This is a genomic window from Haloferax mucosum ATCC BAA-1512 (genome assembly GCF_000337815.1).
GTDB lineage: Archaea > Halobacteriota > Halobacteria > Halobacteriales > Haloferacaceae > Haloferax > Haloferax mucosum.
This window is the reverse complement of sequence record NZ_AOLN01000017.1, coordinates 1-56,145: the sequence shown is the minus strand read 5'-3', so window position 1 is coordinate 56,145 and position 56,145 is coordinate 1. Positions and strand designations below refer to the sequence as shown.

The 56,145-nt window shown below is 60.2% G+C and carries 58 protein-coding genes and 2 tRNA genes (1 of these 60 only partly in view); 25 read left to right on the top strand and 35 right to left on the bottom strand.

Features of this window, described 5'->3' with window-relative positions; translation table 11 throughout:
- The 3 genes from C440_RS12175 to C440_RS12165 all read left to right on the top strand — a co-directional run.
- Positions 1-452, top strand: partial view of a hypothetical protein gene (locus C440_RS12175; protein ID WP_008320794.1) — the 3' portion only. The gene continues 46 nt to the left of window position 1, outside the view; the window shows 452 of its 498 coding nt (coding positions 47-498); the start codon falls outside the window, past its left edge; the stop codon is at positions 450-452.
- Positions 453-539: 87 nt separating this feature from the next.
- Positions 540-2,333 carry a site-2 protease family protein gene (locus C440_RS12170; RefSeq protein ID WP_008320793.1) on the top strand — a complete coding sequence of 598 codons (1,794 nt, stop codon included), beginning with the start codon at positions 540-542 and terminating at the stop codon, positions 2,331-2,333.
- A gap of 257 nt (positions 2,334-2,590) precedes the next feature.
- On the top strand, positions 2,591-4,129 hold the full coding sequence (locus C440_RS12165; RefSeq protein WP_008320792.1) for a heme-binding protein: 1,539 nt from the start codon (positions 2,591-2,593) through the stop codon (positions 4,127-4,129).
- Between the two features lie 38 nt (positions 4,130-4,167).
- Here C440_RS12165 and C440_RS12160 read toward each other — a convergent pair whose 3' ends face one another.
- From C440_RS12160 to C440_RS12135, 7 genes are all read right to left on the bottom strand, one after another.
- Complete coding sequence (locus C440_RS12160) at positions 4,168-4,422, bottom strand: hypothetical protein (protein WP_008320791.1); 255 nt, start codon at positions 4,420-4,422, stop codon at positions 4,168-4,170.
- 42 nt (positions 4,423-4,464) lie between these two features.
- Positions 4,465-4,881: an SHOCT domain-containing protein gene (locus C440_RS12155; RefSeq protein ID WP_008320790.1), complete on the bottom strand. Its 417-nt coding sequence runs from the start codon at positions 4,879-4,881 to the stop codon at positions 4,465-4,467.
- Entirely contained in the window at positions 4,881-5,096 is a 216-nt protein-coding gene (locus C440_RS12150; RefSeq protein ID WP_008320789.1) for a hypothetical protein, read from the bottom strand. The genes C440_RS12155 and C440_RS12150 overlap by 1 nt, the downstream gene beginning before the upstream one ends.
- 85 nt (positions 5,097-5,181) lie before the next feature.
- Complete coding sequence (locus tag C440_RS12145; RefSeq protein WP_008320788.1) at positions 5,182-7,227, bottom strand: alkaline phosphatase PhoX; 2,046 nt, start codon at positions 7,225-7,227, stop codon at positions 5,182-5,184.
- A gap of 141 nt (positions 7,228-7,368) precedes the next feature.
- Positions 7,369-7,830: a hypothetical protein gene (locus tag C440_RS12140; RefSeq protein ID WP_008320787.1), complete on the bottom strand. Its 462-nt coding sequence runs from the start codon at positions 7,828-7,830 to the stop codon at positions 7,369-7,371.
- Between the two features lie 295 nt (positions 7,831-8,125).
- Positions 8,126-8,296, bottom strand: a complete 171-nt coding sequence (locus C440_RS17815; protein WP_008320786.1) for a hypothetical protein — start codon at positions 8,294-8,296, stop codon at positions 8,126-8,128.
- On the bottom strand, positions 8,296-9,369 hold the full coding sequence (locus tag C440_RS12135) for an aldo/keto reductase (RefSeq protein ID WP_008320785.1): 1,074 nt from the start codon (positions 9,367-9,369) through the stop codon (positions 8,296-8,298). Before C440_RS12135 ends, C440_RS17815 begins: the two co-directional genes overlap by 1 nt.
- 209 nt (positions 9,370-9,578) lie before the next feature.
- Between C440_RS12135 and C440_RS12130 the strand changes: the two genes are divergently transcribed.
- The 3 genes from C440_RS12130 to C440_RS12120 all read left to right on the top strand — a co-directional run bounded on the left by C440_RS12130 (position 9,579) and on the right by C440_RS12120 (position 11,205).
- The gene (locus tag C440_RS12130; RefSeq protein WP_008320784.1) at positions 9,579-10,496 is read left to right on the top strand and encodes an acyltransferase; all 918 of its coding nucleotides are present in this window, start codon (positions 9,579-9,581) and stop codon (positions 10,494-10,496) included.
- Between the two features lie 182 nt (positions 10,497-10,678).
- Positions 10,679-10,975 (top strand): DUF7577 domain-containing protein, encoded by a 297-nt coding sequence (locus tag C440_RS12125; RefSeq protein ID WP_008320783.1) that lies wholly within the window; start codon positions 10,679-10,681, stop codon positions 10,973-10,975.
- 50 nt (positions 10,976-11,025) lie between these two features.
- A complete protein-coding gene (locus C440_RS12120) occupies positions 11,026-11,205 on the top strand; it encodes a hypothetical protein (protein ID WP_008320782.1) in 180 nt (59 codons plus the stop codon).
- A 99-nt stretch (positions 11,206-11,304) separates the two neighbouring features.
- On the opposite strand, the gene C440_RS12115 is transcribed toward C440_RS12120, so the two are convergent.
- A tRNA-Gly gene (locus C440_RS12115) sits at positions 11,305-11,375 on the bottom strand.
- A gap of 221 nt (positions 11,376-11,596) precedes the next feature.
- On the opposite strand from C440_RS12115, the gene C440_RS12110 reads away from it, so the two are divergent.
- Positions 11,597-12,427, top strand: a complete 831-nt coding sequence (locus tag C440_RS12110; RefSeq protein ID WP_008320781.1) for an NAD+ synthase — start codon at positions 11,597-11,599, stop codon at positions 12,425-12,427.
- 25 nt (positions 12,428-12,452) lie between these two features.
- Here C440_RS12110 and C440_RS12105 read toward each other — a convergent pair whose 3' ends face one another.
- A complete protein-coding gene (locus C440_RS12105; RefSeq protein ID WP_008320780.1) occupies positions 12,453-13,166 on the bottom strand; it encodes an enoyl-CoA hydratase/isomerase family protein in 714 nt (237 codons plus the stop codon).
- Positions 13,167-13,226: 60 nt separating this feature from the next.
- On the opposite strand from C440_RS12105, the gene C440_RS12100 reads away from it, so the two are divergent.
- The 6 genes from C440_RS12100 to C440_RS12075 all read left to right on the top strand — a co-directional run bounded on the left by C440_RS12100 (position 13,227) and on the right by C440_RS12075 (position 18,691).
- Entirely contained in the window at positions 13,227-13,904 is a 678-nt protein-coding gene (locus tag C440_RS12100) for a DUF7114 family protein (RefSeq protein ID WP_008320779.1), read from the top strand.
- Between the two features lie 78 nt (positions 13,905-13,982).
- Positions 13,983-14,054, top strand: a tRNA-Thr gene (locus C440_RS12095).
- Positions 14,055-14,232: 178 nt separating this feature from the next.
- On the top strand, positions 14,233-15,438 hold the full coding sequence (locus tag C440_RS12090) for a tyrosine-type recombinase/integrase (RefSeq protein ID WP_008320778.1): 1,206 nt from the start codon (positions 14,233-14,235) through the stop codon (positions 15,436-15,438).
- 852 nt (positions 15,439-16,290) lie between these two features.
- Entirely contained in the window at positions 16,291-17,202 is a 912-nt protein-coding gene (locus C440_RS12085) for a nucleotidyltransferase family protein (RefSeq protein WP_049915793.1), read from the top strand.
- A 55-nt stretch (positions 17,203-17,257) separates the two neighbouring features.
- Entirely contained in the window at positions 17,258-17,836 is a 579-nt protein-coding gene (locus C440_RS12080) for a Cap15 family cyclic dinucleotide receptor domain-containing protein (RefSeq protein ID WP_008320776.1), read from the top strand.
- Between the two features lie 84 nt (positions 17,837-17,920).
- Positions 17,921-18,691 (top strand): hypothetical protein, encoded by a 771-nt coding sequence (locus C440_RS12075; RefSeq protein WP_008320775.1) that lies wholly within the window; start codon positions 17,921-17,923, stop codon positions 18,689-18,691.
- 100 nt (positions 18,692-18,791) lie between these two features.
- On the opposite strand, the gene C440_RS18090 is transcribed toward C440_RS12075, so the two are convergent.
- Positions 18,792-19,049, bottom strand: coding sequence for a hypothetical protein (locus tag C440_RS18090; RefSeq protein WP_241432043.1), 258 nt, complete (start codon positions 19,047-19,049; stop codon positions 18,792-18,794).
- Between C440_RS18090 and C440_RS12070 the strand changes: the two genes are divergently transcribed.
- Positions 19,041-22,631, top strand: a complete 3,591-nt coding sequence (locus tag C440_RS12070; RefSeq protein ID WP_241432042.1) for a BREX-1 system adenine-specific DNA-methyltransferase PglX — start codon at positions 19,041-19,043, stop codon at positions 22,629-22,631. The two genes, C440_RS18090 and C440_RS12070, sit on opposite strands and share 9 nt — an antisense overlap.
- A gap of 61 nt (positions 22,632-22,692) precedes the next feature.
- Complete coding sequence (locus tag C440_RS12065; RefSeq protein WP_008320773.1) at positions 22,693-23,052, top strand: hypothetical protein; 360 nt, start codon at positions 22,693-22,695, stop codon at positions 23,050-23,052.
- Positions 23,053-23,097: 45 nt separating this feature from the next.
- On the opposite strand, the gene C440_RS12060 is transcribed toward C440_RS12065, so the two are convergent.
- On the bottom strand, positions 23,098-23,628 hold the full coding sequence (locus tag C440_RS12060; RefSeq protein ID WP_008320772.1) for an SWIM zinc finger family protein: 531 nt from the start codon (positions 23,626-23,628) through the stop codon (positions 23,098-23,100).
- A 171-nt stretch (positions 23,629-23,799) separates the two neighbouring features.
- Here C440_RS12060 and C440_RS12055 point away from each other — a divergent pair, with 171 nt between their 5' ends.
- Together C440_RS12055 and C440_RS12040 are read left to right on the top strand one after the other, a co-directional pair.
- Positions 23,800-24,012 (top strand): hypothetical protein, encoded by a 213-nt coding sequence (locus C440_RS12055; RefSeq protein WP_008320771.1) that lies wholly within the window; start codon positions 23,800-23,802, stop codon positions 24,010-24,012.
- 1,791 nt (positions 24,013-25,803) lie between these two features.
- Positions 25,804-26,661: a DUF7537 family lipoprotein gene (locus C440_RS12040; protein WP_241432041.1), complete on the top strand. Its 858-nt coding sequence runs from the start codon at positions 25,804-25,806 to the stop codon at positions 26,659-26,661.
- Between the two features lie 30 nt (positions 26,662-26,691).
- Here the strand turns inward: C440_RS12040 and C440_RS12035 are convergent, their stop codons facing one another.
- Positions 26,692-27,315 (bottom strand): class I SAM-dependent methyltransferase, encoded by a 624-nt coding sequence (locus tag C440_RS12035; RefSeq protein WP_008320768.1) that lies wholly within the window; start codon positions 27,313-27,315, stop codon positions 26,692-26,694.
- Between the two features lie 120 nt (positions 27,316-27,435).
- Positions 27,436-28,047: a metal-dependent hydrolase gene (locus C440_RS12030; RefSeq protein WP_008320767.1), complete on the bottom strand. Its 612-nt coding sequence runs from the start codon at positions 28,045-28,047 to the stop codon at positions 27,436-27,438.
- A 101-nt stretch (positions 28,048-28,148) separates the two neighbouring features.
- Between C440_RS12030 and C440_RS12025 the strand changes: the two genes are divergently transcribed.
- On the top strand, positions 28,149-28,766 hold the full coding sequence (locus C440_RS12025; protein ID WP_008320766.1) for a hypothetical protein: 618 nt from the start codon (positions 28,149-28,151) through the stop codon (positions 28,764-28,766).
- 42 nt (positions 28,767-28,808) lie between these two features.
- Complete coding sequence (locus tag C440_RS12020; RefSeq protein ID WP_008320765.1) at positions 28,809-29,462, top strand: potassium channel family protein; 654 nt, start codon at positions 28,809-28,811, stop codon at positions 29,460-29,462.
- Positions 29,463-29,728: 266 nt separating this feature from the next.
- On the opposite strand, the gene C440_RS12015 is transcribed toward C440_RS12020, so the two are convergent.
- Both C440_RS12015 and C440_RS12010 read right to left on the bottom strand, forming a co-directional pair.
- Positions 29,729-30,568 carry an ABC transporter ATP-binding protein gene (locus C440_RS12015; protein WP_083894019.1) on the bottom strand — a complete coding sequence of 280 codons (840 nt, stop codon included), beginning with the start codon at positions 30,566-30,568 and terminating at the stop codon, positions 29,729-29,731.
- Positions 30,565-31,257 (bottom strand): ABC transporter permease, encoded by a 693-nt coding sequence (locus tag C440_RS12010; protein WP_008320763.1) that lies wholly within the window; start codon positions 31,255-31,257, stop codon positions 30,565-30,567. The genes C440_RS12015 and C440_RS12010 overlap by 4 nt, the downstream gene beginning before the upstream one ends.
- Positions 31,258-31,483: 226 nt before the next feature.
- On the opposite strand from C440_RS12010, the gene C440_RS12000 reads away from it, so the two are divergent.
- Complete coding sequence (locus C440_RS12000; RefSeq protein WP_049915815.1) at positions 31,484-31,960, top strand: PIN domain-containing protein; 477 nt, start codon at positions 31,484-31,486, stop codon at positions 31,958-31,960.
- Between the two features lie 15 nt (positions 31,961-31,975).
- Here C440_RS12000 and C440_RS11995 read toward each other — a convergent pair whose 3' ends face one another.
- The 11 genes from C440_RS11995 to C440_RS11945 form a co-directional block, all read right to left on the bottom strand.
- A complete protein-coding gene (locus C440_RS11995) occupies positions 31,976-32,161 on the bottom strand; it encodes a hypothetical protein (protein ID WP_008320760.1) in 186 nt (61 codons plus the stop codon).
- A 285-nt stretch (positions 32,162-32,446) separates the two neighbouring features.
- Positions 32,447-33,085, bottom strand: a complete 639-nt coding sequence (locus C440_RS11990; RefSeq protein ID WP_008320759.1) for a non-canonical purine NTP pyrophosphatase — start codon at positions 33,083-33,085, stop codon at positions 32,447-32,449.
- A gap of 76 nt (positions 33,086-33,161) precedes the next feature.
- Entirely contained in the window at positions 33,162-33,437 is a 276-nt protein-coding gene (locus C440_RS11985; RefSeq protein ID WP_008320758.1) for a DUF5808 domain-containing protein, read from the bottom strand.
- Positions 33,438-33,503: 66 nt separating this feature from the next.
- Positions 33,504-35,237 carry a bifunctional N(6)-L-threonylcarbamoyladenine synthase/serine/threonine protein kinase gene (locus tag C440_RS11980; RefSeq protein ID WP_008320757.1) on the bottom strand — a complete coding sequence of 578 codons (1,734 nt, stop codon included), beginning with the start codon at positions 35,235-35,237 and terminating at the stop codon, positions 33,504-33,506.
- A 33-nt stretch (positions 35,238-35,270) separates the two neighbouring features.
- The gene (locus tag C440_RS11975; RefSeq protein WP_008320756.1) at positions 35,271-35,582 is read right to left on the bottom strand and encodes a 30S ribosomal protein S24e; all 312 of its coding nucleotides are present in this window, start codon (positions 35,580-35,582) and stop codon (positions 35,271-35,273) included.
- A gap of 68 nt (positions 35,583-35,650) precedes the next feature.
- Positions 35,651-36,190, bottom strand: a complete 540-nt coding sequence (locus C440_RS11970; protein ID WP_008320755.1) for a GTP-dependent dephospho-CoA kinase family protein — start codon at positions 36,188-36,190, stop codon at positions 35,651-35,653.
- Positions 36,191-36,215: 25 nt separating this feature from the next.
- Entirely contained in the window at positions 36,216-36,413 is a 198-nt protein-coding gene (spt4, locus tag C440_RS11965; protein ID WP_008320754.1) for a transcription elongation factor subunit Spt4, read from the bottom strand.
- On the bottom strand, positions 36,413-36,985 hold the full coding sequence (locus tag C440_RS11960) for a DNA-directed RNA polymerase (protein WP_008320753.1): 573 nt from the start codon (positions 36,983-36,985) through the stop codon (positions 36,413-36,415). The genes spt4 and C440_RS11960 overlap by 1 nt, the downstream gene beginning before the upstream one ends.
- 7 nt (positions 36,986-36,992) lie before the next feature.
- Positions 36,993-37,361 carry a DUF188 domain-containing protein gene (locus tag C440_RS11955; RefSeq protein ID WP_008320752.1) on the bottom strand — a complete coding sequence of 123 codons (369 nt, stop codon included), beginning with the start codon at positions 37,359-37,361 and terminating at the stop codon, positions 36,993-36,995.
- 22 nt (positions 37,362-37,383) lie between these two features.
- Positions 37,384-38,619: a translation initiation factor IF-2 subunit gamma gene (locus tag C440_RS11950; protein ID WP_008320750.1), complete on the bottom strand. Its 1,236-nt coding sequence runs from the start codon at positions 38,617-38,619 to the stop codon at positions 37,384-37,386.
- A 305-nt stretch (positions 38,620-38,924) separates the two neighbouring features.
- Positions 38,925-39,734, bottom strand: coding sequence for a DUF6517 family protein (locus C440_RS11945; RefSeq protein WP_008320749.1), 810 nt, complete (start codon positions 39,732-39,734; stop codon positions 38,925-38,927).
- 131 nt (positions 39,735-39,865) lie between these two features.
- Here C440_RS11945 and C440_RS11940 point away from each other — a divergent pair, with 131 nt between their 5' ends.
- Positions 39,866-40,849, top strand: coding sequence for a DUF5787 family protein (locus tag C440_RS11940; RefSeq protein ID WP_008320748.1), 984 nt, complete (start codon positions 39,866-39,868; stop codon positions 40,847-40,849).
- Between the two features lie 33 nt (positions 40,850-40,882).
- On the opposite strand, the gene C440_RS11935 is transcribed toward C440_RS11940, so the two are convergent.
- From C440_RS11935 to C440_RS11915, 5 genes are all read right to left on the bottom strand, one after another.
- The gene (locus tag C440_RS11935; RefSeq protein ID WP_008320747.1) at positions 40,883-42,466 is read right to left on the bottom strand and encodes an ABC transporter substrate-binding protein; all 1,584 of its coding nucleotides are present in this window, start codon (positions 42,464-42,466) and stop codon (positions 40,883-40,885) included.
- A gap of 116 nt (positions 42,467-42,582) precedes the next feature.
- Complete coding sequence (locus tag C440_RS11930) at positions 42,583-42,795, bottom strand: hypothetical protein (RefSeq protein ID WP_008320746.1); 213 nt, start codon at positions 42,793-42,795, stop codon at positions 42,583-42,585.
- A 129-nt stretch (positions 42,796-42,924) separates the two neighbouring features.
- A complete protein-coding gene (locus tag C440_RS11925; RefSeq protein ID WP_008320745.1) occupies positions 42,925-43,749 on the bottom strand; it encodes an MBL fold metallo-hydrolase in 825 nt (274 codons plus the stop codon).
- Positions 43,750-44,001: 252 nt separating this feature from the next.
- Positions 44,002-44,610, bottom strand: a complete 609-nt coding sequence (locus C440_RS11920; RefSeq protein WP_008320744.1) for a hypothetical protein — start codon at positions 44,608-44,610, stop codon at positions 44,002-44,004.
- Positions 44,611-44,665: 55 nt separating this feature from the next.
- Complete coding sequence (locus tag C440_RS11915) at positions 44,666-46,069, bottom strand: ATP-binding protein (RefSeq protein WP_008320743.1); 1,404 nt, start codon at positions 46,067-46,069, stop codon at positions 44,666-44,668.
- Between the two features lie 165 nt (positions 46,070-46,234).
- Between C440_RS11915 and C440_RS11910 the strand changes: the two genes are divergently transcribed.
- Both C440_RS11910 and C440_RS11905 read left to right on the top strand, forming a co-directional pair.
- Positions 46,235-47,368 carry a thiolase family protein gene (locus C440_RS11910; RefSeq protein WP_008320742.1) on the top strand — a complete coding sequence of 378 codons (1,134 nt, stop codon included), beginning with the start codon at positions 46,235-46,237 and terminating at the stop codon, positions 47,366-47,368.
- 193 nt (positions 47,369-47,561) lie between these two features.
- Entirely contained in the window at positions 47,562-47,753 is a 192-nt protein-coding gene (locus tag C440_RS11905) for a hypothetical protein (RefSeq protein ID WP_049915808.1), read from the top strand.
- 4 nt (positions 47,754-47,757) lie between these two features.
- On the opposite strand, the gene C440_RS11900 is transcribed toward C440_RS11905, so the two are convergent.
- The 3 genes from C440_RS11900 to C440_RS11890 form a co-directional block, all read right to left on the bottom strand.
- A complete protein-coding gene (locus C440_RS11900; RefSeq protein WP_008320740.1) occupies positions 47,758-49,665 on the bottom strand; it encodes a cation:proton antiporter domain-containing protein in 1,908 nt (635 codons plus the stop codon).
- 129 nt (positions 49,666-49,794) lie between these two features.
- Positions 49,795-51,798, bottom strand: a complete 2,004-nt coding sequence (locus tag C440_RS11895; protein ID WP_008320739.1) for an AMP-dependent synthetase/ligase — start codon at positions 51,796-51,798, stop codon at positions 49,795-49,797.
- A 115-nt stretch (positions 51,799-51,913) separates the two neighbouring features.
- The gene (locus tag C440_RS11890; RefSeq protein ID WP_008320738.1) at positions 51,914-52,819 is read right to left on the bottom strand and encodes an MBL fold metallo-hydrolase; all 906 of its coding nucleotides are present in this window, start codon (positions 52,817-52,819) and stop codon (positions 51,914-51,916) included.
- Positions 52,820-52,988: 169 nt separating this feature from the next.
- Between C440_RS11890 and C440_RS11885 the strand changes: the two genes are divergently transcribed.
- Both C440_RS11885 and C440_RS11880 read left to right on the top strand, forming a co-directional pair.
- The gene (locus C440_RS11885; RefSeq protein WP_008320737.1) at positions 52,989-53,903 is read left to right on the top strand and encodes an ABC transporter ATP-binding protein; all 915 of its coding nucleotides are present in this window, start codon (positions 52,989-52,991) and stop codon (positions 53,901-53,903) included.
- Complete coding sequence (locus C440_RS11880; protein WP_008320736.1) at positions 53,900-55,663, top strand: ABC transporter permease; 1,764 nt, start codon at positions 53,900-53,902, stop codon at positions 55,661-55,663. The genes C440_RS11885 and C440_RS11880 overlap by 4 nt, the downstream gene beginning before the upstream one ends.
- 32 nt (positions 55,664-55,695) lie before the next feature.
- On the opposite strand, the gene C440_RS17565 is transcribed toward C440_RS11880, so the two are convergent.
- A partial coding sequence (locus C440_RS17565; protein ID WP_161605932.1) for a hypothetical protein occupies positions 55,696-56,145 on the bottom strand: 450 nt, incomplete at its 5' end.

The following is a 56,145-nucleotide window of genomic DNA, read 5'->3' as shown; positions in this document are numbered from 1 at the left end:
AATTCGACGTCGAACTAGAGGAGTTCGACCCAGAATCCGAGCAGGCGGACGTCGCTGACGACGCTGGTGGCCGGTCCTACGGTCGCCTGTTCCTCGCTGTTCTCCTCCTCGCCGGCGTCGCCTACGCCGTCTACCGACTCCGGTCGTCCTCCTCGGGCACTTTCACCGACATCGCACTGGAAGAACGCTCGGTCGAGACCGACGAGGACGCGACGGTTACCGTCGAACACGACCCGGACGACGAAGCGACCGACGAAACCGACGCCGAGTCGGACGACGCCGACGGTGACGAAGACGACTCGGCGGCCGACGACAGTGATGCGACGAGGGATGGACACGAATCCGCAGGCGACGAATCTGAAGACGCGGTTGACGCGGATTCGGACGCAGACGACAACGGCATCGAAGTCGAAGTCGAGTCGTCCGGTGACGACGACGATGCAGACTCGTAATACTCCGACCGCACCGCGTTCGTTTCGAGTAGCACGCCGGTTCGACAACCCGAACGCCTTTTGGCGCGCGTCGCTTCCTTCCGGGCGATGAACACGCTGCTGTGGATCCTCGCCGGATTCATCGCTTATTCCCTCCTTGCGACGCTGTTGCGTACTCGCGGGATTCTCCCCGAGTACGTTCGCGTGCAGGGTCCCCTCATGACGGTTCACACCCGTCGCGGCCGTGAACTCCTCGACAGACTCGCTACTCCGAAGCGATTCTGGCGCGCGTGGAGTAACATCGGTCTCGGTATCGCCCTCGTCATCATGGTCGGGACGTTCGTCCTCCTCGTCTATCAGGCGGTCTTCATCCTCAACAACCCGCCGGCCCCGACGCAGGTGAACCAACCGCAGAACTTCCTCGTCATCCCCGGGGTCAACGACTTCCTCCCGCTTTCTGTCGCCCCGGAGATTCTCTTCGGTCTCCTCGTCGGCTTGGTCGTCCACGAGGGCGGTCACGGCGTGCTCAGCCGCGTCGAAGGTATCGACGTGGAGTCGATGGGAATCGTTCTCTTGACGATCCTTCCGGTCGGTGCGTTCGTCGAACCGTCGGAAGAGAGCCAACGCCGCGCCGACCGCGGCGGTAAATCCCGGATGTTCGCCGCCGGCGTGACGAACAACTTCGCAGTGACGCTCGTCGCGTTCGCGTTGCTCTTCGGTCCTGTTATCGGCTCGATTTCGGTCGCGCCGGGCGTCGCCGTCTCCGGCGCGTACGCCGGGTCGCCTGCTGATGTCGCCGGTATCGCAAGCGGCGACCGCGTGACGGCGATCGAAGGAACGCCGGTCAACACCACGCAGGAACTCGACGCGGCGCTTCTCGACGCCGAAGACCAGACCATCTCCGTCGAGGTTGACGGCGAGCAAACCGTGTCGGTCGCGCGGGAACTCGTCGTCGCCGGGTCGGTCGCGGGTAACCCGGCGAACCTCACCGTCGAGTCGGACGACGACCCCATTCGCGTGACGGCCGTCAACGGAACGGCCGTCTCCACGCTCGCGGAGTTCCAAGCCGCAGTCGGCGACTCCCGTTTCGCTCGACTCGACACGTCGGCCGGTGAGCGGACGATTCCGGTCGGTGCGTACATCACGAACATCGCGGTGGACCAGCCGCTTTTCAACGCGACGAACACGACTGAGCCGCTCATCATCACGTCCCTCGGTGGCGAGCGCATTGCCTCCTCGACCGATTTACAGGAAGCACTCGACCGAACCGAACCGGGACAGACCGTCCCCGTCGAAGTGTACCAAGACGGCTCCGTGCAGACGTACGACGTGACGCTCGCCGAGAACCCGCAGGACGGAAACGGCTTCCTTGGGGTCAACATCTTCCAAGGAACGAGCGGGCTTCTCCTCACCGACTTTGGGACACAGGAGTACCCCGCGGGAACGTACCTCTCGCTTCTCGGCGGTGACGGCGGCGACGAGTCCGGTGGGGTCGCCAGCGCGCTGTCCGGCTCGCCGCTCCAACTCGTCTACGTCTCGCTTCTCTTGCCGCTTGCCTCCGTCGTCATCGGCATTCCGAACTTCCCGGGCTTTACCGGCGACATCATCAACTTCTATCAGGTCGGCGGTCCGTTCGGCTTCCTCGGCGGCGGCGTCTTCCTCCTCGCCAACCTGCTGTTTTGGACGGCGTGGATTAACCTCCAACTGGGGCTTTTCAACTGCATCCCCGGCTACCCACTCGACGGGGGGCGCATCCTCAGAACCGCGGCCGAAGCCGTCGTCTCGCGGCTTCCGGTTGACGACAGGCACACGATGGTTCGAACCATCACGACCTCTATCGGACTCACGATGCTCGCATCCCTGCTCCTCATGATATTCGGGCCGACGGTCCTCGGCGGATAGTCGCACCCAACCGTCCGTCAACCGTCCACTGGTCCGTCCTTCTACTGACCGTTCGTCCTCCCGTCTATTGTCCGCTCGTTTGTCCATTACCAGTTCGTCTGTCTGCCCGCCTATCGACGAGTCTGCATTTCTTTCGTCTTTACGCCCCTCTCACGTCTGAAACGGCGGGTGCATCCCGATTTAGGGGCTGTATCACGTTTCCCGAAATGCGAAAACGACTCGCAACTTCAATACCGGATGCCTCCGTACCATCGGATATGGTAGAGGCCCCACAGACTGACGAGGGCTGGTTCGCGCTGCACGATTTCCGAACAGTCGATTGGGACGCGTGGCGTGATGCGCCCGAACGCGAGCGCCGCCGTGCCATCGAGGAGGGTATCTCCTATCTCGACTCTCACGAAGCGGTCGAAGACGCCGACGCGGGAACGTCAGCCGTCTTCTCCGTGCTCGGCCACAAAGCCGACTTCATGGTCGTCCACTTCCGGCCGACGCTGGACGACATCTCCCGCGCCGAGCGCCAGTTCGAACAGACTGCGCTCGCGGAGTTCACCGAGCAACCGACCTCGTACGTCTCTGTCACCGAGGTGTCGGGATACGTCTCGGACGACTACTTCGAGGGGAACAAAGAGGACATCGACACCGGTCTCTTGCGCTACATCGAAGGCAAACTCCAACCCGACATTCCGGACGACACCTACGTCTCGTTCTATCCGATGTCGAAGCGCCGCGGCGAAGAACACAACTGGTACGACCTGTCGTTCGACGAGCGCCGCGAACTCATGTCTGTCCACGGCGACACGGGCCGAAAGTACGCCGGGAAAATAAAACAGGTCATCGCCTCCTCGGTCGGTTTCGAGGAGTTCGAGTGGGGCGTCACACTCTTCGGCGACGACCCGACCGACATCAAAGATATCGTCTACGAGATGCGCTTCGACGAGGTGTCGGCGAAGTACGGCGAGTTCGGCGAGTTCTACGTCGGCCGTCGCTTCCCGCCGTCGGACCTCGGGGCGTTCCTCGACGGCGACGCCGTCCCGACGAGCGAGTTCGGCGACGAATCGCACCACCACGCACACGCGCACGACGAGGGCGGCCATCATCACGGTGAAAGCGGCCCCCATCATGGCGAGAGCGGGCACCCCAGCGGCGGCGACGGCGGCCACCACGGTGACGACCACCCGCACGGCGACGCAGACGATAGCGACGAGACCGGGGCAGAGGATATTCGCGGCCAACTCGACGACCTGAACATCTACGCGGGCAAGCCCCACGGCGAGGACGTCTACGCGACGGTCCTCTACTCCGAAGCCGACGCCGACGAGGTGTTCGAGGAGGTCGAAGGACTCCGCGGAAACTTCGACCATTATCCGACCCACGTCAAGACGGCCGTCTACGAGGCAAACGACCGCGACCGCAACGCCGTCGTCTCGATCTGGGAGACGGCTTCGGCGGCCGAGACGGCCGCCGGGTTCCTCTCGGAACTTCCCGGCATCGTCGAACGCGCCGGCGAAGAGTCCGGCTTCGGCACGATGGGGATGTTCTACACCGTCAAGCCGGACCACCGAAGCGATTTCGTCGAGAAATTCGGCGTCGTCGGCGGTCTCCTCGACGACATGGACGGACACTTCGACACGGACCTGATGGTCAACCTCGAAGACGAAAACGACATGTTCATCGCCAGCCAGTGGCGCTCGCAGGAGGACGCGATGGGCTTTTTCCGTTCCGACGAGTTCCGCGACACGGTCCAGTGGGGCCGTGACGTGCTGGCGGACCGTCCGCGTCACGTGTTCTTGGCGTAACGCGGTCGCTTCCCCTCGAAACCCCGACTCCGGCTTTTTCAGTGCTGTGCGAGTGTCGAGCGAACGTCCCGTAGTTTCGGGTGGAACTTGTCGGTCCCGAGGAGATACGCGAAGTAGAGCACTGCCAGTCCCATCACGACCGCCCACGCGCCGAGTTCGGTGTTTCCGTGTTCGACCGTGAGGAGTGCGAATCGTTCGATGTACGCGCCAGCGAGTGAGAGGACTGCGCTCCCGACTCCGAAGACGAACAGTTCGAGAAGGTCCGGAAGGAGTTCGATAACTGAAGGTCGCATTACCCTCCGAGAATCAGTCGGCCTTTGTGGTTCTTTTGGTCGCTACTCGGATTGGAATTCTCGTTCTCGCCGTGAGGTGTATTCCTGCGCGGATTCGACTGTCTCCGTCTCCAGCAGTTTCGACAACTTCGCTTCGAACTGGGCTTCGGTCAACTCGCCGTTGGCGTACCGCTCGCAGAGTACGTGGAGCGAGCGAGTTGCGTCGTTGGGTTTGGCGACCTCGTGGGACTCTTGCCGGTCGGATTTCTGGCGCTCTACAACGATATCGACTCCGTAGGAGTAGACGACGCCGAGGACACTGCCGATGACCGAAAACAAAATGAACGTCGAGGCGATGGACCCGTCGCCCGCCAGTGCGACCACTGCGGAGAGGATGCCGAGGCTGACGCCGAACTGTAACGGGTACGCGTAGACGAACGACCGTAGACCGTAGTCACGGAGAACGTCGAGCGGCGACATTATTCGGTCGCACCCTCGTACGACTGGGCTGGTCGGACGTCCTCGGCGGACGTGTCCAACTGCGTCACACTCGCAACCGCGGTTCGCGTATCTGTGGATGCAATCTCCCTCGCCAACCCGAACCGGAAACTGGTGTCGAATCCAAAAACCGGCGGACTTCGGGTAGTCGTAGCCACCCCCTCCGAGAGCGGCGCTCCGATTCGTTCGAGAACCATCGGTCAAAAAATGTATATTAAGATACAAAAACACGTCGTTGGAGCGGTTCTGTGACCTCGGTTTGCTTTCGGACTCGTCGCGTCGTCAGCGCGGACCGTCGCCGTCTCCAAGACCGTCTTCCGGAGTATAGACGTACAGACAGTCGTTTTTGTACGACCGGCCGAACTGGTCGGCGTCTTCACAACAGAGCACGCGGCCGTCGTCCAGCACGGAGAGATTGTCAACGTTGATGAGTGCGTCGTCGGCGATAGCGGCCGGGTCGCTGGCGTCGGGACCGACGATGACGGGTTCGAGCGTCGAGACGTTGTAGTCGGATTCGAGTTCGGCGCGGTAGACGACGCCGCCATCGACGCGCTCGACTTGGAGCGTCCCCATCTCGTTCGACATGTCGTCGTTGAGTTCCGAGATGCCGAAGTAGACGTAGTCGCCGGGAGCGGCCGCTTCGACGCTGTCGATTCCTTCGGCCTTGTTGAACTCGATGGTCGCGCCGATTTCCTTCGCGGCCGCGCGGGTTTCGATGAACGGGACGCGACGGAGCGCTTCGTCCACGCCGTCGGGACCGCGGGTTTCGTACTGGTCGGCCCACTCGACGATTTCCTCGTCGGTGACGTAATCGCGGTTGCCGCCTTCGATGACGGCCTTGTCGGCCGCTTCGAGAATCTCGGGGGTCACCTCGTCGCCGTCCATCCAGTCGGTGTGGGTTTCGAGATACTCGACCTGTGTGATGTCGTCGTACTCCGCAATCCACGACTCGACTTCGGCGTTGCTCGCGTAGCCGAGTTCGACCCATTCGATTTCGAGGTCCACGTCGGCCGCCGGGCGTTCGACCGCGGCGTCTCTGTTCGTCACGTACGGTGCGTAGAGCGTGCCGGCGACGTCCATCGGGTCGTCGTAACTCGGAATCGGCCGGTCGGCGACGAACTTGTAGATTCCCTTGCTGTCGCCGTCTGAGGCGAGATAGACCGTTCGCTCGTCGGACTGCACGTCGGGACACTCCCACGCGGCCCGGCCCATGACGTAGTATTTGACCGGTTCGGGTGTCTCGGCGGCGGGGTCGCGGAAATCGACGATGTAGCCGTAGCGGTACGGGTTCGGGTACTCGTCACCGATGGGCGTCAGGTCGTTTTTGCCGCCGGCGGACTGGTCTACGGGGTCCGCGCCGAGGTAGTACGCCAGATGTTCGACGCCGGTGATAGCCCAGTACCCTTGGACGTTCCACGCGTCGTCGTAGTACGATTCGACTGCGCTTTGAATCTGGCTCGGGTTGGGCCGGTTCCAAAATTCGTGTGCACCGCGGAGACCCTTGCCGGTCCCCTGTTCGACGATATCACCAACCGAAGCGGTCAGGGCGACGCGTGGGTGACCGTAGTTCTCCTCTGCGGAGAGCATCGTCTCCCACGGACTCAGGTCGCCGTAACAGTTGATTCGAGTGCCGCCGAGTTCGCGGAGCGCCGCAGTGTTTGCGAGGTTGCGTGCGTTTTCGAGGTCGGCTTCCCACTCGCCGTCTTCGGTCTGGCTGAGCGGAATCCGCGAGACGTTGCCCGGACTCGCCTCCCAGTTGGTAAACAGGTAGCCCTCGGTGCCCTCGTCGTTCGTGGCGACGAACTGGTTGCAGTCGGGAGTGTAGCCCGCGTCGGCGTACTGCGACCCGCTGAAGTTTTCGCTCGTGATGTTCGTCCCGTCGGGAGTCTGCGGAACGCCGAGGAGTTCCGTTCCGCCGTTGATACGGTCGCGCTCGCGGGCCAGTATCTCGTAGTCGCCAGCGGCGGACCGGACCGTCCGTCGTTCTTCGTTCGTCTCGGGCGTCGCTAACTCCTCGAAGTCGCTGTCGCCGTCGAACGAGAACTGAAAGTCAGAGAAGTAACCGACGGCCGCCTTGTCGTAGGGTGCCGGATTTTCGCGGTCTGGATGTTGGAGACTGTACAAGAGCGTTCCGTCGCCGAACACGAACGGACCGGTCACCTCTGCACCGAACGCCGTCGTCGAAAAGCGCTTGAGATCTCCCCGAACCAGCGGCGCTCGTGACGTGTCTACATCTTCAGCCGTCGTTCTTCCAGCGCCGACTACGCTCGCCCCCAGCGCGGCGGCCGCCGACGTTGCCATGAGATTCCGTCGAGTGAACTCGACCATACAAATGTGCTCTCGGAACCATCTGTCCTTTAATTTTATATTATTTCGAATGTGTAATATTTACCGGACTAGAGCGCTCTGTGAGATATATACTGTTCATTGGATGAGTTGTCAATCAGGTATCTGTTGGTCGGTGCGGCTCTATGCCGATTCTGTCACCAAAGTCTCTTCGAGCTGTTCGTCGTCGAGTTCCTCGACACCATCTCGAATCTCCTGTGCACGACGACGAACGGTCGCGATGTACCGCTCGATGCGTGCCCGCTTTTTTCCGTAGAACGACGCGACCCAATGGATATCCGCGTACGGTTGGGTCAGGAAGTACGCCGCCAGCGTGTCGCGTCCGGCTTGAATGACCTCCGGTGGGACGCCACGTTCTCCCGTACCCACCTCGATAAAGCCGTTTACGTCGAAGTAGATATCTGCGTACAGCGTCGCCAGTTCCGGGTCGTCGAATTCGACTCCCTCGTGTTCCGGCGCGGTGAATCGATACCGCTGACCTCCCGTCTCGGACGCGGTGTACTCGACAATTCGCACGCCGAGGGCGTACTCCTTGTACAGCATCTCCGACTCCTCACCGACTGTTGGTCGTTCTGGTTTCGACATGGTGTGTAGTTCGTCGCCGACGCGCGGTGGTGCGTTCGAGCGACCGTACCGACGGTCTTTCCAGCGGAGGCTGTAGTAGATTTATATGTAGGGTATATACCACTTTAGAGCGGTCAACAGGTGCCTATTGGTGCCCAACAGTCTCGGCGGCGTTCGTTTAATTCGGACGGTCTCCCGGTTCAGCCTCTCAGCGTCGAATTGATTCGAGTCGAAAAACAGACGTTCGCTTCTCGTTTCGCCCCTGACGAACCTGCCGCGAGCCGGGCGACACAGCCGCAGTCGCGGGCGAAGGGACTCAGCGACCGTCTACGACGTACTTTGCAACGCCGAAGACGCCGGTGAACAGTGTTGCGATAACCCACTTCCCGGCGTCGTCACCTCGCTTTTTGGCGTCGAGGTGAACCAGCCATGCGAGCGTGACGTGCGCGATGGCGGTAAGTCCGAGGACCGTTCGCAGACGAACCATCAGGCTTCGTTGCGTGCGCCTTCCGCGACGCGCTTGTCGAGTCCGGCGGCGCGGATGTCGTCACCATCGACGGAGGAACGGAGAGCGTCCATCCCGTCGAAGCGGTCGATACCGAAGTTATCCTCGTAGAGGTCGGCAACGCGGGTCATCTCGTCGTCCGTGAGTTTCGGAACGTCGGATGCTTTGGCCCACTCGTCGATGTCGTCTTTCGTGCGGAACGTCGGCGTGACGGCCGCGGTCGCGTCGAAGCCGAGCAGGAACGCGATGGTCGCTTGGGCCATCGTTCGCTCGCCGTCGCGTTCGAGGAAGCGGAGTTCTTCGAGTTTCTCCCATCCCGTTTCGTACCACTCGTCGGGGCGGAATCCGCGGTGGTCGCCGGTGCCGAGTTCGGTTTCGGGTCGGACCTGTTCGTTCAGGAGACCCGAGGAGTGCGGGACGCGCGCGATGAGGCTTGTGGAGGAACCGGTCTCCTCGATAGTGTCGAGGAAGTGGTTGCCAACGTCCTGTTCGAAGGCGTTCCAGACGATTTGGAGAGCGTCGAACTCCTCTTCGATGGCCATGTCGCCTTCGGCGAGCCACCCGATAGAGGGACCGAGCGCCCAGCCGGTGGCCTTGATGAGACCCTCTTCTTTCAGCTCGTCGAGAGCTTCGAGTACGTCGGGCGTGACCTCGTCCACGTTCGCGTTGTGGAGTTGGAGGAGGTCTACGTACTCCATGTCGAGCCGTTCGAGGCTCTTTTCTGTCGCCTCGCGGACCCACTCGCCGGTAATCTCCTTGGGGAGTTCGCCGTGGCCAGCCTGCGGGTTGTTGTAGAAGTCGTAGCCGATTTTGGTGGCGACGGTGACCTCGTCGCGGTAGTCGGCGAGCGCCTCGCCGACGACCTCCTCGGAGTGGCCGTGACCGTACACGTCGCCCGTATCGAAGAAGTTGATGCCCCGGTCGATGGCGTGATGGAGCATCTCGATAGAGTCTTCGTCGGAGCGGTCGCCCCACCAGTCGGTCCCGACGACCCACGCACCGAAGCCGACCTCGCTGACTTCGATACCGGAGGTGCCGAGTTCGCGGTAGTGCATACGCGGGCCTAGGGAACGGGGTGACTTATTCCGTGTGTTTCGTTCCCGTAGGCTGGGAACAATTTGACCCACCGCCTCTCGACCGCGTGCGTTCTCCTGTTTTTCCGCACTGCTTCGACTCCTAAAACCAGTGAATATTGCTTGTACAGCGTCTGTAGCCACTCTGCACAACCGAATCCATTTGAACGTCGGAACCCAACCGTGGCGCAATGACGAAAGTCCACGTTTCGCTCCCGGAGGACGCCGAAGACGGAGTGCAGGCGTTCATCGACGAGGTCGACGACCGTCTCGCGTCGGACGAAGACACTTGCACGGTCGTTCGGGACACGCTCATCGACTTGTTCGGCGACCGCGAAGCGTGGGAGCGGTGGCAAAGCGGCAAGCCAGTCTCACCGGCGACTCGGGTCCGATTGCAGGGCTACGACCCGTGTAACGCGACGCTCGAAGCCGAGTACTACGCCGACAAAGACGACGCGACGTTCGAGCGGTCGAAACATCTCCAGTGGCTCTGGCGGCAGTTCGATGCGACCCCGATGGCAGACAACGTCGAATTCGCCCTTCGATTCCGACAGATGCTCGCAACCCACCTCTTCGAGGAGGCGGGCGACAATCTCCGCATCTTCAAGGGCGTCACCTTCTCGTACGGCCACAACATCTCGGTCGGCGACAACACGGTCATCCACGACGACGTCCACCTCGACGACCGCGGAAAACTCACACTCGGCGACCGCGTCTCGATTTCGGATAGCGTCCACATCTACAGTCACGCCCACGACACCGTAGACCAGACCGAAGTCCGAAACTATCACACCACCATCGGCGACGACGCGCGCATCACGTACGACGCGATGGTCAACGCCGGTGTCTCGGTCGGTAAAAACGCCATCGTCGGCGCTCGGTCGGTCGTGCAGGGCGACGTTCCCGCACACCACATCGCGGTCGGCTCTCCCGCAAAGAGCGTGAAAATAAAGCCCGGCTTCGAAGACGTGGCCGAACCGCTCGACGCCGCCGACGAACGCCGCGCCGACGAGCGCGAACTTCCCTACACGCTCCCGGACGATATCGACGTTTTCGATGAGTTCGACCGCGACCTCGGCGGACCAATTCAACCGCACCGAACCGAGTAGTCCAACCTCCTCAGTCCGATTCTGATTGTTCTGGCGTTCGACGCCGCGAGGCGCTTCCGATCTCCACACACGAGTGAGCGACCCACGACCGAACCACCCGGCCGCAGGAGTCGTTTTCAGGGCCGCACCCCGTGGGAACGACCGAAGGACCGATATATCATGCTAACGTAGGTCAATGTGTGATGGACGCCTGGGGTTGGATTGTCGTCTACGCCCTCGGATTGACCTTGCTCCAGCTACTGGTTTACCGGTACCTGCTCAACGGCGGGGAGCCGACACTCGGAGACAGTTCCGGCCGCGATTCCGACCGCTCGGAGCGGTACGTCCACCCCGAAATCGCCGCCTCGTTCGAGGACCGCTCTCAGACTGGCGTGCAGACCACGCCGACCGGCGAGCGTATCTGTCCGAACTGCGGTGCGGAAAACGAGCCCGACACGACGTTCAGTCTCTGTTGGAACTGCACCCGACGCCTGCACTGACAGGTCTCGGCCGAGTCCGTTTTACGACCCCTCGATAAACTACGCGTGTTATGGCCGACGACCAGGAACTCCACGGTGAAATCGACGCCCTCGCCCGCGACATCGAACGGGCGATTCTCGAATTCGACTCGGCCCTCGAACGCCACGCCGCGATTCGCCAGACCGCCCGTGAGCCGGTGTTCCGCTCCGAATCGCCCGAGTTCGACGACGTACAAAACCTGTTTTTCTGACCTCTCGGCGCGGGACGTTCGGTGTTCGGGATGCGAACGCTGTGAGTGTGTTCATAGGACTCAGAGCCTCCGGCTCTTCGTCTAGTTCCGTTCAAAAGATGCGCCGACCGGGAATTGAACCCGGGCTACGAGCTTGGGAAGCTCGTGTCCTACCACTGGACCATCGGCGCTCACTCGGTTGCTTCGTGTATCACACTGTTTTGCGCTCTGACACGTGCGCTGTCTCACGTTCGCTCGACAACACATCGACACGCAGTGAAGCAAAAAGCCGTAGACGGCGTGGACACTTGAACATAGCGCTTCACCCGATATGCGACCTTGAAAGTGGACGCCTGTCCAGCCTGTCTGCGCGACGAGTGACTATTTGGCCTCGCAGTCCTAACCGGATTCCATGACGGATGTTGACGTTCTCTCGGAAGACGCGCCCCTCGACCTGCGCCTTTCCGACGCCGAACTCGAAGCACACCGCGAACACATCACGACGTTCATCAGAGACACTGTCGCGGCCGCGGGTGCCGACGGTGCGGTCCTCGGTCTCTCCGGCGGCATCGACTCGACGCTCACCGCCTTCCTCGCGGTCGAAGCACTCGGCGAAGACGGACTCCACGGACTCATCATGCCGAGTGTGGCCAACGCCGAAGATATGATGAGCGACGCCGAGGCCGTCGCCGAGATGCTCGGCATCACATACGACGTGGTCGAAATCCAGCCCATCGCGGAGACGTTCTTCAACACTTTCCCCGAAGCGGCGAACGACCGCATGGCCGCGGGGAACGTCTACGTCCGCGCTCGCGGCGTCCTCAACTACTTCGTCGCCAACCACGAGAACTGCATCGTCCTCGGAACGGGCAACCGCGCGGAAGCCATGACGGGCTACTTTACGAAGTACGGCGACCAAGCGGTCGATTGCAACCCCGTCGGCAACCTCTACAAACAGCAGGTTCGCCAACTGGCGGCTCACGTCGGCGTTCCCGAAGGCCTCGTGATGCAGACGCCATCCGCGGAGATGTGGTCCGGCCAGACCGACGAGAAGGAACTCGGCTTGACCTACGACGTCATCGATGCGGTTCTCGCGCTCCACATCGACGGACCGCTCTCGGCGTCCGCGACAGTACGCAATTTCGACATCACCGAAGCGCAAATCGAACGCGTCGTGGAGTTGTACGAACAGAGTGCCCACAAGCGCTCGATGCCGCCCGCGCCGCCGTCGCTCGACCGCTAATCACCGACCGGGTCCCCCGACCAGCCTAGTCTCTTCTCGACGAGGCGATGGCATCGACATTCGAGCGGTGCAGTTCAGCGAATCCCGCCGCCTCGGCTTCGAACCGTTCGTTGTCGGGACTGCGGTCTCGGAGTCGCTGTTTGATGATTCGGAGCGATCGGTGGTCGTTGCCAGCTATCGAGTCGGCGACTCTCCGCGGGTCGTCTACGATTCGAGAGACGAGACCCATCCGAAGCGCCTCGTCGGCGTCTACGACCCGGCCGGAGAGCGAAAATTCGAGGGCGTGACCCTCGCCGACGATGCGCGGCAGGCGAACCGTCCCGCCCCACGCGCCGAATAGGCCGAGTCGGACGCCCGGCTCGCCAAGTGTCGAACGCGGGGTTGCAACCCGCACGTCACACGCCAACGCCAGTTCGACGCCGCCGCCGCGAGCCGCGCCGTCGATACCGGCGACGACGACCGACTCGGACGATTCGATGGTGTCGGCGACACGCTGGCCTAACCGGGCGAATCCCTCGGGGTCTGGAAGCCTGGAGTCGTCGTCGAGGTCTGTGACGCTATCGAGGTCGGCACCGGCGCAAAACGCCGGCCCGTGTCCGCGCAGCAGGACGACCGGTGTGTCTGTTTCGTCGATTGTCTCGTCGAGGGCTTCGAGGTCGGTCGGTCTGAGCGCGTTTCGTTGCTCCGGTCGGTCGATGGTGACGACCCGTAGGTCGCCGTCGTCCGTTGTCCGTATCATACGCCCGTTGTGCCGCGGTTTTCCAAAGGTCTTTGCCCTCCCAACCGTAAGTCTCGGCCGATGGACGACGCCGTGCGAGCCCGTGAGGCCGCGCGCGAGGCCCTCTCCGATATCGAACCCGAGGCCCTTCGCGTGGCGCTGGACGAACGCCTCGACGCCGCCTCCCTGACGCCGGCGGTGCTTACTTTCGTGAGCGCGCGGGCTGTCGAACCGAAAGCCGACCTGAACGGCATGGCATCCCGAGCCGCCGGAGTACAACTCATCTACGAGGGGCTTCGGCTCACCCGCTTGCTCGCACAGGACGAGCCGTGGGCACACCTCGACTCGCCCGAGGATGACACCGACGCCGACTTAGAAATCCTCGCCGCGGACGTGTTGGTCTCGCGCGGGTTCTACCTCCTCGCTCGCACCGAGGCGGCCGACCACGCCGTCGAGACAGTCCGCGCCTTTGGCCGCGACCAGACGCGCCTCCGGACCGCGCCGGAATCCGAGCGAGCGGCGCTCGACGGTAACTTAGCGGTGAACATCTGCACGCTCGCCGTCGTCGCCGGTACGACTGCCGTCGGTTCGCCACCGCCGACCGCACTCGTCGAGTACGCGGCCGGCTTGGCGGAGACGTACGACGGGGACTTCTCCCCGGCGGCGGAGGCGATTTCCGAATCGACCGTCGAGCGCATCGCGGCACTCTACCGCGGCGGCGCGACCGACGACCCGGTCACCTCGACGGCCGACCGATAATCGACATACGCTACCACGGTTCCGGGTCGTTTCGAATCGAAACCCCTAAAGAGTAACCCGGACAACGAAGGAATGCGTGCCTGGGTAGCTTAGCGGTAAAGCGCGTCCTTGGTAAGGACGAGACCCCGAGTTCAAATCTCGGCCTAGGCTTCCTGCGTTTCACGGCTTCTCGCGCCATTTTACGATTCTCTATGGAGAGAATAAAATATGCGCAAGAAAGCCCGAAAACGCTACACGGCAACCCCGACGCCGTCTTGCGATTTCGTTAGTTGTCAGGACACTATAACGAACGCCCCCGCGCAGTCACCCGATTCGGGGGTGAACCCGCGTGACTAACCGCCCCGACCCGCTCGACAACATCCCCAACGACCTCCCCGACGACGGGGACGACTTCGGGATTCCACCCGCACCCGAACCCGTGGAGTTCGACTTCCCGCTCGTTAGCGAACGCTCCGAAGCAGACCTCGAAGGCTTCGGGCTGAATATGGTGGACGACTACCGCGACTTCAAAGAGGAAGTGCTGACGTGGTTAGCTACCTACGGCAAGCATCCAGAGAAGGGTGAAGGGCTGTCGGAGACGACCCTCAAGAGTACGCACTACAAGCTGGAAACGGTGTTCCGCTGGCTCTGGAAGTACGAGGACAAGTACACCACGGAGTTCACGCCCGAACACGCAGACCGCTTCATCGACCTCCTGAATCAGACGGACTCGATGATAGACTCCACCGTCCTCCACCACGCGAAGGACATTAAGCGGTTCTTCAAGTTCACCAACCACGTCTACGGGACGGACTACGAGTGGGAACCGAAGCCGCAACTGAGTCAGTCGAACGGTGACGAACGGGCGTACCTTCGCCGGGCCGCGTTCCAGCCCCTGTATGAAGCGGCGCTCGATTACGGCTCGATGAAAAGCTACCACACCGATATGTCCTCGGAGGAACGCGAGCGGTTGAAGCTGTATCTGTCGCAACGGTTCGGCGTTCCGAAAGAGAAGGTTGGGCCGGAAGACTTCAAGAAGGCGAACTCGTGGAAGGTTCCCTCGATGATTGCGGTGACACTCGACACCGGGCTTCGACCCATCGAGGTGGGGCGAGCAAAGGTGTCGTGGGTGAATCTCGAAGACAACGAACTCAACGTCCCGAAGGAGGACTCCACGAAGAACGAGGGGCATTGGAACTGTTCGTTGAAGAAGCGAACCGCGACGGTGCTGGAACGCTGGTTAGACGAACGCGCGTCCTACGACAAGTACGCCGACCGCGACGAACTCTGGTTGACAAAGCGCGGGACGCAGTATGGAAAGGACTCGTGTAACTACCTGCTGGACACACTCATCGAGCGGGGGAACGTCCCGATACCGGCTCACCAGAATATCTCGTGGTACGCGATACGGCACGGGGTCGCCACTTATTGGGCGAATCACGTCGGGCCGCATCACGCGAAGGAACAGCTCCGGCACAAGAGCATCAATACGACGATGAAGTACCTCCACTCGGACGCGGAGACACGGAACGACGCCGTCGAACAAATCTGGTAGTGGGTCGTCGCCGTCGCGGTTAACTCCGTGACGCCGTCGAACCCGACCTACGCGGTACCCCGCATCGAGGGGTGGAACTGACCCGCCGAAACTATCAGAATACACTCATACTGGGCGGCCAGTCTCCGGTAGCGCGCCCGAGAACTGTCAGGACGAAGTACGATACGGAATTGTTAGTGATTCCCCGATATTCTGTTGAATACGAGGTAAAACGCCGTTATTACTGCTAAATTGGGATACTACGCCCGGAAGACATATTCAATATCTGGTAGTTAGTATATAAACACCCCACATCCTACATTAACCCTTTACCATTAATGGTAGTGAGGAGCGGCGAACGGCGACTACGGAGGAAACACACTAATTATCTACTCTCTTATACATACACTCTGTAGATTTCACCGAGGTTCAACGCATCGAGGCTTGGTCACAAGTAAGCGATACACTCAGAGAGTAGCCGTAGGTTCCCGAACCCCTCGATGCGGTCAAACACTCAGAGTAAAACACAGAGAGGTACAGCCACAGAGGGAGCCACCGCGCGCCGGTCGCCGCCGGCTCACCCATCACCGAAAGACGGGGGAGCCTGCTACTTCATCATTCCCCGACTGACGACGACGCCGGAAGTATCTCCCCCTCGATGCGTCGATTCCCGTAAGCCCCACCCCGTTGGTGTTCCCCGTGACACCAGCGGGGCTTTTTTGCGTTCTGGAAGAACGTCATCGGCATCAACTTCTAACAAGCTCTGCATATCGGAAACCGTGGTTAATCTATTCGACGTCCACTTTCACTCCCCTTTGGCGGCCTTTTAGTTCACTTAGATTGGAGAATTAGTCAATTGAGGCGAGGCCACTTATGGGAATCCCTACCTCCGTACTCGAAAGTTGGAAGCAAGAAGGCCCCGTTCAGACATCGAGTGATACACTCGGTGTAATCAAACGAGCACTTGATAGCGACCGCTCGGCACTAAGCCAGTTCGAACACAGCTACAAGGTTCATCTTCAAGGTTCCTACAAGAATACGACGAACACCATCAACTCAGAGGCGGACGTGGATATTGTTGTGAAGTGTACTGGCCCTTGGACACGGAATCTGGATGACCTTAGTCCAGCCGAGCAAGAACGATACGAGAATTGGGTGACCTCCTCTGATTATAACTCTCGTGACTTTCGTGATGATGTACTCACCTCTCTGAAACGCTACTTCAACCGAGGTAACGTGACGAATGACAACAAGGCAATAAAAGTCGATTCAGAAGGGACACCTCTCCCGAGAAAGGCCGACGTAGTTCCCTGTCTTCAGTACCGGGTTTACCATTCCTTCCCCAATCCGGACGACGCACAGTTTACCGAAGGAATGTGGTTCAAGCCTCCAACAGAAGATAGAGTCATCATCAACTATTCGCTGGAACACTACGAGCAGGGTGTCGATAAAATGGAGGCGACCGATGGGAACTACAAGGAGACCGTCCGGATGTTCAAGAAAGCCCGCGACTTTGCCGTTGACCGTGGACACTTAGAGGCGGATGTCGCCTCTTCGTACTTCCTCGAATGTTTGCTGTATAATGTCGATGATGGCCTATTTACAGAGTCGCTTCGAGACCGCTATGAGAGTATTCTTGGCTGGCTGGAAATCGCGGACTTCTCCACATTTACCGAACAGAGCGAGATGCGGCCGCTATTTGATTCTACTGACCCGGACAAATGGGATACGCAGTCAGCAGAGGACACGGTCGCAGGCCTGAATGAGTTATGGGAGGAGTGGTGAACTTGTGCATCCCTATTCAACTCCTACTCGTCGATGGAAAATCATCGGCGTATTGATGGCTATAGCCCTCGGAATTACTTCTACTATCAACCAATTCCTTATAGCACTAAATTTCGATGTAGTGGGTATTTCGGCATTTGCGGTATTCACTGGATTTTACCTCGGTTTCGACTATATTGGCTGGCGATTACCGGGGATTCAACGCGTATTGGCAACCCCCGATTTGAATGGGACTTGGAAAGGAAAGTTCAATTCCTCCTTCGTGGAGGACAGTGACGATAGTCAATCTAACGGAGAGGATGAATGTGGGCCACGGCTGGAAGTTCAGCAACGATGGTCGATGATTGAAGTCATATTTGTTAATCCGGGGTCTTCACGTTCTGAAAGCACCAGTGCGACTATTCGTACTGACAAGAGCGACCCCGAGATTCTATTCACATACCGGAATCGAAAAACGGGTGACGAGTTACCGGAGACTCAACGAATACACGAAGGCACGAACCGGCTTCGGCTTGTTACAGGCGAGGAGGGGAACGCAGTTCTCGAAGGAGACTACTATACAGACGAGCAGAGGAATAATCACGGGTATATGCGCTTTGAGCGCAAAAGCAAGAGAAGAATACTGGATTTCTGAGCGATTCCTCTCCGATTCTGAGTCCGGTTTTACTTTCACTCCGGTAAGGTCAGTTTTACTGTCATTCCTCTTCAAACACATATTATGGCTGAAGAAGTACGACTCAGGTTCGGTGTCCTTGACCCCCAAGACGATGGCCCTCCAACGACGAACGACCTTGAAAGCCGATTAGTGAAACAACAGACACAACTCTCCACCCCGAACTCTCGTCCTGAGCGGGTGTTTACCGACCTGACTGACGGCTATTTCCTTGAGTTCTCTACCGAAGTTGAGAGTGAATATCAGACTCTCGGAGACAACGGAATAGAAGACCACACCCACGAAGAAGCATATTCCGCACGAGTACTCTATTTCGATGATGGCGGTTTTATATTCGAGTCACGGGAGGATATTCCCGACGAACGAATCCCGGCCTTCCTACTGAGTAAGTCGCCTGAAGACGCGGAAGACGACTATCACATCTTCCAAGACTTCCAGCAAGAGCATATTCGACAGGAATACAGGAATGCCAATGAAGTGAGCCGTATCAAATTCGGCCAACTCGGGAATATTAGTGCAGACGACCACGACTTATCAGGTTTAATCAGCGAGTTGGGCGACGAGGTGGGCTACCTACAATTAAGCCGGGGATACACACAATCGCGCAACCTCAAACGCTCAGATTTGGTCGATAGATTCGTTGAACTGTCCACCATTCGCCAACTCACCTACTACAACTCCGACGACGAGCGATTGGGGATTACCGACTCGGGTCGGCTTGTCTTCCAAATACCCGAGAATAACGTTGAAGCGGAGGTTTCCGAACTCCGAGAGAAGGCGGAACCTTTCCTCCGGAAACTACTGGCAGACTATTAGCTCTCAACGGGCGGACGGATTTGAGTACCCCTACGTTTATCACCATTTCCGAACCAGAATCGAGTAACCTACTCCGGATTCATCAATGTCCTCCGACTCATCATCTGTTCCCACCGAGTTCGTCGCCGACGCCTTCGAGACGACCGTCACCGACGACGAAACCGACCGCTTCATCCAGACGATTGATGACGCCGTCTCGAACCTCCGCGACCAGATAGACGACGACACCCTCGAAAGCATCCTCCGGGCCGACGCCGGCTCCTACCAGCTCAAGAGCGGAATGACCAAAGACGGCCTCCAACCCGAATCCTTCACGCAGGAAGCCGTCATCAATCCCCTGCTCGATGCGTTGGGGCACGAGTATTCGACCGAGGCCGGCGGACTCTCGGGCGGACAAACGCAGGTCGCGGACTACACCGTCTCTCTCCGCAACCACCCCGAAATTGACTCCACCCGACTCCTTATCGAAGCCGAACCCATCAACAAAGACCTCGATAGCCGCAAGCACGGCGTCGGGCAAGTGCGGGACTGGCTGAGTCAACGCGAGTTCGAGTCGGACTTCGGATTTGCTACTGACGGCCTCCGGTGGGTGTTCGTCCGATACGACCCGGACTCCTACACGCTCAACGTCATCGAGGAGGTCGACCTCCAGCCCGTCTTTCTCGCCCTCTTCGAGAATCAGGTCGGCAAACGCGACGACCCCACGGATGCGCTCTTCGATGCCGACCGCGACCGCGTCGTCCGACTCGTCCGTACCTTCGAGTACGAGAACTTCGTCTCCATTGCGGGTGACGCCCGCCGCGTCATCAAGGAGAAGAAGGAGGAAATCACCGACGAGTTCTACGACGACTACATACGGTACGTCTTCGGCATCGTCAGCGACGACGAAGAGACTGCCCGTTCACTCGTCGGTGACGGCGTCGTCGTTCCAGAGGAGGCGACCGAGGACAACGCCCGCCTCTTCGCGGTCGAACTGATGAATCGGCTCGTCTTCATCAAGTTCCTCGAAGACAAGGCCCTCGTCGAACCCGACCTCCTCAGTACACTCAAGGACACCTACGAGAACGGGATGTACGCCGGCTCGTTCTACGAGTCGTTCTGTCAACCCCTGTTCTACGACGTGATGAACAACAAGCCGGACGACCGTCCCGATGAGGTACAGAACATCGACCTCTTCGAGAACATTCCGTACCTCAACGGCGGCCTCTTCCGACCCACGATTAGCGGGGACGACTTCGAGGAGGGGGATTTCGACGTCCGGAACTCGGTGCTATTCTCCATCATCGACCTCTTGGAGCGATACAGCTTCTCAGCAGAAGGCGCACCAACCGACCTCGACCCGAGCGTTCTCGGCAACGTCTTCGAGAAGACAATCAACTACATTACCAGCGACAACGCGGACACCAACAAGGAACTCGGAGCGTACTACACGCCGAGCGAGATTACCCGGTTCTCCGCCGAAGAGACTGTCCGCCCCGCTCTGCTCGACCGCTTCCAGACGGTGCTTGTCGAAGAGTGCGACTGGCCGGAACACGAAGCCGAGCGGTTCGACTCGGTGTACGAACTCATCGAGGGGCTTCCCGGTCATATGGGTACTATCGGGCCGCTCTTGGACGAAGTGAACGAGTTTCGGGTGGTTGACCCCGCGTGTGGAAGTGGGCACTTCCTTACCAGCGTCCTCGAAGAGATAGTCAATATCCGGAAGGCCCTCTACGCGCAGAATGAGGCGTACCCCGACGAGTACCGGCTAAAGAAGACGACCGTCCTCAACAACATCTACGGGGTTGACCTGATGGGGCCGGCGGTGGAGATAGCCAAGCTTCGATGCTGGTTGTCGGTCATTTCGGAACTCGAAACGGAGAACGTTGATGACCTCGCGCAGGACGACGCGCTCGCCCTGCCCAATATTGCGTTCAACCTACGGGAGGGGAACAGTCTCATCGGGTACACGGGCTTCCCTGAGACGAACGGAGACGAGCAGTACCGGCTCGGGAGTTTCAGCGGGGACAGCGTCCGCGACCGCTATCAGGACATTATCGAGGAAATCGAGAAACACGAGAAGGCCATCGACAGCAAGATGGCGGAGAAACACCGACGTCGCGCTTTCGAGAAACTGCGGGACGCTCGTGAGGAGCTGATAGACGACATTCACGCGGACTTCGTAGAGGCGGGAATAGAGGATATCACCCCTGAAGAAGTCGCCGAGATGAGTCCCTTCAATTGGGTTCTCGAATTTGCTGAAGTGTATTCTGACGGTGGTTTCGATGTCCTCATCGGAAACCCGCCGTGGGACGTACTCACCGTTAGTCGAGACGACTTCTTCTCACGGTACGATGAACGGTTTCGCACCCTGACGCCAAACCAGAAAGACGAGCGAATCTCGGAATTACTCAAAGATGATGCGATAGAGGAAGCGTGGAAAGAATACCAGACTCAGATGGAGAGACAGCAGGATTACTTCACAGACGGAACTACCTTCGAGATGCAATCTCCGACTATTGCGGGGCAGACAAACACCAACGAGAACGACCTTTCTGCCTTGTTTTTGGAGAGAGTTTTCAGTATAACTCGTCCAGATGGATACGTAGCCCAAGTCCTACCCGGAAACATCTTCAATGGGTCTGCTACCAAAGACCTCCGAACACATCTGCTGGATAAAACCGAGATTCAGAGCCTAATCGAGTTTGAAAATAAGGGTATATTTGACGGAATCGACAACCGCTATCGGTTTGGTATATTGACGTTCAAGAACTCAGGCCGTACAGAATCTCTCCGGGGGATATTCCGACAACGGGATGTGTCTGTATTAGATAATTCCATAGAGAAAACAGTACAGATTCCCCGTCGAGTACTGGAATCTTATTCGCCGGAAGCACGTATCTTCCCCGCAGTCACCAGTCAACAAGAGGCAGATGTGCTTAATGAGATTCTTAAGCATCCTCCGGTTTCACAGGATAGAGATTCTGTCTGGAAAGCAGAGGCTCACCGTGAACTGATTCTTGCATATGATGACGAGTATTTAATCGAATCGGAAGAGCCAGCGGGCGACTATCCGGTATACGGAGGTGCACAATTCTACCAATTCTGTCATAATAACGCTGTTTTTGACGATATTGACAGTCCCAAGTTCTGGAGTGTTGGTGAAGATAATCCGGAGCAGAGCGCACAATATCGAGTTCGAGAAAAAGCGTTCAATAGTGGTACGTTGAAGCGGGCCATCTACGAGCAGTTTGGTGGAGAGGAAACCAGAAAGTCGCAGAAGGCGTTTGTAAACAACCTACTGGAAGAGAAGCGAGGGGAACCGTTATCGGCTTCTGACGTAAAATTAGATTGTGAGGAATACCGGATTGTATTCCGTGATATTGCCCGTTCATCGGATGAACGGACGATGATTGCGAGCGTTATCCCTCCCGAGATTGTCTGTTTGGATAGTGTCCGGACAGTCAAACCATACGAGATAGGTGTCAATGGCGAGGTTCTGGAAGATAGCCCTCTGCACTCGGCCTACAAACGTGAGTTCACCAACGAGGAACTGTTTGTCTTCGTCGGATTGTTGAACAGTATCCCATTCGACTTCCTTATCCGCACTAAGGTCAATACTCACATCCCGAAATACAAGTTTGAGGAATCACAGACACCTCGACTTACTGAGGGGGACGAGTGGTTCGACTACCTCTGGAAGCGAGCTGCTCGGCTCAACTGCTACGGGGAGGAGTTCGAGGAGATGCGTGACCGACTGGGTGGCATCGAGCCGGCGACGACGATGGAGGAACGCCGCGAGATACAGGCCGAACTTGACGCCGCCGCGTTCCACGCCTACGGTCTTGACCGCGAGCAAACGGCGTTCGTACTTGACGACTTCCACCGCGTCCAGAATCCCCGCTTGATGGACGAGGACTACTTCGAGACGGTGTTAGAGAAGTACGACGACCTCGCATAATCCGAGGGTTGGGGTGTTCCCGTCCCACGGTTTTTAGTGTCAATCAAACATATATGCGACTATGGCCGCGCCCTCCCTAACCGACGGCATACGTCGCACCTTCGAGGAGTTTGCCATCCCGTCAGTCGTCCTCCTCAGTATTGTCGTTGTCCTCAAGAGTACCCACGGCCCCCAAGAAGCCGGATTCGCGTATTTGGCGCTTTCTGCACTCCCGCTTCTCGGAGTCTACGCATCCGCCAAATATTGGAACTCGCGGTACGCGCTCGGTTTTGTCGTGGTGGGCTTCGTCTTTTGGGCTGGACTTCCGGGCGTCGGTCAGTACCTCGTTCCCTCTGCCTTCGTACAAGCCAGCCAGATTTTCGAACTCCTGTTCCTCCTCGGCGTCGGTGGGATGCTCAAGAGCAAGGTGGACTGGCTCTAACCGCAACTGAACAGAGAAGAGGGATTGAGAGACGGTACTGGCGAATTACTCGGGGAGTTCCCGATTCCCGTCTCTTACGCAGGGCCAGCAGGGGAAGTCGTCGGAGAGTTCCGCACAGTCACACTCGTCGTGTTCCTCCGCATCGAGGGGTTTGGACTCCCCGCCGATTCGCTTGGTCGTTGCCCCGCCGTCTGCGCGGAGCTTGTCCGCAACCGTCGATGCGTTTGACCGCTCGGGATTCCCGCTCGGCGTTGGGAAGTTCACGGCGGCTTCGAGGACGACCGGGCCGCCGACCGTGGCGAGCGCGACTTTGTGCTTACAGTCGTACTCCTCGTTGTACTTGTCTGCCGGACACTCACACTCCGCCGGAACGAGGACGCCGTCGCGGTCTTCGACGCCGACGAGATACGAGTGGTCGGCCTTCTCGAAGCCGTAGGAGGCGTTGGTGACGCGAACCAGATGCGGGGCTTCGACCGCGAACTCCCACGATTCCCACGAGACGCGCTTCGACGTCTTCGCGCCGAAATTCAGTTCGGTGACGATGCTCTTTTTTGCCGTTGAGTCGTTAGCTGACATTGCTTCGTGGCTCCACGAAGCGCGGTCGGTGTTCCAGCACCGGCCATTTCTGCGACGGCGATACCGCGCTTCGTACTCAGTAGTCTATCGGCCACTCTTTTAAAGGTTCCCAAATACTACAACGTTGTAAAGGATAGGAACTACTAACCCCTCGCACGCAGGAGACACTATATGGTCTTTCGCCGCGCCCTGATGACGAAACGAGAGCGCGAACTCATCAAGGGAGACGACGACGCCGACGACGACCTCCGGTATCAGGCAGTCTCCCGAGTTCGTCGGAAGATAGAGGACGAATTGACGACCGACGCGGGGATACTACGGGAGCATCACCCGGAGCTGTACGACGAATTACAGGACGCCGTCTGTTCCGAGAAACCCGAATAGTTCGACAATCGACGTACCAACTGCGGTGTTCTCGAAGGTGAGTCTCCTACTGTGTATCTCCTATGCCACCTACTATAGGAGACATACTGTGGGTGAACTACTGAGTGTTCTACTGTTGTAGTGTACTGGTCTATTACAACCCCTCGATGCGGTTAGTCACAAGTAGTTAGACGGGAAGTGGTGGGACACCTACTGTATATACATAGTAGGAGGCCCCCGTTCCCCGCCGGCAGACAACCACCCGCCGAACCCCGACCACCGATACCCCACCCATTTCCCACCAGACGCCACAGCAAGCTCGCTACGGGATTCTTTTTTCGACCGAAGGGGAATCATCATCTCGAAGGACAAACGCCCCGAGAAAGCGCGAGAGAAGCCGCACGAATAATCGGCGTAAGATTGACACAACCACCACAGAATCAACGACAATTGTCGAAGTAAAACCCCCGGTTAGAACATTCATCCGGACACCGCGCGCGAGTGTTAGTAAGTCGCGCCGAGAATTTTCCCGTCTGAGGTCAGGTAAATAGGGTTGCCGACGCCGTCGATTTCGGGAGGTTCAGAATCCCGGAAAACGGGGCGTATGGGCGGTCGTTCATCGGCGTTAACTTAGAGAAGTAAAGCGTCCCTCGATGAAGTCGGACACTCGTCCGAACAACGATTAGATGAACGGGATTTGCGCGGTAATCCAGCGGAGGAGTGGTTCATAGACCCACGGCCCGACGAACAGAACCGAACCGACGACGACCAATCCAATCATAAATCGGCTTCTGTCGTTCATATCCCACTCGTCCACTTCTCCGTTAGCAAGATACAACCCGGCAAAGCAGATGAAACCAAGAGCCGAGCTGAGAACCCGTAGGTCGGTAAATGCTCGAACGAGGTGGGGCAGAAGGATAGAGGAGAGAAACGAACCCCCGAGAGCGATGACGATTAACGCGACCGCCACAGCTGATTTCCCCCGAAAGAGTTCTCCGATACGGGCGTATGTCTCTCCGGTATCGTAGTATTGGGAAACGACGATAGCAACTAAAAATGACACTAAGACGATTCCGACTGCTTTCCGGATATTGAGGAAAGCCCAATCGACCAGACCCTCAAGTATACTGGCGATTACCCCGCTACATCACAAGAAATTGACGAACCCCTCGATGCGGTGGGCCGCTCAAGACGACCACCATTATCACGCATCCTTAGGCAAGAGTCGGGTTTCGCTCATTAGCCCGAAGTACACTTATAAACGAGCGCGGAGTACGAACGGGAAAGTGAGGGACGTGATGGGGATTCGAGGCGGAAGCCGTGTAGCGTTTCCGGGTGATATTGGTACGACACGCCGGGGAGTACCCGTTAACTATATAAAAGTAGGTGTAGTGTTTTCTGACATAGAGAGTCAGAAGTGGGCGAAAGCCGGCAAAGGTAGCCTCTTTCCGCCGCTGAAAGCGGCGGGGTAAAGCGCGTCCTTGGTAAGGACGAGACCCCGGGTTCAAATCCCGGCCTAGGCTTTTCTTACGGAACAAAGTGTAATTTGTAGATATCAAACATCGCGTCTCGGGCTGTTCCTGCTTGGATTTTGGCAGTTCACCATTATGCACCCGACAGCGGTGATTCTTCTCGTGAGCACGTTCGTCATTCGCGGTGAGAGTACACACTCAACCCCGCAGGTACGTGTTGAGTCCGCTGGGACTAGGTGGAGTGAGCGCCACCATCGGTTCCACCCCTGATGCTGGTGCCGCAAATCATTTGCCCATCTGTTAGAAATTTTACTTTATGGGCTATCGCTGGTCGATCCTTGTGGCGCTTAGTATCGTTCTCCTCGCCGGTTGTTCTGGCGTTGGTCTCGGTCCCGGTTCGCCGTCGGTTGACACGCCGACACCGGCAAACACGTCTACGCCGACCGCGACGCCAGCCACAACGTCGGCGACACCGACCGAAGGACGGCAACAGTTTCCTCCGGGACTGGCCGCCGACGGAGTCGAAGAGCCGTTTACGGCGTTGGACGCCCACGCGAGTGCGCTCCGAGAGAAATCGTACACGGTGCATGAGGTCCGGGAAATTCGGTATGCGAACGGAACGCTCTACACCCGCGACTCGTCGGCCACTCGCGTCTCATCGACTCCGGGTCGGTATCTGTATCGTTCGACGGTGAACGGAACTGCACCGCAGTTCCTCGACGGAACCAACGGCACGCTCGTCCACTACTCCAACGGGTCCGCCGTGTTCCGGAAGACGGAAATCGACGAAAACGCGTCGTACGGCATCGTTACGGGTCCCGGTAAGGAACCGGTATCGCCGACAGCGGTCGAGCACGGTACGCCGCTCAACGACGAGCGAATCGCGGTCCTCTTCGGAGCGCTCTCGAACGCGTCTGTCACCCAGCAGGACGACTTTTTCGCCCGCGTTACGGCGACATCGCTCAGTGGTGAGTCCGTGGATATCGACGGAAATCAGGTGTCTAACGTCACTGCCGTCAGCTTCACCGCGACGGTTGGCTCGGACGGACAGGTTCGGGAGTACCGGCTCACGCTTCGCGGAACGCTGAACGGTCACGAAGTCAACGCGACCGAACACGTCACGTACACTGACGTCGACTCGACCACCGTCGAACCGCCGGCGTGGTACGATAACGCGGCGAGTAATTCGACCGCCTGAGTGGTTCGAACTGTGGATACGATGGGATAGTCAACGAACCCTATCACCATCGTACCGCGCCAACACGAACGGGTACTGACTCCCCAACCTGTCGTCAACGACGAACGTGTCGAGGACGGTGAATCCGCTCTGAGTCAGCAGTTCGTTCGTCTCTTCGATGCTCGGGAAACTCCACTGCATCTCGATGCCGCTGTCGAGCCAATCCGGGTTCGAACCCTCCCACGCCTCGTCGCCCACGGTCGAAAGCAGGTAGCCGCCGGGTCGAAGGACCCGGGCGAACTCTTCGAACACTCGTTCGTGTTCCTCGACGGGGACGTGAATAATCGAATAGAAGGCGCACACTGCGTCGAACGCGGAGGATTCGACTGGCAGGTGCGTCATATCTCCCTGTACCAACGCCGCGTCGGTGACGTGGTCGCGGGCGAGTCGCAACTGCTCGCGCGAGAAATCGACGCCCACCACGTCGAAATCGGAGCTGAGAGTGTCCGTAACCGGAGTTCCTTGTCCGCACCCCGCGTCGAGGACGCGCATCCCCGAATCGAGGTGCGCCGTCAACGCAGTCAGTACCGACGCTGGTTCACCGCTTCGGTTGGCGAGGTAGTCGTCGGCGAGACCGTCGTAGCCGTCTCTGACGGCTCGTCGTTGCTCACTCATCTGTCACAACCATCTGGTTCGCCCACGCCGACCGGTATATGTCTTCTTCTGGAGGCGTCGCTCGGCGAGAGGACGGCTGGTCTCACAATCGGGGAACCGAGATGGCGGCGGCAGAGCGACTTACCGGAAGTCCTGAATGAAGCGCTCTGGCACGTAGTCGATAACGTGGTCGGGCATCGCTCCGACGGCTTTCTCGGCGAACGTGACCATCGGCTTTCGAAGCAGTGCGTAGACGCCCGAGACGGTGACTGCGCCGATGACGAGCAGTTCGGCGAGACCGTCGAAGGCGACGACGGGCGGGACGGCGAACGCAAGCGCCAGCGCGAGGTCTTCGGGTGCGCCGTCGTAGCGAATCAGTCGCTTCGGAGCGAGCCAACGGCCGTTCCAGTGGTCGTAGACGGCACGCTCGGAGGTGCCAAGCCACGGCTTGAGTTCGAGGCCGCCACCGAGCACGTCCGAGGCGGAGTGTAAGGCGGCCCCGGCGAGAAAGAGCGCGACCGCAAGGCTCGTCGTCGTCGGATTCACCGCGGCGATGACGCTCGCGGGAACGGCAAGTGCACTGAAATACACGGGGAAGTGGAGCGTTTTCCGGTGCCCTGCGTACAGGTCGAAGTCGGGGAACAGGCCGCCCAGTGCGGCCGCGAGAACCGGGAGCATCCCGGCCTCGGGGACCAACGCCCACACGGCGGTGCCGAGAACGACACCCGCGAGGGCGTGAGTGGTGGCCATCATCGGTGGGGCGTATGCAACCAGGAGGAAAAACGGTGTCGGTGGTCGTGCTATCTACTGACACACCAGTATTTACGCCGTTGACGGCGTAGCTCGTGATATCTATGTGGTCACGGCGTGTCGAGCGAGTCGCGGGTCGGGCGATACAACTCGTTATCTGTCTCATCTTCTTCGTGGGTGTGTACACCCGTAACCTGAGTGTCGTCGTCAACAGCGTCGGCGCGCTCGGTGCCACCTTTCTCCCTGCGATACTCCGCCGTGACTGGCAGATTCGGCTCGATCCGTTTCTCGGTCTCTGGCTGGCGGTGGCGGTCCTGCTTCACGCTATCGGTATGCTTGGCCCGTACACCTACATCGACTGGTGGGACCACGTCACCCACACGCTTTCGGCGACCGTCGTCGCCGCCGTCGGCTACACGACGGCGCGGGCGATCGACGAGTACTCCGAGGCCGTTCATTTCTCCGACCGATTCATGTTCGTCTACATCCTTCTGTTTACGCTCGCGGCCGGCGTCTTCTGGGAAGTACTGGAGTTCGGCGCACGACTCGCGGCCGACGCGGTCGGCATGGAGACCGTCCTCGTCCAGTACGGCCCCGAGGATACGATTATCGACCTCGTCTTCGACAGCGTCGGCGCGGTCCTCGTCGCACTGTTTGGAACCCCGGCACTGACGGGGACGATCGAGTCGCTAACCGACCGTCTCGAACAGACGCGAACCTGACCGGGGACTATCTTTTAGCCACCTGGTGTGCATAGTAATACCATGAAATTCCTTATCGTGGGATACGGCCGTGTCGGCTCGCGGACTGGACGCGTGCTTCGAGAGGAGGGACACGACGTAACCATCGTCGATAACGACGAAAAGAAGGTTGACCGCGCTCTCGACGAGGGTTTCGACGCGGTTCTCGGCGACGGTGGGACCGAAAGCGTCCTGAAAGAAGCGGGCGTCGAAGCCGCCGACGCCATCGGCGGACTCACCGGTGACCCGAACATCAACTTCGCGGCGTGTATGCTCGGCACGGAGTTCGGCTGTCGGACGGTTATGCGAATCAGCGAAGACTACCGACAGGAGATTTACGAGCGCTACGCCGACGGCGTGGACGAAATCGTCTACCCCGAACGCCTCGGCGCGGCCGGAGCGAAGACGGCTCTTCTTGGCGGCGACTTCAACGCCATCGGCGACTTGACGGACCAACTCAGCCTCACAACTGTTACGATTCCCGACGGCGCACCCGTCATCGGCGAGCACGTCGCCAACATCGACCTCGGCAAAGACGGTCGAGTGTACGCCCACGGACGACAACACGAACCGATGACGATTCCGCTCCCGGGAACGGTTGTCGAACCCGGCGACCAGTTGGCGCTCATCGCGGAACGAAACGCGCTCGAACAGGTTCGCTCGAAACTCCTCGGCTGACGAGAAGCGAAACGCTCACGATGTGGTCCGTCTTTAAAAACGGCGCCTTGGTGGCGACGCCGCCGTCGTACCGGGGGAACCAGAACGACGATGGTGGTGGTGTGTGCCGGGCGCGCGGGTGGGAGGATGGGAACTGAGGCCGAAACTGCGCGCCCTACACTGGGGTAGGCATCTCGAACCTTAAATCTGTGTCAGACGGCAGGCGCACACGGGTTATGTGCCGTATCCGGTGTTTTACCTCCCGGTAAGATGTGGGTCTTTCTGCCTCAATAAACGAGTTTGCCGTCAACGAATCGTCGGACTCGGTCGTCCGTCGGCGAATCGAACACCCGGTCTGTCGGGCCTGATTCGATGCACGCTCCGTCCAATAAAACAGCTGTTCGGTCGGACACGCGCCGCGCCTGTTGCATGTCGTGGGTCGCCAGCGCGACGGCGATACCGCGCGCTCGCGCCGCTCGCATGGCCGACTCGATGGCGGCGGTATTTCGTGGGTCGAGGTTCGACGTCGGTTCGTCGAGGAGCAACACGTCGGGGTCGGGTGCGAGCGCCCGCGCGATGGCGACGCGTTGTGCCTCACCGGCGGACAGCGACGCGGCGTCGCGGTCTATCTTATCCCCCAGACCGACCGTCTGCAACGCCTCGATGACGGTCTCTGACGGGCCGTTCTGACCGAGGGCCCTCCCGACTGCGTCGCGGACTCTCGTCCCCCACGAGCGCCGCACTCGCAGTCCGTACGAGACGTTCGCTTCGACCGTCGCCGAAAATAGACTCCGACTCTGAAACGCCATGCCGACCCGTCGCCTGACGGCCAGCCGTCGCGCTTCGGAGAGTTCCCAAACGTCGTCACCATCGACTTCGACGGTTCCGTCTGTCGGCGGTTCGAACAGTGCGAGCAGTCGAAAGAGCGTCGTCTTTCCCGTGCCGGACGGCCCGACGACGGCGAGAACCTCACCGGGTTCGACAGCAAGTGAGATGTCTTCGAGGACGGCCCCGTCTTCGAAGCCGTGGCTGAGGTTGCGAGCGGCCAACCGGATGCCTGTTTGGTTCCCGCCTGGGACTGGGCGTTCTGACCCGCTGTCATCCCACGTCCCCCCGCGCGCTGTCATCGCGCCCGTCCTCCCGGAGTTCGGTCGCGGAATCGCGCACCGAGCGCGTTGACCGCCAACACGAGGGTTAGTAGAATCGCTCCGAGCGCGATACCGGTCTCGACGTTTCCTCGCCGCGCTTCGACCGTGATAGCGGTCGTGAGCGTCCGCGTGAACGACGTGCTGTCCGAAAAGACGATGTTGCCGCCGACGATGAGCACGGAGCCGACTTCGCTTATCGCACGGCCGTAGGCGGCCAACAGCGCCGTGACGATTCCGTAGCGAGCCTCACGGACGACGAGCAACGCGACGTCGGTCGAAGTCCCGCCTGCGGCGAACGCGGCGTCTCTGCGGTCTTGCGGGACCGACTGGACCGCCGATAGCGAGATGCTGACGAGGACGGGAAGCGCGAGAATCGTCTGCGAGATAATCATGGCCTCGGGCGTAAACAGGAGGTCGAACGAGCCGAGCGGCCCCGACTGCGAGAGTGCGAGCAGGACGACGAGACCGACGACGACGCTCGGAAACCCCATCCCCGTCGAGATGACCGAGGTGACGGCGGACTTCCCGTAAAAGTCGTTGAAGCCGACGGCGAGCGAAATCGGCAGGCCGACGGCGGCGCTGAGAACGACAGCTACGGTACTCACGTAGAGCGAGACGAGGGTGGTGCTGGCGAGGTAGGTGAGACTCAGGTCGCCGAGACCGAACACGCCATGTGGTGGGGGACGACCGGACTAAAAGTTCTCGGGGACGGCGCGGCCGAACGCCACCGACTCCGACGGCACTCTCGAATCCCCGGTAGCTGGTGCGCCGGATTCATACTCACCGAACACCTCGTGACGGACATGACTTGGGAGTCGCTTTTCGCTCGCGCAGACGACTATGAGACGTCGGAATCGGAGATTACTGAAGCGCTCCGTGCTCGGCGAGGCGACGATGCCTGAGACCGACCCGTCGCCGACGCGGGTCGTCGCCGATGCCGACGTCCTCGCGGCCGACCTTCTCATCGACGGGCCGTCGAGAGCCGCGCTCGACCACCTCAGGAGTCACTCGTGGACGACGCTCGTCGCCAGCGAGACACTGCTCGACGAGGCTGAAGCGGTCATTGCGACGCTCGCGGACGCGACACTCGCCGCAGACTGGCGGGCGAAAATCGAACAGCTAGTCGAATCCGTCGAGCATCCCGACGGCGACCAACCGGCGCTTGCGGCCGCCTACCGCGGCGGCGCGATGCATCTACTCACGTTCGACGAGCGGCTTCGTACAGCCGAAGCGGGCGCGGCGCTCAGCGGCCGCTTCCCGGTCAGCATTCGTCATCCGAAGGCGTTTGCGACGCTCTTTACGCCCGAAAGTCTCTACGCCGCCGTTGCGGACGATTCGTATCCGGGTCCTGACCGCGACCCGCGGGCATAGCCGCGTCGGCGCGACTTACGTTTTTGTGACGTTCGTCGCCGCGAACGTCCCGAACAGCGTCACGGCCCCGAAGACGGCACCGACGCCGACACCGATATCGGCGCTTCCCGAGATATTCTGCAGTAACACCGCGATAGCCGCGAAGGCGGCGACACCATAGCCACTTGCCGCTCCGGCGGCGACGGCAGTCGCTCGGTTCATCGGTCGCTCCGCAGGATGTGATCGTGAGCCGATACACCGCCGTCTGCGAGCAGTCTCTCGGGGGACGAGCCACCGAGTGACTGCGGGGAGGACGAACGGCCGAGACCACCGGTTGTCTCGGTGGCGGATGTGACTGGAGGGTCACGTTCGGGGAACATTGTAGAGACATGATGCGGCCGAGCATATCAAATCTCCGGGTGTATCGTGCGTTTTCCTGGGGTGAAACGGCCCAACCCGTGCTATCTATTCACACTCTGCGCGTCAGTTGGCCGGGATTTTTGCCGCTCACTCGGTTCGTTCGCCGTACCACGCCGCAAACTTCGCTAACGCTCGTCCGCGGTGGGAGATTCCGTTTTTTTCGTGGGCGCTCATCTCCGCGAACGTCGTTCCGTCGTGTTCGAAAATCGGGTCGTACCCGAACCCACCCTCGCCACGCGGCGGGACGATTCGGCCGTTGACGAAGCCCTCGAATAGTTTTACGGGGAGTACGTCCGTCTCTTCTTCGTCTTGTTCTGCGCCGCGGGCGGCGGCGACGGTTCGGTCGTCGCGGTCGATCGGGTCGGGACTCGCCTCGAACTGCCCTCCGTCACAGTACGCCAGCACACAGCGGAACGCCGCTCTGCGGGGTTCGTCGAGTTCCGACGCGGCGAGTCGGTAGACCGCTTCGATGCCGAGGGTGTCCTCGGCGTACGACGAGTACGGCCCGGGGAACCCGTCGAAGCCGTCGATGAAGAGACCGGCGTCGTCAACGACAACCGGCTCGCCTGCGTGGTGGTAGGCTTCGCGCGCGCCGTGGGCCGCAATCGGTCCGAGTTCAGACGCCTGAATTTCGGTGTAGTCGAAATCGAGCTGTGTCACGTCGTCGTCGAGGTAGTCGAGGGCCTCGCGGACCTTCCCCTCGTTCGTCGTCACGTATCTGAGCATGTCCGCCCCTCCGAGGGCGGGCGTCGAAAAGTCGTCGGTGTGGGTTGCTGTCCGCCTGTCGGCGACTGTCGCGGCGTTAATCGACGATGACTTCGACGGGGCCTTCGTCGGCCTCCGCTTCGTCTGTTTCCTCGGATTTTTGCCGCTCGTTCCAGAGCAGACCGCCGGCGACGAGAAGGACGACCCACGAGCGCCAGCTTGCGAGGTTCAGCGTGTAGCCGATGCCGAACGGCTTCTCGACGAGCATCCCCTTTCCGGGTTGCCAATACGACGACAGCAGTCGGCCCGCGCTCGGGCGCTCGAAGTTGTACGGGATGCCGAAGAGGGTTCCGCTCTGCGGTTTGTCTACCATGTGAGACGAATACGCTGGCGTGCGATAAATCGTTTTGGCCTTCCGACGGGTTCGTCACTCAGTCGCTTACCGGTAGCGGCCGCGGGATTCGACCGCCCGAAGTCGGTCGATAACCGCGTCGGAGCCGACGGATTTGTAGCCCGCTTCGAGAGCGTCCAAGAGCGGTTTGGCGTCGTCTGCGGTCCCTTCGACGCTCTGTGCGAAAACGTGGAGATCCATCGCGTGGTCTTCGACGTGGCCCGTGTGGAATCCAAGACCGAAGTCGATGAGGAAGACGCGCGACTCGTCGCCGGCGCCGTCGCTGTCGTTGTCGTTGTTGCCGCAGTCGCCGTCGCTGTCACGGCCGTCACCGACGCCATTGCCGCCGACGCTGTGTTCGACGCGGACGTTTCGTGTCGTCGGGTCGCCGTGAACGATGCCAGCCTCGTGGAGCGTTGCGAGATACGCTCCGACTGTGTACGCCGCGTCGGCAGTGAGGTGTTCTGCTAGGTCTGCGTCGCCGACCTTCTGGAAGGTGATGACGCCCTCTACGGGGTCTACATCGCGGACGATGGGCGTTCTGACGCCGGCGCGCCGTGCATCGCTCGTCAGTCGCGCTTCGGCTTTCGTCCGCTCGCGCCGAAGTCGCTCGTCGAGGTCGGCGTGTCGGTACGTCTTCGGGACGCGGCGCTTGACGACCTCGTCGGTCCCGATATCGACTGTCGCCTCTGCCCCGCGAATCGCGCCGTCGTCGGTGTACGCTCGTGCGACCGATTCGTCGGTTCCGCGCCACGTCACGGCGACTTGGTCCGGGCGGAAGTTCGGGTCCACCGACGACTCCTCGACCGAGAGCGTGTCGCCCGCGGTGAGCATCCGCGCGCCGAGGACGGCAATCATCCCCGCGTTGTCGCGGAGAAATCGCGGCTCCGGTGCGTGGAATTTCGCACCGCGTTGTTCGCACATCTCGGCGAGCATCTCGCGGAGTCTGGCGTTCTGGCCGACACCGCCGCCGAGGACGAGTTCGTCGGTCCCAGTCAGCGACAGCGCGCGCTCTGCGACTTCCGTGAGCATCGCAAAGATGGTCTCCTGTAAGCCGACGCAGATATCTTCGACGGGCGTGCCCGCGTCGGCTTCGTCCTTTGCGGCGCTCATGATTCCCGAAAACGAGAAGTCCATCCCTTTGACGACGTACGGTAAATCGACGTACTCACCGTCTGCGGCGGCCCGTTCGACCTTCGGGCCGCCGGGGTGAGACCAACCGACGTGACGGGTGAACTTGTCGATTGCGTTCCCGACGCCGGTGTCCATCGTCTCGCCGAGGACGCGGTAGCGACCATTGTGATAGCCGAGCAAGTGCGCGTTCGCGCCCGATGCGTTCAGACACACCGGCGAGTCGAAGCCGGATTGGTAGCGCCCGATTTCGAGGTGGGCGACCATGTGGTTGACGCCGAGAAGCGGGACGTCGAGTGTCTGTGCGACAGCGCGGGCCGCGGTGCCGACGATACGGAGACACGGTCCGAGACCCGGGCCGCGTGAGAAGGCGACGCCATCGACGACTGGACCGGGTCCGTCGTGTCTCTCGGCGGCGTGCGCGAGCACCGTCTCGACCACATCGGGAATCGCAGTGGCCATGTGCTCGGCCGCCTCGCGCGGGTGGATGCCGCCGCTTTCGGGTTGGTAGGGGTTCGATTCGATGACGACGTGGTCAGAAGAGGGGTCGGGCGTCCGGTCGGTTTCCGAGGTGAGGGCGTCGGGGTCGTCAGTTTCGAAAACCGCGGCGCTCGCGGCCCACGCTGTACCTTCGATTCCAAGAATGCGCATCGAGTGTGAAGAAACGGCGATTCGAAGCCGAAATTAGGCCTCTTCGGCCTCAGGTTCGGCGTCGTCGGCGGTAATCTTGTTTCGGTCGAGCATGTGGTCCTGTTCGACGTCGCGCGCGAACTCGGGGCTCTCGTAGATCTTCGCGTAGCCCGCGGTCTTGCGCATGCCGAACTTCGTGTCGAGTTCGTGGATGACGACTTCGTCGGAATCCTTGTTCAGCTTGGCCGCGAGCGAGTCGCGGACCGACAGACGGGAGGGCGTCGCTTCCTCGTGGACGATCTCGAATCGGACGTCCGTCCGGTGCAACATGGGGTTCTCCTCCTCGGAGATGATTTCGATATCCATGGTTCAGTTACCAGTAATTCCCCGCGAAGCAAGTAAAAGGATTTCGAAGGGACGAGGAGCGGCCCGATTCAGGCGTCGAGCGGCGACAGAACTGCGTCGAGGTCGCCGCCGAACTGCGAAAGAAGGTCGCGCATTTCGGCCTGAGCGGCGGCTGTGACGGCTACACGGACCATTCCTTCGTCGGGTTGGCCGTAGACGACTGTCGAGCCGAGCGGCGCGGCGACGACCGCCGGAAGCGTCGCAAGGTCTTCTTCGCCCGTGACGAGAAGCGTCGTCGGCTCGTCGGCGTCGAGCGCGTCCACGAGCGCGGAAACGAGATCGAAAGAGAGGGTTCCCGGCTCGTTGGTGACTTCGACGAGACGCCCGGTCTCGACCGCCTGCCGAATCTCCTCGCCGACGGCTTCGCGTTTCGTCTTGCCGTCGATGACGGCCACGTCCGGTGGGCGACCGGCGCGGCGAAGGTGGAAGGTGACGACGTCGCCGACGGCGACGAGCGGCGCGTCGGTCTCCTCGCTAGATGCATCTGCAAGGAGCGCGTCGGTCTCGGTGTAGACGGGACCGAACGGCTCTTTGAACGCCGTCCGGAGGTCCGTCGGCAACGTAAGCATCTCTGTTCGTGTCGTCTCTGTCTCGTCAGCGGACCTTGAGCGCGTAGCCGCCTGGTTCGCTGACGTTCATCTCGTCGGCGATTTCGCTTTCTTCGGGGTGGGTGATGACGACGTAGCCCGCCCAGTCTTCGGTGAGGCTGGTTGACCCGCAGTTGTCACACGTCTGTTTGTTGGGCTCGTTGACGTAGTGACACTCGCGGCAGGCGAGACGCTGTTTCGCCATCAGTTACCCTCCGCCGAGGCCTCGCTCTGTTGGCGCTTCTTTTCGAGCCAGCCGTGCTTTCCGAGGCCCGGCTGTTTGGCGGTGAGTCCAATCTTCGAGTCGCGCGGGTTGCGCTCGTCGATGCTCTTCGTGACGATGCGAGCGCGAACCTCGTCGTCCACGGCGAGCGTCTGGTTGGACTCGGTGGACGCGAGTTGCTGGTTCTCGCCGTCGTAGGCGAGGTATTCGTCGGAAATCTGCGAGACGTGTAGCAGTCCGTCCACCGGACCGATACCGACGAAGGCACCGAATTCGACCACTTCGACGACGATGCCGTCAACGACTTCCTGCATGTCGGGGTCGTAGGTGATGGCGTCGAAGTCGGCCTCGTAGTAGACGCCGGGGCGGTTGGGCAACACGGTGCCCTCGCCGATGTCGTTGACGTTCACGACACTCACGACGCTTCCAACGTCTTCGTCCATCCGTCCTTCCAATTTATCCTGCAACAGTCGCTTGACCCGCTCGGGCGTCACGTCGCCCAAGTGTCGGGGTGGGACTTCGACTGTATCTTTGAGTCGTACCCGTTTGTACATAGTTTCGTTAAGATTCCGTGATTGCCAGCGTGGCGTGCCCCCGGATGCCGACGACGGGAATCCCGCAGTCGAGCACCCGGTCACGGAGGGGCTTGTCGTTCGTGACGACGTAGTCGGCGTCGCCCGATTCGGCGAGTTCGACAATCGCGTCGTCGGCGTACGATTCGTCCGTCTCGACCGCCCGGCACCGGGTCGCCAGGTCCGCACCCACGCTCGCCGCGACGCCCTCTGTCCCGCCGCCCGCCGAGAGCTTCTCCAGCTCGTCGAGGACGGCCGTGGGGACAACGAGGTCCACGTCGGCCGAAAGAAGCCGGTCGAGTTCGTCGAACACGCGAACGTCGAGCTCGACCGGCATCATGAGTGCGTTCGTGTCCATGACGACTACGGTGGCGGTCACGTCACTTGAGCGTCCCGATACCGATGAGACGCCAGCGAGCGCCGACACGGCGGTTGATCGCGATTTTCGTGCCTTCCTCGGCACAGACGGGACGTTTGAGCGAGACTTCGGCCTCGCCGCTTCGCGCACTCGTCACCGCGCCGACCGTGGTCGCGGTGCCGACGGTGAGCATCAGCGGCTCGCCGGTGGAAATCTCCTCGATACCGTCGTCGGCATCGCCGCCAACGACGCGGTCGAGCAGTTCCACGTTCATCGTGAACTGCTCGCGCGTCGGCGGGAGCGTACCGGGTTCGCCGGCGACCTGTCCCGCGAGGGCGTCGCCTTTCGTGAAGCTCGGGTCGAGACCGGTCCCGACACCGCAGAGACCGCCGGGGCGGACCTCGTCAACCATGTTACCGCCCGCTTGGAGCGAACGAATCTCGGTCGTGATAGAACGCCACTCGGTCTGACCTTCCTCTTCGACTTCGCGGCCGGGCCGGAGTTCGAGTTCGTCGCCTTCTTCGAGTTTTCCGGCGACGACACTGCCGCCGATAACGCCGCCCATGAGTCCGTCCCAGGTCGTTCCCGGGCGGTTGATGTCGAAACTGCGCGCGACGTACATCTGGCTGTCTTCGGTCTCGTCGCGGTCGGGCGTCGGAATCTCCGACTCGATAGCCTCGATGAGCAGGTCGAGGTTGACCTCCTGTTGGGCGCTGATAGGCACGATGGGTGCGTCTTCTGCCACCGTCCCCTCCACGAACTCCTTGATCTGTTCGTAGTTCTCGACCGCGCGCTCGCGGTCAACGAGATCGACCTTGTTCTGCGCGATGACGATGTTCTCGATACCGATGATATCGAGCGCCATCAGGTGCTCGGCCGTCTGCGCCTGCGGCACGTCTTCTGTCGCGCTCACGAGCAGGATGGCACCGTCCATGATGGCGGCACCAGAGAGCATCGTCGCCATGAGCGTCTCGTGTCCGGGCGCGTCAACGAACGAGACGGTGCGAAGAACGTCCGTCTCGGCCCCGTCTTCGGTCTCTTCTTCGACTGTGTAACACTCCGGCGCGTCGGCGCCGGGAATCTGACGGAACGTCGCGTCGGCGTAGCCGAGTCGGATGGAGATACCGCGCTTCATCTCTTCCGAGTGCTGGTCCGTCCACGAGCCGGACAACGCTTGCACGAGCGTCGTCTTTCCGTGGTCTACGTGACCGACGAGTCCGATGTTCACCTCCGGTTGTTGTGGGTTTTTCGTCACCATTGACCTCCTGAGAGTAATCTTGCGTGAATTTGGACCCGAACAACTGATAAAGGTGCTGTTCTCCGAACGGCAACGGCTATCGATACGTCGGGCGGTCACACACCGCGAACAGTCGTTTACCTGCGTCTCAACTGCGGTGTGGCGGTGCCGACGCACTATTCTCCGTGATACAGCCAGCCGTCTTTCGGCGGACAGCAGTACAAATAGAGTCACGGTTGCAACCGGGTACACAGCCAACGCCGTGACAGTGTTCGGTCGGGCGTGTACTGGCGTGCAAGCGCTACTACAGCGTCGTCGCTTCGCGGTTATTCGACCGCTTTGATGAGTTCGTGAAGCTCCTCCCGGTAGGCGTCGGGCGTCAGTCCGAGGTCGATATCGACCGCCACTTCGATAGCATCGGTCGGTTCGTCGGTGACGTTGAGTTCGAAGTTCTCACCCGGATACGCGCCGCCCGCGACGAGAACTGTCCCGTCGTGTTCCCAGACGGCGAGCAGTCCGTTCACATCGACGGTGTCTCCCTCGATGACGAACTCCTGTTCCTCGGTGAACGGGAAGGTGATCGACTCGAACGGGACCGTAGCCGTGTAGTTGGTCACGCGCGCCGACTCGCCGGTTTCGACCGTCATCGACCCGGTTCCCGACTGTTCGATGTTCGTGACATCGACCTCCTCTAATTGTTGTTTGTACTGCGTCCGTGCTTGTGCCTCTATCTGATCGACGACCGCTCCGCGGGCCGCATCGGGTATGTTCGAGAGGCTCGGGTTGAGCGTCACGCGCGTGGCGAAAAACAGCAGGAACTGTCCTTCTGCCTGCCCGAGCGTCTTTTGTTTGATTTCGGCCGCGAGTTCCGTGTCTTCGTAGACGACAGTCTCGAACGCCGCGGAGACGCTCACCGGACCGACCGACTGTTCGAAGGCCGGGTCGAGCGTCTGACCGCCGATGTACTCCCAGCCCCCCGATTCGAGCAGTTCTTCGGGTAGCTCGGGCGGTGCCCGCGCGGCGCTGGCGGTGCTCCCGGACGTGCATCCGGCGAGACCGGTTACTCCTGCGCTCGCCGCGAGGCCGAGGTATGTTCTCCGTCTAATGCTGTGTGTTGCATCTTCTTCCCCCTTCATCGGTCAGTACTGACGCGTTCTCTTTCAAATATGTTCACCCCCGAGAATCAAATTCGAGATTCTTTGCCGTCTCTAACGACCGCCTCAACACCAGAGCGACATTTTTGAGGGTCGCCGCCTGACCTCTCTCTGTGCCCGGTCCGGTCTCGTCACCCTCGGAATTCGCCTTCGAACTGGCGTTGTGCGCGCACCTCGAACAGACGACGAACTGGCTTCCCGCTCGACAACTCGGTGCCGCTGTCGCTTCGCCCGGGAGCCGAATCATCGACGTGTGCGCCGTCGTTCCGGGCCCCGAATTCGCCGACCGCACTCGCATCACCGCACGCGACATCCCCGCGACTGCCATCGAAAGCGACGTCGGCGTCGGACGCGCCGTCTTCTGGCGCGACGCGTTCGACTGCCATCCAACCCGCGCTCGTCGCGCCACGGACCGCGCCGTCGAAGCCGGCTTTTTTGAGTCCGAGCGTCGCCGCAGTCGAGAGTACGTCCGGCGCGCGACTCGCTACCCGGAGGACTGGTTTTCTCGTCTCGTCGGCATCGAGAACAAACCGGACCTCGGCGAACCGGGGGACCTCGTTCGACAACTCCGACTCGACGTGCATCTCGCGCTCTTCGACGAAGTCGTTCTCGCAACTGAGAGTTACGTCACGGGCGCACACTTGAACCGCATCCCCGACGAAGTCGGAGTCTGGCGATTCGACCCCGAAACCGGCGAGCGCGAGGTCGTCCGCGACGCCGACTCGCTCGCCACCGGCGCGACCGGCGTCGAACCGGTCGAATACCACTCGCTTCACACAGATGTCGCGCTCGTCTCGCCTGCCGACAAACGAACCGCTCGCCTCCGACTCGCAGAGCGAGCCTACGGCAAAGGCTGGCGTGGCTACGACCTCCCCGCGTGTGTCCGCGCTGGCGTCGATGACGACGGTCGCCCCGTCTGTGACCACTTCGGCCGCGTGGTTGACCCCGGTTCGGAGTGTGGTCCCGAGTGTCCCGCATTCGAAGCGAGCGACCCGCCGGAACACGACTTTTCCGGACTCCGTGAGGGCCGAACTGGGTGGGTCGAAGCGCCGAGCGGTGTCCGCCGCCGACAGTCGGGACTCGACCGCTTTTTGTGACAATAAAATGACTGGATTCTCGTCCTTCCGACGCTAGTTATTCACGCGTTCGAGATGGTATGCGGCCTCCGTCGGATGCGGTCGATACCCCGTCACGTCGGCGCGCGTCCCGACGACGTTCGTGTAGTACGTCAACCACCCGATTGGCACGTCGCGTTGGAGTATCGCTTGCACCTCATCGTATATCCGCTTGCGCTCTTCGGTGTTCGCCGTCGTCCGTCCCTGTTCGAGGAGAGAATCGACTTCGGGGTTTGCGTATCCGCTGCACATCGTCGCCTCGCTGGAGTGGGCGAAATCCGTCAGGCGGTCCGGGTCGGGATACCACAACACCGAGTTCGACCACAGCACCATCCCGAACGCGTCCGACTGTGCCCGCTCTCGAATCGTCGCCGATTCCATCGTCCGGACGGAGACGTCGAAGCCGACCTCACCTAACTTCGTTTGGAGCACCTGCGCAATCGGAGAGAGAAGCGGCCGAGATTCGTACGTCCAGATGTCTACGTCGAGTGAGACACCGTCTCGTTGGCGCGTCCCGTCCACCTGCTCCCAACCTGCCGCTGTGAGGAGTTCGGCCGACCGTTCAGGCGCATACTCGTACGGTTCGAGGTCGTCGTTCGCCCACGAGGTCACTTCGGGCGGGAACGGGCCGGTCGCCGCCGACCCGACGCCTTCGAGAAGCGATTCGACGAGCATCTCGCGGTCGATGGCGTGCATGACTGCTTGGCGGACGCGTCGGTCGGAAAACGGTTCTGTGGTCGTGTCGAAGACCAAAAACCTCGACCGCGGAATCTCGTAGGTGTATGCCTTCAGATTTTCCACATTTCGTAGTTGTTCGACCGACTGGTTCGGCAGAATCCGCGCCATATCGAGTTCGTCGTTCTTGAGTTTGAGACGGCGCGTCTGTGAGTCGGTGACTCCTTCGTAGACTACGCGGTCAATCTCGGGTATCTTGCCGTAGTACGCCGGATTCGCGGTCGCCGTGATTGTCCTCCCCGGCTCCCAAGACGCGAACTCGAACGGTCCGGTTCCGACCGGTTCGGTAACGTCTCCATCCGAGTCGGTGGAACTCGGCGCGATGATACCGGTTCTCCCGCGAGTCAAGTGCGCCGGAAGCGGCGCAAATGGCTCGTCTGTCGTGAGAGAGACTGTCCGTTTATTCACTGCCGACACCGACTCGATAGGCAGTGCCGCCAGCGCGTTCGAGTCGAACGCACGGTTCAACGAGAAGACGACTGCATCCGCGGTTACCGGCGTTCCGTCGTGAAATTCCGCATCGTCTCTGAGTTCGAATACCCACGTTTCGTCGTCGGTCTGCTCCCACGACGTTGCCAGTCCCGCGGTGATAGACGTGTCGTAATCGACCGTCAGAAGCGGCTCGATGACGGTGATTCGACGCCACAGCCAGCCGTTAATCGCCGGGTCGAGCGAATCCGGCGTCCACGGTGACCCGACGCGGAACGTCCGTTCGCCGTCCGCCGATTGCTCGGTAGGTGAGTGTCCGCTCGGGGCGCCTCCGAGACACCCCGAAACACCGCCGATGCTGGCGACGACGCCCTGTAATACTCGCCGGCGAACGCTATCTACCCTTCTCCGCGCGCGACCCGCATCCTCCGTCATATAAACTGAACTTTAACTATTGCAAATAACACTGACTACTTTCACAGCGAGTCGCACGCCGGCTTGCGAGGAGACGAACACGAAGTAGTCAGGTCTGGAATCTTCGATTGGTGTGGTCACTCGCGTTCGGCACGTCTGTCCATGAAGTTCCAGTAGCCGACGAGCGGAACCGCGATGACGCCGACGATAGTAAACTGGATGACAGACCCGGCGACGTCTACCTGTCCGTTTTTGAGATACGTCGTGACGAGGTTCGCTACCGCCACGCCAGCACCCGTGAGTACGAGGTATCTAAACGCCTTGTCCGTCACAATCGCTCGGAGACTCATGCGTGTCCTCCGAGAGACAGTTTCGCTCCGAGTGACGCCCTCGCTCCGAGTGACAACGCCGAGACGCCGCGGGGTGTTCGTGCGGTGGAGACCATACCCCACGCTCCTCGCGCGCCGACAAAAACCTGATTACAATTCGTACACTTCGCCGTCCACGGCCAGCGGTTCTTCGAACGCTTCGTCCGGCGGATAGTAGTGTGCGACGTGGACGAGTCGGGTTACGTCGGCGTCGAGGTCTTCGCCGAGCGCGAGTGCGCCTTCGCGGGTCATGTGTTTCGTCCCGAACGTCCGCGGGACGCCGTCTTCATCGTAGTCGTCGCCGCCGATGGGGTGATATTCGCAGACTGATGCGGGAACGATTGCTTCCGCGAGGAGTAAGTCGGGGTCACGGAGGACGTCACGTGAGTCCTCGGGAATCGCGTAGGTCGTATCGCCCGAAAGCGAGAGCTTCGCACCCGTCTTTGGGTCCTGGATGGCGACACCATAGCAGACGAGCGGCGGGTGTACGACCGGGACGAGCGTCACGTCGAATCCGCAGGCGCGAAACGATTCGAACGGCGTCTGGGCTTCGACCGAGATACGGTCGAGGTAGTGGAACTTCGAGCGAACCGTGTCGGCGACGCTCTCGTCTGTCACCGGGTCAACCTCGTCTGCGGCGTGTACATCGAGGTCGTCGAGAAGGCGGTAGACGTTCCCGAGACCGTCGAGGTGGTCGAAATGTATGTGGGTCACGAGCGCCTCGTCCGGGAGCGGCGTCTCGTGGGTGAGAAACTGGTGACGGAAGTCGGGGCTGAAATCGACGAGCAGTGATTCGTCGGTTCGCTCGTTTTCGACGTGAACCGAAAAGCGTGTCCGCTCGATGCCCCGTTCGCGGGCCTCGCGGCAGGTGTCGCAGTCACAGCCGACGGTCGGTGTCCCGGTCGTGTCACCGGTACCGAGGAGGGTCACGCGCATCAGTTCAAAGAACAGCGGTGGTGTGGCTTAAACGTGGCCGAGACGACTCGCTTACGAGCTGAAGCTACACTTATCGAGTGTTTCCATCGCTTTCTCGTGTTCCGCGTTTGCTCGTTCGTTATCCCCGTCGTTTATGGCTTCTACGGAGTTTGAGAGGTGGGTACTGGACTCTTTCAGCGCGCTCGCATAACACGTCTCGATATGCTGTTCTATATCCTCACCCTCGATATCAAATGCCGTTACAACTTCGATTCAGTCGAGATACTGTTGTCGGAATTCGACTACGGGATGAAACGTAGCCGAAAGCACCGTCTCCTCGAACTGCAGTTTCGTCGTCACTGTGGCGGGAACGGCATCGACGAGCGTCTCGAACTCGATTGCCGGAGTTCGTGTTTCACCGCTCCGATTCGGCCACACCACGTAGCCGATCATCACTCGTCGTACACCGTCGTCGTATCCGATTCCCTGCGTGAGGTTATCTAACGACTCGACGTCGAGCCGCTTCCGCACCGTCTGCATCGCCGCTTTCCCTGCGACAGTCCCGCCAGACCGAGTCACCCACGACGATGCCGGTTCCCGCGTGTATATCGGCTCTTTGGTGGTTCCCGACTCGTTGGTGTGCTTTCGGTAGCCGGTGCGTCGGCGAATCTCCCCGGTATCGGGATAGTAGTCGTACTTCGACGAGTCTCGGTAGTCGCGCGAGACCGTAATCGAGTCACCAGAAGCGGGTGCAGGGTTCGATTCGGGTTCAGGAAGCGGCGTCGCGGTCGATTCCTCGGATTCTGACGCACAGCCGGTGAGCACCGACATCGACCCGCCCGCCGCAATCGCTCGGACGAAGCGTCTTCTGCTGGAGGGCATCGACTCGACGTGTTTCGACAACAGATAAATACTTTGTCAGAACTGCGCGATACAGTTACTTCGCCGCGCCGGCGTCTTTCTGCGTCTCGCCTTCGTGTTCGTCCGCGTGGTCGTGACTGTGGTCGTGCCCGTCGTCTGACCCGGCGACGAGTTCCGACGAGTCCGACATCATATCGAGGTTCTTCAGGTTGTCCCGCTCTTCGAAGTCGGCGACGGCTTCGAGCAGGTCATCCTGCGTGAGTTCCATTCGCTCTTCGGTGAGCGCTTCGAGGACGGCTTCGCGGAGGACGAGTCGGAGGTCCGAGCCGGTGAGTCCCTCGGTCACGTCGGCGATGCCTTCGGGGTCGAACTCGTCGATGTCCATCCGGTTCGTGATGACGCGCAGGATGTCGGCGCGCATTCCGTAGTCCGGTTTGGGGAAGTTGACGATTTCGTCGAAGCGTCGCCACGCCGCCGAGTCGAGTTGGTCAGGGTGGTTGGTCGCGCCGATGAGAATCACCTCGTCTCGAATCAGCGAGATGTCGTCGATGCTCTTGAGGAGCGTGTTGACGGCGCGCTTGAGCGCGGCGTGTTCGTCAGACCGGCGCGTCTTTGCGACCGAGTCGAACTCGTCGATAAAGAGGATACACGGCGAGAGTCGCTTTGCGACCTCGAAGGTCTTCTCGACGTTTTTCGCCGTCTCGCCGAGATACTGACTCGTAATCATCGAGAGCTTCACTTCGACGAACGGAAGTCCGAGTTCGTGGGCGAGCGCCCGCGAAACGGTCGTCTTTCCGGTCCCGGGCGGACCGACGAAGAGAATCTTCCCGATTTCACGGAGACCGATCTGCGCGAGGTATTCGCGGTGCTCGATGGCCTTCATGAGCTTGTGAATCTCGCCTTCTTGGTCGGTCGTGAGCACGAGGTCGTCGAGGGTCATCTCGATTTCCTCGGGTGCGCGGACCTGCACGAGGTCGAGCATTTCGGCATCGTCCTCGTCGTCGAAGTATTCGTCCAGCAGGCTGTCGATCCACACGCGGTCGGCGTGAATCGGCCGCGTCTGCTCCCTCGCCGCCTCGTGGGTTACGTCCACGTCGTCGCGTCCTTCGACCGCCTTTGCGATAGTCGGGTTCGTCACCAACCGGTCGTAGTCCGCACGGTTGACGAACCACTCCAGCGCCATCTCGGGTTGCGTGAGAGAGAGGCGGCCGGAGAAATCCTCACGTTGGGTGAACATGAGGTCCGAAATCGCGTCCCAGGGGTGTTCGACTCCTGTCGCCTTCCGCGCGATAGAGTCGGTCACCACGAGCGGTCGCTCGATGCCGGCCGCGGACGAATCGTCGTCATCGTCGTCGCCGGCGTCCGCCCAGAAGACGCGCCGGTACCGCGGAGGAAGGTCGTTCTCGTCAAGCGTTCGGTCGTCGGTGTAGAGGTGAGCCGTCAGCAGAAACTCGACAACCTCGAGCGCCCGTTCACTCATCCTCCAGAAATTGCCGGGGCAGACGCATAAGAGCGTCGGAGCGCTTCCGAGGCTGGCTCGCTCCGATACCGGCCTCGAAATCCGTGATACCCGCCGCAAAACAACTCGTTGCGACGTCTTACGAGTTCTAAACTATTTATGGTGTTTGAACCCTCATTGTGTGGCATGCCAGAACCAGTCATCGCGGCCGCGTATCGAACGCCGTTCGGGAAGTCCGGTGGCGTCTTCGAAGACGTTCGAAGCGAGGACCTCTCGATTGCCCTCATCGACCACATCCTCGACGAACACGACGTTTCTGCGGACGACGTAGAAGACCTGATGTGGGGTGTCGCTCAGCAACGCGCCGAACAGGACAACAACGTCGCTCGTGTCATCGCGCTCCTCTCGGAACTCGGCGAGGGAACGCCCGCGACGAGCATCAACCGCTGGTGCGCCTCGTCCATGCAGGCCATCATCTCGGCATCTGACGCCGTCGCCGCGGGCAACCGCGAGTGCATCATCGCCGGCGGCGTCGAGAGCATGTCTCGCGTCCCGATGGACGGCGACTCCTACCAGCACCTCCACCCCGAACTGAGCGAGCAGTACAACGTCTTCCAACTCCAGATGGGGATGACTGCCGAGAAAGTCGCCGCGGAGTACGAAGTCTCCCGCGAAGACCAAGACAAGTTCGCGTTCCGGAGCCACGAGCGCGCCGCCGACGCGACCGAGACCGGCCGTTTCGACGACGAAATCGTCCCTATCGAGACGGACGACGGCGTCGTCACCGAAGACGAAGGCATCCGACACGACACGTCGCTGGAAGCACTCGGCGGTCTCCCGCCGGCGTTCTCGGGTGACGGCTCTGTTACCGCGGGGAACTCCTCGCAGATCACCGATGGCGCGGCCGCCGTCCTCGTCACCAGCCGCGAGTTCGCAGACGAACACGGTCTCGACGTGCTCGCTTCCGTCGGCACCAACAACGTCGCCGGCGTTGACCCCACCGTTATGGGTATCGGCCCGATTCCGGCCACTCGCGGTCTCCTCGAACGCGCCGACCGCGACATCGACGACTACGGACTGGTCGAAATCAACGAGGCGTTCGCCAGTCAGTGTGAGTACTCCCGCCGCGAACTCGGCATCGACGAGGACAAACTCAACGTCAACGGCGGCGCAATCGCCCTCGGCCACCCGCTCGGTGCCTCCGGCGCGCGCCTCCCCGTGACGCTCATCCACGAGATGATAAAACGGGACGTAGACCGCGGTCTAGCGTCGCTCTGTGTCGGATTCGGACAGGGCGCGGCAATCGAGTTCAGCCGGTAAGCGCCGAGCCGTAGTTACTGATTCGTTTTATTTCGACCAACCTTCAGTTTCACTGCCCCGAGACTGCCACAGTCAGCCGCGAGACCGCTCTCTTCGTCGTCGCGCTTGCCGTACTCGCTGTCACGTCATCCATCATGAACGTATATGGTGCTTCCGTCACGTTCATACCTCACAGCCAGAGACTATGCTGACGATGAATCCCACGACGACTGTACTGACGGGGGTTTTCGCGTTGCCCGCGGCCGCCGGCGTCGCGTCTTCGGGTCTCGTCCCGAGTCTCGACCTCGGCGCACCCCTCTGGTATGTCCTCGTCGCCATCACTGTCGGCTACTGGGCCGTCTTCGTGCGGTGGGCACGAAGAGCGTCTAAAAAGAAAACGCGGTGATGCGTTAGTTCGGGTGGACGAACGTTTCGGCGTTGCGGACGGCGTCCTGCTCGCCGATAATCGTGATGCGGTCTCCTTCTTGGAGTGTGAACTCCGCGTTCGGGACGGTCGTATCACCGTTCCGAGAGACGAGCGTGATGAGACAGCCGTTCGGGAGTTCCGGGCCGACTTCGCGGATGGTTCGGCCGATGAGTACCTCGGCGGTGACTTCGACCTCCTGTACGTCGCCGGAGCGACCGATTTCGCCCATCCAGTTCGACATCGACGGACGTTCGATGTAGTTGTCCATCGCCTGTGCGGTAGCCATGGTGGACGAAATCGTCCGGACACCGAGTTCTTCGAACGCCTCGACGTTGTCGGGGTTGTTCGCCCGTGCGAGGACGCTCTCGGGGTCGAACTTCGAGTTCGCCAGTTGCGAGACGAGCAGATTCACGTCGTCGTCACCGGTCGCGGCGACCACGACCTTGGCGTTACCCGCCCCTGCCGAGCGTAAGACGTCCGTATCGGTTCCATCGCCGTGATGGACGGTAAAGCCCTTGTTCCGGGCGGTCTGGACTACTTCTTGGTCCTGTTCGATGAGGACCACGTTCTCTCCACGGTCTGCGAGGCGTTCGGCGAGCGCACGGCCCACTTTTCCGCCTCCGATGATGAGTACACGCATTGGGATGACGTCGAGGTATTCTGCAATCTGTCGAGCGAGGCCCGCTTCGAAGACGACGGTCATGAGAATGACGAGGAAGACCGTCCCGACGAGAACCGAAGCGCTCTGATTCAGCATCGCGGCCTGCTGTACCGCGCCTTCGGCGGCGGCTTCTGCGGCTCTCTCGCGGAACTCGATGGCGAACAGCGTCGCAACCGACGCGGGAATGATACCCCGCGGGCCGACGAAGCTCATAAAGAGCTTTTCTTCTCTGGTAAATCGGTCGCCTCTCGCCGAGATGAAGACGAGAAGCGGACGGATGATGAGGGCGACAGCGGCGACGACGACCAGACCGCCGGTGCCGAGGGTGAGGAGGTTCTCGAACTCCAGGAGTGCCGCGAGGGCGATGAAGACGAACGAGAGGACGAGAAGCGTGATATCGCCTTTGAACGCCGAAATCTCTTCTTCGTACGGAATGTCGGTGTTTCCGAGTAGGATACCCGCGGTCGCAACGGCGGCGATACCCGCTTCGGTGGCGACGAAGTCTGCGGCCGCGTAGGATACGAGTGCGCCTGCGAGCGTTAGCAGTCGGGCGTTCTGCGGCGCGTTCCCGGGTGAGAGATCGACGTACCGAAGCACGTAGTACAGCGTTCCGGCGACGATACCGCCGATGATGACGCCCACACCGAGCCGCTCGGCGAACAGCGTCACGAGAGCGTTGGGACTGCTGACGCCCTCGATGATGGCCTCGAAGATAACGACGGCGACGATGGCGGCCGTTACGTCGTTGACGATACCTTCGGTGTCGAGTGCCGTCCCGACCCGGTCGCGGACGGGGACGACTTCGAGAATTGGGGCAATAACCGTTGGCCCGGTCGCCACGAGCAACGCGCCGACGAGGAACGAAACCGCCCACGGCGCATCGAGCGCGTAGTGGACGACGACACCCGTTCCGACGAACGCGATTACCGCACCGAGCGTGACGAGGCGGAACGTCGCGGACGGTGCCTCTCGAAGCTTGTCGATTCGGAGGTGAAACGCCCCTTCGAACACGATAATAGCCACTGAGAGACCGACGATCGCCTGTAGTGCGTTCCCGAACGAATCGGGAGAGATAACGCCGAGCACCTCCGGACCGAGTAAGATACCCGACGCGATGAGGAACACGACGCTCGGGACCCGAAACCGGTCCGAAAGCACCTGCGAGACCACGCCGATGCCGATGATTGCGGCGACGAGCGGGATGAGGTTCCCCCCGCCTGCTGCGGCCACTTATATCGCCTCCATGGATTCGGTTCATGTGACGACGCAAGATAAAAGCATACATCTCGGGCGGTATTTCCGCCGACTTGCGAGAACGTTTGTCTTACATTCTCCACGAAAAGTTTATTCTCTCCGATTCTACTGCGTGGCCGCTTTGCCACCACCGCGTCGCTCTTCGGTCCGGTGGTCCGATTCGTCGTAAATGAGATTGACCTCGTCGGCGTAGCGGTCGAGGATGTTGCGCCGCTTCTTTTTCATCGTCGGCGTCATCAGGTCGTTGTTCTCGGAGAACTCCTCGGGGACGATGCGGAACTGCTTGATTCGCTCGTAGGATTCGAAGTTCTCGTTTGCCGCCTCGACTTCCGCTTCGATGCGTTCGTACACGCGGTCGTCGCGGCAGATGGCCTTCGGGTCATCGGGGAGGTCTATTCCCTTCTCGTCAGCCCACGCGTGCAGGCCATCGAAACTCGGCACGATGAGCGCTGAGACGAACTTTCGACCGTCGCCGAGCACCATACACTGTTCGACCACCGGTGACGACGCGAAGGCGTCTTCGATCGGTCCGGGAGCGACGTTTTTCCCCGTCGAGAGCACGAGAATCTGCTTGGCGCGCTCGCGGAACGTGACGTAGCCGTCCGGCCTGAGTTCGACCACGTCGCCGGTTCGGAACCAGCGTGTTCCGTCATCGTCTTCGACGAACGCCGCCTCGGTCTCTTCGGGTCGGTTCCAATAGCCGGCGGTGACGCTCGGCCCGTGGACGAGCAGTTCGCCGACGTCGCCGCCGGCATCGCCGGTCTGGTCGCCGACGACGGTCGTGTCGAGTTTGACTTCGACGTTTCGGAGCGGATAGCCGATGGTCCCGATTTTCGGTGCTTCGGGCGGGTTGACGGTGATGACGGGCGAGGTTTCGGTGAGTCCGTAGCCCTCGAAAATCGGCAGACCCATGGCGTGATAGAGCGCGCAGAGTTCCGCCGAGAGGCTTCCACCGCCGCTGATGAAGAATTCGAGATTGTCGCCGAGGGCTTCGCGGACTTGGTTGAAGACGAGCCGGTCGGCGAGTCGGTGTTTCGCACTCAGGAGGTAGCCGGGAGAGTCGGTCGTGTGGTACGCTTGGCCGACGCCGACTGCCCACTCGAAGATTCGCTTTTTTACCGGCGAGTCGCTCGCCTGCGTCCGAATCGCATCGTAGAGCTTCTCGTACACGCGCGGAACGCTCGTCCCGGTCGTCGGCCGGACGAGTTGGAAGTCCTCACGGAGAGTGTCCGGACTCTCCGCGTAGGCGACCGTCGCGCCCGCGGCGAACATCATGAAGTGGCCGGCCATGCGCTCGAAGACGTGCGCCAAGGGGAGGAACGAGAGTGCCACCGCGTCGGGGTTGATAGCGGGCACGTCACCTTTGTCGGGGCGCGGGCCGAACCGTCGATAGCTCTCGTTGACGTTCGACCGGAAGTTCCAGTGCGTGAGTTGGACGCCCTTCGGTTGCCCCGTCGTTCCCGAGGTGTAGATGAGGCTTGCGAGGTCGTCGGGGTCGCGCGAGTCCAACCACGATTCGTACTCGGACTCGTCGAAGCACTCTTCTCCGCGGCGATAAACCTCGCCGAGCGTCAGGATGTCGTCGCGGTCTTCGTCGCCTTCGTACTCGTCGATAACGACGATGAACGACAAGTCGAGGTCGTCTTCGACGGCGAGCACGCGCTCTAAGAGTTCCTGATTTTCGACGACGACGGCGTTCGCGCCGGGATCGGACAGGAGGTATCTGACCTGTCGTTCCGACGACGACGTGTAGACCGTCGTGACGGCACCGCCAGCGCCGAGCACGGCGAAATCGGTCTGTGCCCACTCCATTCGAGTGTGGGAAAGAATACCGACTCGGTCGCCCGCCTCGACGCCGAGGTCGCGGAACCCGGCGGCGAGATTCCGAACGATATCTCGCATCTTCTCGTAGGTGACGTCGCCGAACGCGCCGTCGGGGGCCGCCGGTACGACGCCCTTGTCGACGAGTGAGCGCTCGTAGATGCCGCCTTTGTACTGCTGTGCGACTCGTGAGGCGTTCCGCGACGCGCTCTCTTCGAACATCCGTGGAAGCGTCGTCCGACCGATAACCGGGTCGTCGAACGTCGCTTCTGCGTCCCGCCAGTCCATGTTCTGTTAGTAATGATTCAACATTTAAAACTATGTACGTTCGGAGAATTGAAAGCCCACCATATCGCGGGAAACCGTAGATAGGGGGACGACAAACGGCGTTGACGGTCGCGGTCTACTCGTCGTCGCCGATGTAATCGAGGTAGCCGAGCACGCCGCGGACGTTCAGTCGCTCTTCGTCCTGTGCCTTCCGGACGCCCCAAACCTCGTCCATCTCGGTGTGTTCGACGAAGTGCGTGATGACCGCCTCGTCGTCGAGTTCCGCGCGCTTTTGCCGAACCGCTTCGACCCACTCCACGAGCACGCGTTTGTACTCCTCTGCGAGGTCGTCGGTGTACGGCTTCGGCCCGAAGTGCCCGAAGCAGATAGTTTTGGGGTCGATATCTTCGATGGTTCGAACGTCGTCTAGCGCCTTCTCCAAGTTGAACTGCGACGGCGGTGAGGTCTGCAAGAGCGTCCGCGACCGCGGTTCCCAGATGCCCATCGCGTCGCCGGTGAAAAGCAGGTCGTCGCCGTCGTCGTGATACATCACCTGATGCGGCGCGTGTCCGGGTGCGTGGTGTACCGTGAGCGTCCGGTCGCCGAGGTCGATTTCGTCGCCGTCGGTGACAGACTCCACCCGCGATTCGTCGATTGGAAGCGGTTCGTCGTAGAAGCGCCACTGGTCTTCGACGGCGGCTTTCGTCCCCTCGATGAGACGCGACGGGTCCACGAGATGCGGCGCGCCGATTTCGTGGGTCATCACGGTCGCATCAGGGTAGCGCTCAGCGAGATAGCCCGCACCCCCCGCGTGGTCGAGGTGGACGTGTGTCGGGAGAATGTACGCGAGGTCGTCGACGCCGTGTTCGTCCAGCAGTGCGAACACGTGTTCGCGGTCGGCCGCGATGCCGGTATCGACGAGCGCTGGCTTTTCGGCGTCGATGAGGTAGACGGACCCGTAGTGTTCGACCTCGTACATGCCGGTATCGACGTAGTAAACGTCAGAACTGTTCGGAACGGCTTCGACATCGCCAATGGCCATAGTTGAGGGCGGTCTCCGGAGAGCAAAAGCGTTCGGCCATCGTCGATGGTTCTCTTTCTTTCGGGAGTAGAACCACGTCTTTTGACAAATGTACTGTGGTTGGTCCAGGCGTACAATCTGTCAAATAACAATAAACATTTTAATACGAATACTTCTATATGTGCCTATAGTGGCAATCGAACTACGCTCTCTCACGAAACGATACGGCGATATCTGTGCAGTGGAGGATGTCAGTCTCACCGTCGAACAAGGCGAAGTGTTCGGCTTTCTCGGCCCGAACGGTGCCGGAAAATCCACGACTATCAATATCCTTCTCGACTTCGTGCGGCCGACAGCTGGGCGCGCCTCCATCTTCGGCATCGACCCGCAGGAGGACCCGCGGGCCGCCCGTGAACGCCTCGGCGTGCTCTCGGAAGCGACCGGCTTCTACGAGCGCGACACCGCCCGCGAGCATCTCGAATTCGCAATCGCGATGAAGCGCGCGGACGACGACCCGCAGGTGTTGCTCGAACGAGTCGGCATCGCCGACGCCGCCGACCGGGCGGTCGGGGGCTTTTCGAAAGGCATGCGTCAGCGTCTCGGCTTGGCGATTGCGCTCGTCGGCGAACCAGACCTCATAATTCTCGATGAACCCCTCGGCGGTCTCGACCCAACCGGCGCACAGACCTTCCGCAACATCATCCGAGAAGAGCGTGACCGCGGCGCGGCAGTCTTCTTTTCGAGTCACATCATGGACCAAGTCGAGGCTATCTGCGACCGCGTCGGTATCATGAACGACGGCCGCCTCGTCGCGGTCGATACGGTCGAAGCACTCCGGACGACGCCGGAGGTCCCGTTCGAGCTATCGGTCACGCTCGATATGATTCCGGACCGAATACAGGACGACTTGCTGTGTTTCGACGGCGTCGAAGCGGTCTCCACGAGTGACGGCGTCCTGCGTGTCGGTTGCGCCGACGCGAGCGCGAAAGCCGACGTTATCACACACCTCGACGACACCGAGGCGGCGATACTCGACGTCAGGACCGGTGAACCGTCGTTAGAACAGGTCTTCATGGAGACGGCGGTCGAGGTTCCGCGCGCATGAAGCGGGTTCTCTTGCTCGCACGGCACGACTTCGGTCACGCGCTCCGAGACCGACTGGTCTGGGGTGCGGTGATTCTGCTCGGACTGATGTACTTGCCGACTGCAGGGCCAACACAGCAGCGCCCCTTCATTGAATATCTATTTCTCGTACCTTACAGTCTTCGCAAATTATCGTTAGTCGTCGTAGCTGCGGTTGGCTACAACGCTATCGCTGGCGAGCGAGTAGCCCAAACGATACAATTCATTCTCGGCCTGCCGAGCACGCGACGTGATCTAATTCTTGGAAAAACAGTCTCACGGACAACAATAATCGTCATCGCCATTGGGACGATGCTGCTTATCGAGAACTACCTTCTCGTTCAGGAATTCGGACAACAGCATTTCCTTCCGTTTTGGACGATGGGCGTATGGATGATTTTATATGTCATTGTGTGGGCTGCAGTTGCAATCGGTTACTCAGCAGCCTCTCTGTCCGGCTACCGGACCCTCTTACTACTGCTTGGAACCTATTTCTTGTTCTCCCCTAATCACGGGCTTTGGGGGATTGTTGTCCGGCCCGTTTTTTCTCTCCTAGCCACTGGCTCACTCTCATCTCCCACGTATGAAACGCTGGCTACCGCTCCATTTTGGCTTCGTATCACTGAACGGTTCAATCCGATCGTCGCGTTCTGGGAAGCCATGCGCTGGTCAGTTCACACGGTTGGACCCGGTACGCCTTCCGGGAGCCTTGTGTTGAACCTATTTGGAACGGTGGTGTTCCTCGGTTTTGGGGCTCTCCCGCTGTTGTTGGGTTATCGGCGTTTCCGTCGTCAGGAACTCTGTGGTGAACTAATGTCGGGACAGACTCGTCTCCGACGGTACATCTACGCGGCATTTGCATCGGCTCCAACTGTGTTGCCCCAACTGGAACACTGGACAGGCTCTCGATTCTGGGTTCTGTTCTACCAAGACCTCAAACAGACATTCCGGAGTTGGGTCACTGTCGGTAGCATTGCGATAGCCTTGGCAATTATCTCTCCTAGCCTCTTACGAAACATTTCACCAGACCCCAGATTCGGAATGGTTGGGACTCTAACATGGCTTCCGGGAATGTTTAGTTCAGCGTGTCTAATTATAGGGGTCTCACTTGGGCACCGTGCTATCGCTGGTGAACGAGTATCGAAAACACACCGTACCGTGCTTGGTTTGCCCGTAATTCGCCGTGAATTCGTCTTCGTGAAAGTGTTCTCAAGGATAGCTGGAGCTCTTCTTATACTACTTCCACTCGTCGGTCTCATTGAGGCGCTTGTAATCCTCCAATTTGGTCGAGCGTTCCCAGTACTGTTCTTTATGTGGGCCGGGCTAATTACCACGTTCACGATCTTCTGGACCACAGTTGCCATTGGTATCTCGGCGGTGACTTCAACATCGTACCGTTCAATTGCGGGTTGTTTTGCGGTTTACCTATTCTACAGCAGTAGCTTTGGAGTGTGGGCTTGGGGAGTTCGACCGTTGCTTGTCGCTTTATCCGGGGACGGCGTTTCGGGTTCAACTGTTAGTCAAATTCAGCACGAAGCCTCGGTAGTACAATTCATTGACCACCTGAACCCGTTCTTGGCATATCAGACGATTAAAGAAGGCTTGTTTATCTTAGTAGATGCCACTCCCGGTGTTGCTACACTATCTGTACCACTGTTTTTATTCAGCATATCAGCTCTTCTCTTCACTTCGGGTTCCTCACTATACCTCGGCTACCGAAGGTTCAAGAAATCTGATTTGTAGATAATTAAAATAAAAAAGTCGAACTTTTAAATTTAACCTTGCTGAATTACCTCTCCATCAAGGATAACTCTAATCTCGGCGTCTGCGCTAACTATCTCCCAATTCTTTTCTTTATCAAGGTCTTCCTTCGCATGGAATTCAATCTCGTCCTTGTATGGTTTATCGGCACCATCTAGTCCGCCTTTAATTTTTGTCCAAGTGTCATGGCTAATAACTTTGTCATTAGAGGGTGCGTCAGTCCACTTATTTTCAATACTAACGAGTCTTGGGTCTGGATCTGGAATGTTTACTTCATAGTCAGGTGACCCATCACCACTCTCAATCTCAAATTTAACGTAGTGGTTTTTGCTGTCAAACAGGCCTACATCCAAATCAGTAGAAGCTGATTCGGTATCTGATTTTGAGGCTGCTGCAGAGCCGGTTGCGCATAGACCCAATCCAGCAATTGCAGCGCCCGTCTTCTTAACTACACTACGACGTCC

Bases quoted from the DNA above. Each gene is read 5' to 3' on its own strand.
- C440_RS11950 (WP_008320750.1), bottom strand. From the start codon at position 38,619: ATGGTGACGAAAAACCCACAACAACCGGAGGTGAACATCGGACTCGTC.
- C440_RS11955 (WP_008320752.1), bottom strand. From the start codon at position 37,361: ATGGACACGAACGCACTCATGATGCCGGTCGAGCTCGACGTTCGCGTG.
- C440_RS12055 (WP_008320771.1), top strand. From the start codon at position 23,800: ATGGTCTTTCGCCGCGCCCTGATGACGAAACGAGAGCGCGAACTCATC.
- C440_RS12035 (WP_008320768.1), bottom strand. From the start codon at position 27,315: ATGAGTGAGCAACGACGAGCCGTCAGAGACGGCTACGACGGTCTCGCC.
- C440_RS11995 (WP_008320760.1), bottom strand. From the start codon at position 32,161: ATGAACCGAGCGACTGCCGTCGCCGCCGGAGCGGCAAGTGGCTATGGT.
- C440_RS12020 (WP_008320765.1), top strand. From the start codon at position 28,809: ATGAAATTCCTTATCGTGGGATACGGCCGTGTCGGCTCGCGGACTGGA.
- C440_RS11880 (WP_008320736.1), top strand. From the start codon at position 53,900: ATGAAGCGGGTTCTCTTGCTCGCACGGCACGACTTCGGTCACGCGCTC.
- C440_RS11990 (WP_008320759.1), bottom strand. From the start codon at position 33,085: ATGCTCAGATACGTGACGACGAACGAGGGGAAGGTCCGCGAGGCCCTC.
- C440_RS12145 (WP_008320788.1), bottom strand. From the start codon at position 7,227: ATGGTCGAGTTCACTCGACGGAATCTCATGGCAACGTCGGCGGCCGCC.
- C440_RS12110 (WP_008320781.1), top strand. From the start codon at position 11,597: ATGACGGATGTTGACGTTCTCTCGGAAGACGCGCCCCTCGACCTGCGC.
- C440_RS12160 (WP_008320791.1), bottom strand. From the start codon at position 4,422: ATGCGACCTTCAGTTATCGAACTCCTTCCGGACCTTCTCGAACTGTTC.
- spt4 (WP_008320754.1), bottom strand. From the start codon at position 36,413: ATGGCGAAACAGCGTCTCGCCTGCCGCGAGTGTCACTACGTCAACGAG.
- C440_RS11920 (WP_008320744.1), bottom strand. From the start codon at position 44,610: ATGCCCTCCAGCAGAAGACGCTTCGTCCGAGCGATTGCGGCGGGCGGG.
- C440_RS12065 (WP_008320773.1), top strand. From the start codon at position 22,693: ATGGCCGCGCCCTCCCTAACCGACGGCATACGTCGCACCTTCGAGGAG.
- C440_RS12140 (WP_008320787.1), bottom strand. From the start codon at position 7,830: ATGTCGAAACCAGAACGACCAACAGTCGGTGAGGAGTCGGAGATGCTG.
- C440_RS11980 (WP_008320757.1), bottom strand. From the start codon at position 35,237: ATGCGCATTCTTGGAATCGAAGGTACAGCGTGGGCCGCGAGCGCCGCG.
- C440_RS11970 (WP_008320755.1), bottom strand. From the start codon at position 36,190: ATGCTTACGTTGCCGACGGACCTCCGGACGGCGTTCAAAGAGCCGTTC.
- C440_RS12165 (WP_008320792.1), top strand. From the start codon at position 2,591: ATGGTAGAGGCCCCACAGACTGACGAGGGCTGGTTCGCGCTGCACGAT.
- C440_RS11960 (WP_008320753.1), bottom strand. From the start codon at position 36,985: ATGTACAAACGGGTACGACTCAAAGATACAGTCGAAGTCCCACCCCGA.
- C440_RS12120 (WP_008320782.1), top strand. From the start codon at position 11,026: ATGGCCGACGACCAGGAACTCCACGGTGAAATCGACGCCCTCGCCCGC.
- C440_RS12100 (WP_008320779.1), top strand. From the start codon at position 13,227: ATGGACGACGCCGTGCGAGCCCGTGAGGCCGCGCGCGAGGCCCTCTCC.
- C440_RS12155 (WP_008320790.1), bottom strand. From the start codon at position 4,881: ATGTCGCCGCTCGACGTTCTCCGTGACTACGGTCTACGGTCGTTCGTC.
- C440_RS12080 (WP_008320776.1), top strand. From the start codon at position 17,258: ATGGCTATAGCCCTCGGAATTACTTCTACTATCAACCAATTCCTTATA.
- C440_RS11985 (WP_008320758.1), bottom strand. From the start codon at position 33,437: ATGGTAGACAAACCGCAGAGCGGAACCCTCTTCGGCATCCCGTACAAC.
- C440_RS12125 (WP_008320783.1), top strand. From the start codon at position 10,679: ATGGACGCCTGGGGTTGGATTGTCGTCTACGCCCTCGGATTGACCTTG.
- C440_RS12170 (WP_008320793.1), top strand. From the start codon at position 540: ATGAACACGCTGCTGTGGATCCTCGCCGGATTCATCGCTTATTCCCTC.
- C440_RS12030 (WP_008320767.1), bottom strand. From the start codon at position 28,047: ATGATGGCCACCACTCACGCCCTCGCGGGTGTCGTTCTCGGCACCGCC.
- C440_RS12085 (WP_049915793.1), top strand. From the start codon at position 16,291: ATGGGAATCCCTACCTCCGTACTCGAAAGTTGGAAGCAAGAAGGCCCC.
- C440_RS11905 (WP_049915808.1), top strand. From the start codon at position 47,562: ATGAATCCCACGACGACTGTACTGACGGGGGTTTTCGCGTTGCCCGCG.
- C440_RS17815 (WP_008320786.1), bottom strand. From the start codon at position 8,296: ATGGTTCGTCTGCGAACGGTCCTCGGACTTACCGCCATCGCGCACGTC.
- C440_RS12130 (WP_008320784.1), top strand. From the start codon at position 9,579: ATGACGAAAGTCCACGTTTCGCTCCCGGAGGACGCCGAAGACGGAGTG.
- C440_RS12075 (WP_008320775.1), top strand. From the start codon at position 17,921: ATGGCTGAAGAAGTACGACTCAGGTTCGGTGTCCTTGACCCCCAAGAC.
- C440_RS12015 (WP_083894019.1), bottom strand. From the start codon at position 30,568: ATGACAGCGCGCGGGGGGACGTGGGATGACAGCGGGTCAGAACGCCCA.
- C440_RS12150 (WP_008320789.1), bottom strand. From the start codon at position 5,096: ATGGTTCTCGAACGAATCGGAGCGCCGCTCTCGGAGGGGGTGGCTACG.
- C440_RS11925 (WP_008320745.1), bottom strand. From the start codon at position 43,749: ATGCGCGTGACCCTCCTCGGTACCGGTGACACGACCGGGACACCGACC.
- C440_RS11935 (WP_008320747.1), bottom strand. From the start codon at position 42,466: ATGACGGAGGATGCGGGTCGCGCGCGGAGAAGGGTAGATAGCGTTCGC.
- C440_RS12105 (WP_008320780.1), bottom strand. From the start codon at position 13,166: ATGATACGGACAACGGACGACGGCGACCTACGGGTCGTCACCATCGAC.
- C440_RS11945 (WP_008320749.1), bottom strand. From the start codon at position 39,734: ATGAAGGGGGAAGAAGATGCAACACACAGCATTAGACGGAGAACATAC.
- C440_RS11930 (WP_008320746.1), bottom strand. From the start codon at position 42,795: ATGAGTCTCCGAGCGATTGTGACGGACAAGGCGTTTAGATACCTCGTA.
- C440_RS12060 (WP_008320772.1), bottom strand. From the start codon at position 23,628: ATGTCAGCTAACGACTCAACGGCAAAAAAGAGCATCGTCACCGAACTG.
- C440_RS11915 (WP_008320743.1), bottom strand. From the start codon at position 46,069: ATGAGTGAACGGGCGCTCGAGGTTGTCGAGTTTCTGCTGACGGCTCAC.
- C440_RS11975 (WP_008320756.1), bottom strand. From the start codon at position 35,582: ATGGATATCGAAATCATCTCCGAGGAGGAGAACCCCATGTTGCACCGG.
- C440_RS12025 (WP_008320766.1), top strand. From the start codon at position 28,149: ATGTGGTCACGGCGTGTCGAGCGAGTCGCGGGTCGGGCGATACAACTC.
- C440_RS11890 (WP_008320738.1), bottom strand. From the start codon at position 52,819: ATGGCCATTGGCGATGTCGAAGCCGTTCCGAACAGTTCTGACGTTTAC.
- C440_RS12135 (WP_008320785.1), bottom strand. From the start codon at position 9,369: ATGCACTACCGCGAACTCGGCACCTCCGGTATCGAAGTCAGCGAGGTC.
- C440_RS12000 (WP_049915815.1), top strand. From the start codon at position 31,484: ATGCCTGAGACCGACCCGTCGCCGACGCGGGTCGTCGCCGATGCCGAC.
- C440_RS11895 (WP_008320739.1), bottom strand. From the start codon at position 51,798: ATGGACTGGCGGGACGCAGAAGCGACGTTCGACGACCCGGTTATCGGT.
- C440_RS11910 (WP_008320742.1), top strand. From the start codon at position 46,235: ATGCCAGAACCAGTCATCGCGGCCGCGTATCGAACGCCGTTCGGGAAG.